Below are 55,186 nucleotides of genomic sequence, written 5' to 3'. Positions count from 1 at the left end.
GTGGGCAAGACAGGCCGATTGCACCACCATCCCCAGATCGCTCGGTTCGCACCAGTCAGGCAAGGCGCTGCGTATGGTTTCACCGACCCGCATGCCCAGGGATCGACCCACGCAACTGACTTCCAGTGAGTGGGTCAGGCGTGTGTGGATATGGTCGTTGCTGGAGACTGGATGAACCTGGGTCTTGCGCCCGAGGCGGCGAAAAGCCCCCGAGAAAATAATGCGGTCGTGGTCTTTGTGGAAAGGGCTGCGGCCAAGTTCTTCCGGGCTGTGCAGCGGCTTTCCGAGGCGTTCGCGGGTAAGCAATGTTTGCCAATCCAAGGCTGGGCTCTCCGTCAGGTGACTGATGCTCTAGCTTCGGGGTTCCCGCCTGCGCCCGCAAGTGGAACTAGAGCCCGGCGGCGTCGATGTCGATGAGCAGCAGTCGCTCGCCGTTGTCAAAAAATTGCCCGGCGGTAAGGCAGTACTGATTACTGGTGGCATCGCGGTAGGTGCTTGAGAGTGTCAGGCGCCGCTCCTCCCAGCCCTCGGCCAGCAAGTGATAAAAGTAAGGACGCCATGACCAGTTGTGACCCAGGTAGCGGTTGTCGGCCTCCCAACCGTTGTTGCGCCATTCCAGGTTGGGCGTCAACTGCGTGCCATGACGGTCGCATTGATAGAAGCGCAACAGCCAGGGAAACGCGTCCAATTGTGGCAAGGCGCTCAGCGGTGCACGGGCCTGAGCCCAGACTTGCAGAATGGCCATCAATTCGCAGAGTTGCTGGCGCATGATATTCAGGCGGCTGCGTTCCCCCAGTTTCTGTTGAACATAGCGTTGGCGCAGTTGTGCGAAATGCTCGACGAAAGCGTTGGAAGAAAAAAAGTCCTCTTGGGCCCGGGCAAACAGAAAACCCTGCACGTAACGTGAGCCGCATTCGAGGGCAAAATTCAGTTGGGCCTCGGTTTCCACGCCTTCGGCGATGATCCAGCAACCGGTTTTCTCGGCCATTTGCGCCAGAGCCTTCACCACATCACTGCTGGGGCCGCCCAATGCAGCGGCCTGGAACAGTCGCATGTCGAGCTTGAGAATGTCCGGTTGCAGGGCCAATACGCGATCGAGCTGAGAGTAGCCGGCACCGAAGTCATCAATGGCAATCCGTGCGCCGGCCTGTCGATAGCGGGCCACCACGTCGGCCAGACGCTGAATGTCTCCCCCAAGCTCGGTGATTTCGAAGACGATGCGTTGCGGGTCGACATTGTGCCTGACCAGTTGCTTGAGGCTCGGTAACGCCTGATTCGGCCGCAATCGGTTAATCCATCGGGGGGAGATGTTCAGGCTCAGAAACCAGTCCGCCGGCGCTTCATGCAGGCGGCTCAGCGCGCTGTCGCGAATCTGGCGATCAAGACGACGCAGGGCAACGGCGGGCGTTCGCGAGTCTGCGAACAGAGGGCCTACCGAGGCGAGTTGACCGTCGGGTTGTCGAAGTCGACCCAGCGCTTCCACACCCGCGATACGGCCAGTGGCGGTATCAATGAACGGCTGAAAGCAGGCGAGCGGTTGCCCGTCGATCACGAGGCCTCCTTAGTAAGGTCTTGTTTTTGGATAAATCTGCTCACCGGGTAGGCACACAGGATTGAACCTCTCGATAAAGAGGTTAATCCCGGTGGTATTGCAAGAATGCAGCCAGATGAAGACTGTTCAGTCTTTGCGCGAAGAGTTTTGCAGGACCAGCTTGATCAATGGCCCCAGCGAGGTGCCCAGGCGTACCAGTCGAGTCAGGCTGCTGACACCACCGCTCTTGGCACCTTTGCCGGTCAGAAACCCGAGCAATGTCACGGCCGCCATACCCCATAGCGGGGCATGCTTGATGCCGAAACCATCCTGCAGGTTTTGCGTCATCCCGCGTACTCGCTGCAAGGGCAGCAGCAGTTGCGCCGATTCGTGACGAATTTCCTGGCGATGCATTTCCATGCGCAGGCGAATCAGCGCCTTGCGCATTTCGGTGCGAGAGCTGTTATGGGGAAGTTCAGGCAGGCTCATGGCAGCAGGCGCTCCCGATCATTGGCCAATTCTTCCAGGGTGCCGTGGAAGGGTGATGACTCATCGAAAATGGCTGCCTTCAGGCGCATGGCACAGAAGATCGCCGCGAGCGTATAGAACACGCAGAGCCCGATGATCGCCGGCAAGCGATAAGTGTCCCAAAACAGGATCAACACCAGCGTCGACAACCCCACCAGCAACAGCAAGGCAAAGACCAGCGCCAGGCCTGCGAACAGCAGCAGGCTTACGGTGCGCGCTTTTTGTTCCTGCAACTCGATGCCGAACAGTTCGACATGGCTGTGCAGCAGTCCAAGGAAAGCGGCACCCAAGCGCCGCGATGAAGAGCTTGTGCCCGTCGCGGACGAGCCGGATTCACCGATAGACATAATTAGCGCCGGGTAGCCAGCAGGCCAATTAGGAAGCCGACGCCCGCTGCGATCCCGACCGATTGCCATGGATTGGTCTGAACATAGTCTTCGGCGGCGGTGACGGCTGCCTGGCCGCGTTCGCGCAAGGAATCTTCAGTCAGCTTCAGGGTTTCGCGGGCACGCAGCAGACTGTCGTGAATCTGGCTGCGCAACTCATCGGCCTGATCGCCAGCGAGGGTGGCGGTGTGCTCCAGCAACCGTTCGGTGTCACTGACCAGTGTCTGAAAATCGTTCATCAGGATTTCTTGAGCAGTCTTTGCTTTGATGCTGGCCATTGATGATCTCCGTAAGTGGCTTCTGAAACGTTCGAGTATGAGCCCAGTGTGAAGGTTCAGTGCAAATGAGTGGTACAACTTTTGCTATGTGATGGTGCGTTAACCCATGCCGCTGCGCTGTTGCCGGGCATGATTTCAGCAAAACCCTAACTCCAACAAACAAAACTCGCGTGAAGGTGACGACCTTGTGCGCCAAAGCGGTTCATCGCGACCAGGCGTTGATCATGGCGAGCCGCAACTTGGTGCACGGACGACTCTGCGCGAACCGCTTTGGTGCTTTTTTAGCCTTCAGGTCTGCCAACTCCATGGAAAATCTGCAAAGCGCTGTGGACAGTCTGGTCCATAGCTCCAATACGTTGTTCATCCTTATCGGCGCGGTCATGGTGCTGGCCATGCACGCCGGTTTCGCCTTTCTTGAAGTCGGCACGGTTCGTCAGAAAAACCAGGTCAATGCGTTGTCGAAGATCCTCAGCGACTTTGCCATTTCGACCCTGGCTTACTTCTTTATAGGCTATTGGATTTCCTATGGGGTCACCTTCCTGCAGCCGGCGGCGGTCATTAATGCCGATCATGGCTACGCACTGGTGAAGTTTTTCTTTCTGCTGACCTTTGCCGCCGCCATTCCCGCGATTATTTCCGGGGGCATTGCCGAGCGTGCCAGGTTCGTCCCGCAGCTGTGTGCCACGGCGCTGATCGTGGCATTCATCTATCCATTTTTCGAGGGCATGGTGTGGAATGGCAATTTCGGGTTGCAAGCCTGGTTGCTGGCGCGTTTTGACGCCAGCTTCCATGATTTCGCAGGTTCTGTAGTCGTCCATGCCATGGGCGGCTGGCTGGCGCTCGCGGCCGTGTTGTTGCTCGGGCCACGGCAAGGGCGTTATCGCGAAGGGCGGCTGGTGGCGTTTGCTCCGTCGAGTATTCCCTTTCTCGCTCTGGGTTCGTGGATTCTGATTGTCGGCTGGTTCGGCTTCAACGTCATGAGTGCCCAGACACTGCAAGGCGTCAGCGGGTTGGTGGCGGTCAATTCGTTGATGGCCATGGTCGGCGGCACGATGGCGGCGTTGATCGTCGGGCGCAATGACCCAGGGTTTTTGCACAACGGTCCATTGGCCGGGTTGGTGGCGATCTGTGCCGGTTCGGACCTGATGCACCCGGTAGGCGCGCTGCTGACGGGCATCATCGCAGGGGCGCTGTTTGTCTGGTGCTTCACCGCAGCTCAAGTCAAATGGCGTATCGATGATGTGCTGGGGGTCTGGCCTTTGCATGGATTGTGCGGTGTCTGGGGCGGGATCGCTTGTGGCATTTTTGGTCAGAGCGCGTTGGGTGGTTTGGGAGGCGTGAGCCTGGTCAGCCAATTGATCGGCACCGCTCTGGGGATCATCGTGGCGTTGGCCGGCGGATTTACGGTGTATGGCGTGATCAAGGCGCTCCATGGCCTGCGCCTTAGCCAGGAAGAGGAGTATTACGGCGCGGACTTGTCGGTGCACAAGATCGGTGCCGTAAGCCAGGACTGACTCACTGTTCTTCATCGTCGTCTGCCCCAGGATAAAAACCGTGCAGCAGGCGATAACGATCATGGCGTATCTGGTCCGCTCGTTCCTGGACCTGGTGGGCGGGCAACCCCAGCATGATCAATGCGTGGGAGGCAAGCATCAGGCTCGACTCCAGCAACTCAGGGACGACTTCATTGGCGCCGGCGGCTTTCAACTCGGTCAGCTGGCTGTCGTCCCGAGTGCGTACCAGGATCGGAATCGTCGAGTTCAATCGGCGCGCCTCCTCCAGAATTAGCAGCGCTATGTCGCTCTGGTCCACGGCGATCACCAGCAGTTTTGCGCGTGCCAGGCCTACAGCGAGCAGCAGTTCACCGCGACGTGAATCCCCGTAATGGACGCAGGTTTCATTGGTGGCGGCTTCCTGGACACGCACCGGGTCGGTGTCCAGCGCAACGTAGGGTTGCATCGCGTTGCTTAGGGCTCGGCCGATCGACTGACCGACGCGACCATAGCCGCAAATCACCACATGGTTGTGCAAGTCGGCATTGAGCGCGCTGATTTGCGCCAGTTTTGCTTCTTCGTTCGGTTTGCGATGCAGGCGTGTCGCGAGGCGGGGGGCGGCGCGCAGCAGTAATGGAGTGATCAGCATCGAGCAGAATGTCGCGGCCAGTAAAAGACCGCCGAAATCGGCAGGCATCATTTTGTTTACCTGCATTTGTGCCATCAGCGCAAAGCAGAACTCGCCGCCCTGAGCCAACGCCAGACCACTGCGCCAGGCGGTTTCGCCATCGCTGCCGCGCCATTTGACCAGCAACGCAACCACCGTGCCCTTGATCACCAGCAACCCGAGTGTCAGTCCAAGGATCGCCAGGCCGTGACTGGCAAACAACTGCAAGTCGATCAACATGCCGATACTGACGAAAAACACTCCGAGGAGAATGTCGCGGAATGGCCGGATATCGGCCTCGATCTGATGCCGATAATGGCTTTCCCCCAGCAGCATGCCAGCCAGAAATGCACCCAGGGCCGGGGAGAGACCGAGCAAGTGAGTCAGCCAGGCGGTGAGCAAAACGATGACCAGCGCCAGCAGCACGAAAAGTTCGGGAGAGCGGGCGGCGGCGACTTCATGAAACAGGCGAGGCAGCAACCAGCGGCTGGCCAGCAGCAGGCCGATAAACAGCACAATCGTCTTGCCCAGTGTCAGGGGCAAGGCCCAGTACCAGGCCTGATCGCTGTTGCCAGCGAACACCGGTACCAAGGTCAGCAATAACACCGCGACCACATCCTGGAACAGCAGCACGGCGATGGCATTCTGGCCATGGCTGCTGAAAATCTCGCCGAGGCTGCTTAACTCTTTGCTGACAATGGCTGTTGAGGACAGTGAAAGACCGGCACCCAGTAACAGGGCGGGGGTGGTCGGCATGCCAAGCGATATCAGCAAGGCGCCCAGCACCGCCCCCGTACCGAGCACTTGCAGGCTGCCCAGACCAAACACGACTCGGCGCAGCGCGATCATTTTCGACAGGGAAAACTCCAGCCCGAGGGAGAACAACAGGAACACCACGCCCAGTTCGGCAAGGTCGGGCAACTCTTCGCTTTCATTCACCCAGTTGAACGCCGTCGGCCCGATCATCAGTCCCACGCACAGATAGCCGAGCACCGGTGGCAACCGCAGGCGCTGGAACAGTGCAATTACCACCAAGGAGGAGGCGAAGATGATCAACAGGTTGGCGAACACAAAAAACTCCGGTGCTGGGTTCTGGCTATTCAAGCGTAGAAGTAAAAAAAACCAGAGCATCGCGTAAATGACATTTACCCCGACTGATATGAATCAGGGTTTTGCCGGCGTCATGGCGATTTGTGCGCCAAGGCCAGAAAATTCAATGGCTCGACGGCTTTTGGGGGCAGGCCTAGAATAGTCACTTAATTTTTTAGGGTGAGCGCTCATGCTTCCTGAATGTCAGCTGTTCGGCACGCTTGGGTGCCATCTCTGTGAAGTCGCCGAAGCCGAGCTGATGCCGTTTGTCGAACATGGTCTGCTGGTTGAACTGGTGGATATCGCTGACAACGAAAGCTGGTTTGAAGCTTACAGCTTGCGTATACCGGTGTTGCGTCGGGTCGATACCGGGGCTGAATTGGGCTGGCCATTCAGTGCCGATGAGGTGGTAGCGTTCCTGAGTTAAGTGGTTTTTACGACCTCACTGACCCGTCTGTCGAACTTTGCGATGGATCCCCTTGGCTTAATCGGTCCTCTTCGGATACTGTATGCGCATACAGCTATTCGTTTGTCTGACGGCGACTCCTGGTTTTCTGGGGGGAGAGTCGGTTCGGGGCATGAGAGGGATTTATCGTGGTCAATGTCGAGCAATTGAAAAACAGCGTGAACAAGATGTCGGTCGATGTTGTACGCGAGGCTGTCCTCGAGTTGCGTCTGGACGGCCTGGTCACGGAAGGAAAAACCCCGTTCAACAAGCTGCATTTCAATACCTGTTTCGCCGAAATCGAGGCGTTGTTCCAGCGCGCCGGTTATCACCGGCAGCTGGATGTCGTGGGTTATCAGGGGTTGTTGTATGCGCTTTATGACCCCGGTCGCTGGGAAGCGGTTGATGTGCTGCGCTGGCTCAAGGAATTCACTGAGGCGGCAGCGCGTACGCAGATACCGGCGTGAGGATTCTCTTCTAGGTGTGATTCGGCCAGTGCGGGATAATGCCGTCCTGCATTAAGGGTCAGAGCTTTCGTATGTCCACTTCATCTTTTTCTGCTGCACACCATCAGGCCAGCACGCTTTATTTGCCGCCGGGGCCGTGGCAGACCGTCCTCGATTGTTTGTGCGAACATTTCAGTGCAATCGATCGTGAACAATGGCTGGACCGAATTGCACGCGGCCGCGTGCTTGACGCGCACGGGATGCCGATCGCACTTGATCTGCGTTACAAGGAAGGCCTGCGCATTCACTATTTTCGTGAGGTCCCGGACGAAAAAGAGATTCCGGTGGTGGAGTCGATCCTGTACGCCGACGAACACCTGGTGGTGGCGGACAAACCGCATTTTCTGCCAGTGACTCCGGCTGGCGAGTATGTAGAGCAGACGTTGTTGCGACGGCTGATCCGTCGACTGGATAACCCGCATCTGGTGCCCTTGCACCGCATCGACCGGCATACCGCAGGGTTGGTGCTGTTTTCAGCGAACCCTCAGAGCCGTTCGGCTTACCAGTCGTTGTTTCCTACACGAAAAATCGAAAAACGCTACGAAGCGATCGCCCGGGCATTACCTGAGCTTTCGTTTCCACTGGTTCATAAAAGCCGGATGATCGATGGCGAGCCGTTCTTTCGCATGCAGGAAGGTCCGGGCGTCAGCAATACCGAGACGGCCGTCGAGGTCAGGGAGAGGAACGGTGAGCTCTGGCGCTATGGGCTTTATCCCGTGACCGGCAAGAAACATCAGTTGCGGGTGCACATGACCTCGCTGGGCGCCAGTATCTGCAACGATCCGTTCTATCCACAGGTGCTCAAGGATATTGAGGACGACTACGCCAATCCCTTGAAATTGCTGGCACAGGGTTTACGGTTTTTGGACCCGGTCACCGGGCTTGAGCGTGAATTCGAAAGCGCCATCACCCTGCAATGGTGATCGCAGTCCTTCAGGCACGAAAAAGCCCGCATCAAGCGGGCTTTTTCGTATCCGGTAATGCCGTAAAGATTACAACTCTTTGACGGTACGGACCTGATCCTTGTTGATGCGAGTGCGTTTGCCATCGAGTTGTTCGAACTCGTAGAAACCTGACTTCTCATCGTATTTTGGCGCGTCGACAGCCTGGATTTCGCGACCATCATTCAAGGTGATCACTGTAGGCGAAGCGCAACCGGCGAGGGTCGCGAGGCCCAAGGCGAGCATGAAAGAGGCGAGGGTCCGTTGAGTCATGAGAGTGTCTCCGAATATGAATTCTTTTGGTTACTGAGCTTGAGACGTATGCATCGTGCGCAAGTTCCTTCTTGCGTCAGTCTGACACAGTGTTGTGTGAGCTTAATAGCTCCGGTGTATTGAGGTTGGCCAGGCGAGGGTCATTTTCGGGGCATTGCAGGGCAGTAGCACCCAGGTTGCGCATGATCCGCCCCGGACTGCGTTCACCCTCATTCCACGCCTTTTCGAAATCCACCAAGAGTGCCGTCGGGATAATGCAAAGCAAGGGTTCCCAGTGCTCGCCATGCCGCAGCATCAATGGTTTATCCGGATGCTGGCGGGCGGTTTCGCGCATGTCACGGAGCAGGGCGGCATCAATGCGTGGTACGTCGCAGGGCAACACCAGTAAAAAACCATGACGAGCAGCCTTGAGGCCGGCGCGAATACCCGCCAGTGGGCCCGGGAAATCACCTTCGTCGTCATGGACCAACTGGTCGGCGTAAGGCGCGTATTTGTCCAGGTTCCTGTTACAGGAGATGATCAGGTCATCGCTTAGCTCACGGGTTTTGCGATGCAGATGCGCGATCAGCGGCTCGCCATGCCATTGCAGCAGCCCTTTGTCCTGACCACCCATGCGTTGGCCTCGTCCCCCCGCCAGGAGCAGAATGGAGCAGGGCGGAAAATCTGTATTCGGGGTCATGGCAGGTCTCCATGGGGGCGTCGAAAAAATGAGGCGCTGTGATATAACACCGGGCTGTTTATCCTACAACTGGACGAGCCTATGAAAGCCAAGGCTGATGTACCTTTCGCGCCGCTCAATATCGCGGTGTTGACGGTCAGCGATACCCGCACCCTGGAAACCGATACCTCAGGACAGGTCTTTGTCGACCGCTTGGGCGCTGCCGGTCATAACCTGGCCGCTCGGGTTCTGCTTAAAGATGACCTCTACAAAATTCGTGCACAAGTCGCCAACTGGATTGCCGACGATGTCGTGCAAGTGGTGTTGATCACCGGTGGTACCGGGTTCACCGGTCGCGACAGCACACCGGAAGCAGTGAGTTGCCTTCTGGACAAGCAGGTCGATGGTTTCGGCGAGTTGTTCCGGCAGATTTCGGTAGCAGACATCGGCACTTCGACCGTTCAATCCCGAGCCTTGGCGGGGTTGGCCAATGGCACGCTGGTCTGCTGTTTGCCAGGTTCGACGAACGCGGTGCGCACCGGCTGGGACGGCATTCTTGCCGAGCAGCTGGATTCGCGGCACCGCCCCTGCAATTTCGTGGCTCATCTGAAACAGGCGGCACCCTGTGAATCCCGCGGGTAAGCCAGGTAAAACCGGCAGCCTCATGCCCGTCGAGGTAGCGCTGGCGCATCTGCTGGAAATGGCGGAGTCGTCAAAAATACCTGAGCGTGTACGCCTGCCGTTGGCGCAGGCCGAAGGGCGCGTGTTGGCCGAAGACCTGATCTCGACGCTCGATCTGCCGCCTTGGCCAAACAGTGCCATGGACGGCTATGCCTTGCGCATCGCTGACTGGGCGGGAGAACCGCTGCCGGTCAGCCAGAAGATTTTTGCCGGTCAGGCACCTGAGCCGTTGAAGCCAGGAACCTGTGCCCGGATCTTCACCGGCGCACCGGTGCCCGCGGGGGCCGATTGCGTCGAGATGCAAGAGAATGCCGAGGTTCAGGCGGATGAGCGAGTCCGATTCATCGAGACCCTGAGTTCCGGTCAAAATATTCGGCCGCAAGGTCAGGAAACGACTGTTGGCGAGCTTGTATTGCCCGCAGGTACGCGCCTGGGTCCCATCGAGCTGGGCCTGGCGGCGTCGTTGGGACGCGCTGAGCTGGAGGTGGTGCGCAAGGTTCGGGTTGCAGTCCTGTCTACCGGGGACGAATTGGTCGAACCGGGTCAGGCGCTTGGGCCGGGACAGATTTACAACAGCAATCGCGTGCTGCTGTGCAGCTGGTTATGGCGCCTGGGTTGTGAAGTGATCGATGCCGGCATCCTTCCCGATGATTTATCGACCACCCGTGCTCGCCTGGAAGAGTTGAAGGATGTCGACCTGATCCTTTCTACCGGCGGCGTATCGGTGGGTGAGGCGGATTTCCTGGGCATTGCCTTACGCGAAGAAGGTGAATTGTCCTTGTGGAAACTTGCCATCAAACCTGGCAAACCGCTGACAGTCGGACATTTTCACGGTGTGCCGGTGATTGGCTTGCCCGGTAATCCGGCGTCGACCCTGGTCACCTTTGCCTTGTTGACCAGGCCCTATCTCTTGCGCCGTCAAGGGGTGCAAGAGGTTGAGCCGTTAAAGTTTCAGGTGCCCGCGGGATTCGACTGGCCCAAGGCTGGCAATCGCCGAGAATACCTGCGCGCACGCCTGGAAAATGGCCGGGCAATCATCTACAAGAACCAGAGCTCTGGCGTACTTCGCAGTGCCGCCTGGGCCGATGGTCTGGTCGAGGTGCTGGAAGATCGCACGCTGGTCGCCGGTGAATCTGTGAGCTTCATTGCGCTGAGCGAGTTGCTTGGCTGATCCCGGTCCCTTCGTAGTCGCGCAAGCCCGGTTGCATCTACCGGGCCTTGCGTGATGTTTGAGATCAACGTGCCAGAAGTGTCACGACCTGTTCAAAGCGGCTGTTGGCGACCCAGCCCAGCAACCCAAGGACCACGGCTGTTCCTCCCGCCGAATAGGCCAGCCGGTGTTTGATGGATTTAACGTCATTACGCACTTGGTCCATGTCTCTGCGGATGGATTTGAGGTGTGTCTCCAGTTCAATGACACGAGGTTCCATTTCAACGCCTCCAGTGGACTTTGCACTGTTCTCAGATTCAGCATGATGATTGATGCGACTTTCTGCGAGCGGTGGCACCGCACCGATCGGTAACCTGAAGTCATGGCTTTGCATGGGCTGAAACGCTCCTTGCATTGACATCACTGGAGCGGCCGATACCGCCGTCGATTGTGCTTTTCAGGGCTTTTGAAGCGGGGTTGTTCATTGCGTGCACGTCCTTGTGGGGTTGCTAATGATGATTGAGAACCACAGACACCACGGTCTACTAATCACCCTGGCTGGTCAATTGAGCCGATTCCTCACGTTTCGTAAGAAAAATCCCAGCCCTGTAGGACGCCAGCGCACTGGCGTTGAAATAATTCAATGTCTGCCGACTTTTATGGGCACCCCTGAGGTCAACATCTCTCATATGGATTTCAATCATGGGGGCGACAACAATGGGTGAGCGCAAGGCGCTGTTGATTCTGCACGGTAAGCAGGCACTCAACGAGGAGGTCCGCGCGGCCGTCGAAGGCAAGCGCAAGCAGGGCTGGGAGCTGGCCGTCCGATTGACCTGGGAAGCGGGTGACGCGCAGCGACTGGTAGGAGAAGCGCTGAGTGCAGGGTATACGCACCTGATTGCCGGCGGCGGTGATGGCACCCTGCGTGATATCGCCGAGGCCATGGCAGCGCAGTCGACCCAGGCCAGTCTGGTGCTGATGCCTCTGGGTACCGCAAACGATTTTGCTCGCGCCGCCGGCGTGCCGCTTGAGCCGGCGCCAGCCCTGGACCTGTTGGAGGCTGCGCCTCACGCCATCGATCTGGGGGAGGTTGGAGGGCAGATGTTTTTGAACATGGCCACCGGTGGATTCGGTAGTCGGGTCACGGCGAACACGTCCGAAGACTTGAAAAAGGTACTCGGCGGGGCCGCCTATCTGTTCACCGGTTTGTCGCGCTTCAGCGAGTTGCATGCCGCGTACGGTGAGTTGCAGGGCCCGGACTTTCACTGGAGTGGCGAGTTATTGGCCTTGGGCATCGGCAATGGCCGGCAAGCGGGCGGTGGCCATGTGCTGTGCCCGCACGCGCTGGCTGACGATGGTCTGCTGGATATCAGCATCTTGCCCGCGCCGCAGGAGGTGGTGAGTACGTTGAAGACGTTGCTGGCCGACGGATTCGGCATCGACAACATGTTTGTTCGAGCCCGCTTGCCATGGGTCGAGATCAAGGTTTCCGAAGGTCTGCACATTAATCTGGATGGCGAGCCCCTGGAGGGCGAAAATCTGCGCTTCAGTGCGCGGCCGGCAGCGTTGCGCGTGCATTTGCCTGAACACTCGCCACTGCTCAGTACATCGAAAAGCGGCTAGTCGTCCAGGCTGATGATTTGCTCGCGCACGGCAAACAGGACCAGGCCCGCCACGTCGTAGATCTGCAAGCGCTTCATGATCTGCGAGCGATGGGTTTCAACAGTCTTGATACTCAGGCCCAGGCCATTGGCGATTTCCCGGGTGGATTTTCCGCGGACAATCAGTCGCAGGATTTCCAGTTGCCGCGCGGTCAGGTTGTGCGAGTCCGTTGTCTGCTGCTGCTTCTGGTTGCGGATCAGTGCCTGGTTGATCACCGTGTGAGCGATGGCCGGGCTCAGATAACGTTCGTTGTTACGCAAGGCGTCCAGGGCATGTTCCAGCTCGGTCGCCGTGGTGTCCTTGAGCAAGTAGCCGTGGGCTCCGGATTCCAGCGCTTGCATGATGAGCGCAGGATCGGTGTGCATCGACAGGATCAGCACCTTGCTTTGCGGGCGCACCCGCTTGAGACGTTGCAAGGCTTCAAGGCCACCGGTCTCTCTCATGGAGATATCCAGCAGAACGATGTCGGGGGACAGCTTCTCGACCATTTCCAGTAGTTGCGAGCCGTCGTTGGCCTCGCCGATTACCGCGTAGCCAGGAATGTCCAGCACCAGAGCGCGCACGCCTGCCCTGATAAGCGAGTGGTCATCCACCAGAAGTAAGTTACAAGTCAATGCATAACCTTATTCGAACTGGCCCGTTCAAGCGCTCGGGGCGCCCAGGGAAAGAGTGCTTCGATTTGAGTGCCTTTACCCGGCTCGCTGGTCACGGCCAGGGTGCCGCCCAGTTGCTCGATCCGTTCCAGCATCCCGGCCATCCCGCGTTGTCCCTCTCTGCCGGGGTCGACTGCTGGCGCGAAACCCAGGCCGTCATCACTGATTAACAGCGTCAGGCCTTGAGGCAAACGTTGCAAGCGGACCAACAGATTTTTCGCTTCGGCGTGACGCTGAATATTAGTCACCGCTTCCTGGGTGATTCGAAAGGCGGCCACCGACATTTCCTCCGGTATTCCGGTCAGGCGCTGGTGGCATTCCAGGCTCCAGTGTATGGAGGTATTGGCCAGGGTCTTGAGCAGATGTGCCCGCAGGCTGGCTTCCAGGCCGAGACTGGTCAACTGTCTGGGGTTGAGGATGGCCGAGACATCGCGAACCTTGGCCAGGGTTTCGTCCAGAGTGTCGCAGAGCGTCGAACACTGGCCCTGCATTTCTTCCGGCATCCGGCGTTTGAGCCATTCACTTTGGAGTTTTGCAGCGGTCAGCAACTGGCCGATGTCGTCATGTAATTCGCGGCTGAGCCGGTGGCGTTCGTTTTCCTGGACTTGCAGCAGGCGGTCCGCCAGTTCTTGCGGCTCAAACTTGATCGACTTGCGTGAGAAATGTCCTTGCCCCCAGACAACCGCCAGCACCACCAGGTTGAGGACCAGCAAGCTTGCCGGCAGCGGTGCCGAAGCACTGAAAATCAGCACACTGCCAAGCGCCGAGCACAGGCATAACAAAAGCATGAGCCGTCGCGCATTTTTTGCGGAGGGTGGCCATGGCGTGAGTGATTTGAGGCTGGCGTACATAGCGGATGGAGCCAATGAATGTTCGCTGCGGGCAGATCCGCCATGGTCGCTGACGGGACTGTATTTGAAAATCTGTAGTGACTCGCTTCAAGCAATGTGCAGTCGCGCGATTTAGAAAGCTTCCAACTTGAATGGGCGCTGTTCTTGCTTCGGCGTCATCTTGCCATTAATTGACGTCAACTAATGGTCGGCATAATACCACTTAACATACCGTTGGTCGCGTTTGGTATATATGTCCATACGGTCAGGAAACAGGGCGTTTGGACGATGCTTCCACAATGGAAAAAGTTTACGGAAGGGGGGAGTTTTTATTTATATCGAACTGTCGTTGGCAGGTATGAAATATTCAATTGCGACATGAGCGTACTCAAGTTACCGAGCAGCTTCATGGCAATAAGAATAGGTAACACGGCAGGGTGTCTGACGAATTAAGCCTGGCGTTCCGAATAAGAAACGAGCGTGAACGGTTTGGAATTAACCGATGGCTGAAATGGACGGTGTCCGACCTGAAACGCAAAGGCTTCGATCAGGGAAGTCTGTTCACTGTCATCCAGGCTGAGCTGGCCGGTGGTCTGATCGATAAGTTCGAGTTGCCAGGCCATCAACGTGAAGCAGTCTTTCAAGGCATCCAGCGCCTGTTCATGCAGGTCCATGTGGTTTTGGGCGTGATTCAACAAACCATGAATATGCAGTGAAAATTCAGACACGGCTTCCAATGCGAGGGCGTCGGCCCTGCTCGCCAGTTTGAGCAGACTGCTGAGCATGCAATCGATTGCGTCTTTGTCATTGCTGATGAGTTGCAGATGGCTCAGGCACTCCTCCGACTTGGTCAGGAGCGTTTCAGCTTCGACAAGAAACTCGGGTAGCCGCTGGGCCCACTGCTTGGGTTGGTTTGGCATGCTTATCTCCACAACGTCTTGTCAAATGAGGGGATGTCGCGTGTGTCAACGCGGGCGTCCAGCGCCCTGACACTGCCATGCCGGCATGAGATCGCGCTCCGGCAAGCCTGGACGCAGGCTGGGGAACTCGAGAGGGTGGATGGCCACTTACCTGCGATCGCACACAAAAGCCTGACTCCGTTCATGCAATGAGAATGGCGTCACATTAATGGCTATTGGATATTGCGAACATCAGGTTGGGCCTGATTGTTACTAGGGGAATCCCTTACGCTTGGGAACCTAACGTGCAAACCGAGGTCGCGCCGCAGGGGAATGTAGCAGATGAAGTCACGTAGCCAGTAAAGCATGATGTTAATGTGACATCAATGTTCGTTCGTGGCATTTTGTCTTGGGGTCAAGATCCGGCGATAACAGCCGATAACTCCCTTTAGTGAATTCATCAGAACAAGCCCAGGAGTCATTGATGGCCGGCATTCTCGACACGGTAGACCAACGCACACAACTAGTGGGTGAGAATCGCCTGGAAATTCTCATGTTCCGGTTGGCCGGCCGGCAATTGTTCGCCATTAACGTCTTTAAGGTGCAGGAAGTGTTGCAACTGCCAAAACTGACGCTGATGCCGCAGCGCCATCCGTTTGTCTGTGGCGTGGTCAATCTGCGGGGCCAGACGTTGCCGGTGATCGACTTGTCCCAGGCCATCGGCATGCGTCCACTGGTGCCTAGCCCGACCAGCACGATTATCGTCACCGAATACAATCGCTCGGTACAGGCGTTCCTGGTGGGTGGCGTGGACCGCATCGTCAATATGAACTGGGAAGCGATCCTGCCACCTCCGACCAGCGCCGGCCGCCAGCATTACCTGACGGCCATCAGTAAAGTCGATGACCAGTTGGTGGAAATCATCGACGTCGAAAAAGTGCTGGCTGAAATCGTGCCGTACAACGCCAAGGTCTCCCGTGAAAAACTCGACGACCCGGTGCTGGAACGCGCCCGTGGTCGTGAAGTGCTGTTGGTGGACGACTCCAATGTGGCCCTGTCGCAATTGCGCGATACGCTGGGTCAGTTGGGCGTGAAGATGCACATCGCCAGTGACGGCTTGAAGGCGCTGAATATGCTCAAGGCATGGGCCGATACGGGCGTGTCCATGACCGACAAACTGTTGATGGTGTTCACCGATGCAGAAATGCCGGAAATGGACGGCTATCGCCTCACCACCGAAATCCGCAACGACCCGCGTCTGCGTGGCCTTTACGTTGTGTTGCACACTTCGTTGTCGGGCAGCTTCAACGACTCGATGGTGAAGAAGGTCGGCTGTGACAATTTCCTCTCCAAGTTCCAGCCGGACAAACTCGTTGACGTGGTGCGCCAGCGTCTGATGCTCGACGAAGTCCCTGCCTGATTACAGCCCGACAGGCTGGCGCTGATGCCAGCCTTTGATTCGGCGATCAAGCTCGTATAGGGTGGCGTTTTTTGTCCACCAGGGAGCTGGCCATGTTGCGTCTGAGCGCGCTTTACCGTTATCCATTGAAATCCGGCAAGGGCGAGAGCCTGCAATCGATCAGCCTCGATAAACTGGGGTTGGACGGTGATCGGCGCTGGATGCTGGTGGACGAAGCCAGCGGGCGCTTTCTGACCCAGCGTGCCGTGGCGCAGATGAGTCAGTTATCGGCGTTGTGGAACGCCGACGGCGGCTTGACCCTCAGCGCCCCAGGCCGAACATCCATCGACATCGCATTGCCTGCCAGCGACGCGGAACTGCGTGGCGTGACGATCTGGCGCGACACCTTGCGCGTGCCGGATGCCGGCGTTGAGGCGGCGGCCTGGGTCAGTGAATTCATCGGCAAACCGACGCGTCTGGTGCAAGTGCCGCTTGATCGCGCGCGAACGACCCAATCGGGTTACGGCAAGGACGATGATCAGGTCGCGTTCGCCGATGGCTTCCCGCTGTTGCTGATCGGCCAGGCGTCCCTGGAGGACTTGTCGCAAAAGGTCGGGCGCCCGCTGGAAATGCTCCGCTTTCGGCCCAACCTGGTGATCGAGGGCAGCGAGGCGTATGCCGAGGATGGCTGGAAGCGTCTGCGCATCGGCGATGTCGAGTTCCGTGTGGTCAAGTCTTGCGCGCGCTGCATTCTGACCACCATCGACCCGCAAACCGGTGAACGCAGCGAAGATCGCGAACCGCTGGCCACGTTGCAGAAATACCGTGCCGAGGCCGATGGCGCGATGTTCGGCCAGAATCTGGTCAACGACAGCAACGGCCAACTTGAAGTCGGTATGCCGGTGACGATCCTGGAATAAACCACCCTGAACAAAAATGCCCGCGTCCCAAAAGGACGCGGGCTTTTTTTTGTTGCGGTGAAACCCCGGGGTTTTAGCCGCGGTATTCGCACAGGTAAGCGGTGTCGACGGCTACTTTCAGCTGGAACTTGCTGTTGGCGGGCACGTTGAACTGGCTGCCGGCGGCGAAGGTTTCCCAATCGGTGCTGTCAGGCAGTTTGACGGTCAGGGCGCCGGTCACCACGTGCATGATTTCACGCTGGCTGGTGCCGAATTCGTATTCGCCCGGAGCCATGACGCCGATGGTCGCAGGACCTTCAGCGGTGCCAAAGGCGATCGACTTGACGGTGCCGTCGAAGTACTCGTTGACTTTAAACATGGGCGATTCCTCGAAAAGGGCTAAAAAGGGCTGGCCAGTATGCACAAGGCCTCGAACGCCGTCACCTCTCGAGGGGGAGAACCTGCGGCAACAAACGCGCTGTATTGCGCGCATCTTCCAGTGCCCGGTGCTGTTGGCCATTGAACTGCATGCCCGCCAGTTGCAATGCGGCGTTGAGTCCCAGCGGACGCTCCAGGCGTCGGGCCTTGGCAAAGCGCTGTTTGAGATTCATGTGCGGCACGCTGCCCAGAGCACTGTCCAGTTGCAGACGCTGCCACTCTTGCAGCAGTTGCTTGCGATCGTAGTCGCCCCAACTGGCCCAGCCCTCCAGAATCGACTGATGTTGCTCCAGCCATTGCTCGAACGACGGCCATACCTCGCTCAGCGTCTGCGCTGCGTCGACGTTGGCCTGAGTGATATGGGTCAGCTCCCGGCAAAACGGCGTCAGCAACGGCCGCTTCAACGGTCGAACGAAGCACTGGAAAAAATCCACTTCGCGCCCTTTACGGTCGACGAGGGTGGCACCGATTTCGATGATTTCCATTTCTGTAACAGGCCATCCACCGTCATCGGTGGTGGCTTCCAGATCGATTACCAGCCAATGAGGCATCGCAGGGTTCCTGGTATCCGCGTCCTGATAGGACTTGAGCGTAGCCAAACCCGACGGATCCGCCTAGCGGCTTATTCGACCTCCAACAAAATCTGACGATTTTTAACCTGATCGCCGACCCGGACCTGCAAGCGCTTGAGCACTCCGTCGATGCCTGACTTGAGCGGATGCTCCATTTTCATTGCTTCGAGCACCACCAGCAGCTGACCTTTGCTGACCGGGCTGCCTTCACTGACCAATACATCGACGATCGCCCCGTCCATCGGTGCCTTCAGGGTACCGCTGCTGACGCTGGCCTGAGCGCTGACCAGCGCCTGGGTCCGATTGATCAGCCGCAGGCTGCCGGGACGGGTGGACAGCCACAGTTGACCCACGTCGAGACAGTAGGCATGGCGCTGACGAATGCCATCAATGTCCAGGGTTGCCCAGCGCCCGTCGCACTGGATGACTTTCAAGTGGAGGGTTCGAGGACCGACCGTCAACCGGTAAGGTTGGTCAGGCAGAGCGTTCAGTTCCACCTGCCAGTCCTGATCTTCCACGCCGATGCGATAGTGCAGGGGCACACTGGCGTTGTTGCGCCAGCCGGCCAGCGGGGCGATGTAGGTCTGTGCCGAGGCGTGATAGAACAGCGCCGCAGCAATGGCCAGTTCTTCAGCGCCCGGAACGTGCGGATGCAGGCAAGGGTGGTCGGCGAAAAAGCTCGGGATGAACCCGGTGCTGAACTCGCCGCTGATGAACTGCGGGTGTTGCAGCAAACTGGCGAGTAAACGCTGATTGCTTTGCACCCCCAGCAACACGCTGTCCTGTACTGCCCGCAGCAACTTGCGCCGGGCCTCTTCGCGGGTAGCACCATGGGCGATGATTTTGCCGAGCATCGGGTCATAGAACGGGCTGATGGCCTGGCCTTCGATCAAGCCATGATCGATGCGCACACCGTCCTGTAATGCAAGCTCCCAGGCCTCGATCCGACCGGTTTGCGGCACAAAACCCTGCGCCGGATCTTCGGCGTACAAGCGCACTTCCATGGCATGCCCGTTGAGTGGCACCTGCTCTTGTCGCAATGGCAGAGGCAAGCCTTCGGCGACGTGCAGCTGCCAAGCCACGAGGTCCAGGCCGGTGATCAATTCGGTGACCGGATGCTCCACTTGCAGCCGGGTGTTCATCTCCAGGAAATAAAACTGCCCGCGCGCATCCAGCAGGAATTCCACGGTACCGGCGCCGACGTAATTGACTGCGCGCCCAGCCTTGAGCGCCGCGTCGCCCATGGCCTGACGCAATTCGGTGGTCATGACCGGGCAGGGCGCTTCTTCGATGACTTTCTGATGGCGCCGCTGGATCGAGCAGTCGCGCTCGCCGAGGTGGATCAAGTGGCCGTGCTGGTCGCCAAATACTTGCACTTCGACATGCCGTGGATCGATCAGCGCTTGTTCGAGAATCAGCTCGTCGCTGCCAAACCCGTGCAGGGCCTCGGAGCGCGCGGTTCGCAATTGTTCCAGCAGGTCCCCGGCGCTGTGCACCAGGCGCATGCCGCGTCCGCCACCCCCGGCGCTGGCCTTGATCATCAGCGGGTAACCGATGCGCCCGGCTTCGCGGCTCAGGGTCGCGTCGTCCTGTTCAGGGCCTTGATAGCCGTCGATGCAGGGCACGCCGGCCTCGAGCATGGCGAGCTTTGACAGGCGCTTGCTGCCCATCAGCTCAATGGCTTCGGGGCTGGGGCCGATGAAGGTGATGCCGGCGCGTTGGCAGGCGCGGGCGAATTCGGCGTTTTCGGAAAGAAAGCCATAGCCGGGGTGAATCGCGTCGGCACCGGTGCGGCGGGCGGCGTCGAGGATGGCCGGGATGTTCAGGTAGGACTGCTGCACCGGGGCCGGGCCGATGTTGACGGCCTGGTCGGCCATTTGTACGTGCAGGGCGTCAGCGTCGGCATCGCTGAAGACAGCGACGGTGCGGTAGCCCAGGGCTTGGGCCGTGCGCTGGATGCGGCAGGCGATTTCACCACGGTTGGCGATCAGGATTTTTTTGAGGGCGGGCATCTTGTCTTCTCTCAAGTTGTGCGGTGAAAGTGCTGGCTTAATCGCGTGCAAGCCCGCTCCCACAGGGGAATGCTTTTCAATGTGGGAGCAGGCTTGCCTGCGATTCTTCTAAGAAGCCCACCCCGGTTTGCGTTTTTGCACGAACGCCATCGTCCCCTCGACCCCTTCCGCGCCAGTCACCGCTTCGCTGAACCACTCAGCCGCTTCGTCCAACAACGCATCGGATGGCTGGCCGGCGCTCGCCAGCAATAGCTTTTTCGTCGTCGCATTCGCCCCCGGCGCGCAGCACAACACATGGGCGAGCACTTCATCGAGACGCTCGGCCAAGGCTTGCGCGTCATGCTCGACGAAATGCACCAGCCCCATGCGGCGCGCTTGGGTGCCATCGAAGCGCGCCGCCGTCAGCGCCAGTCGACGTGCATGGGTCAAGCCGATGCGCTGGACCACGAACGGCGCAATCTGCGCCGGCAGCAGACCCAGGCTGGTTTCCGGCAGGCCGAATTGCGCGTTGTGATCGGCCAGGGCAATGTCGCTGACGCACGCCAGGCCCAATCCACCGCCGAGCACTGCGCCTTGCAGCACGGTGATGACCACTTGCGGCGCGTGTTGCACCGCTTGCAGCAGCGCACCGAAGGCTCTGTTCAAGTCGCGATAGGCGCTTGCCCCATGAGTGCGAGCATTGGCCATGTCCTTGATGTCGCCACCGGCGCAAAAATGCCCGCCGGCACCACCGATTACCAGTGCGCGAACGGTTCGATCGTCGCGCACCGTCGCCAGCACTGCGCGCAGTTCGTCGACCATCTGCAAGCTCATGGCGTTGCGGCTGTCCGGACGATTGAGGGTGATGTGCAGCACGCCGTTGTGTGATTCCAGCAGCAAGGTCTGACAAGCAGGCAGGGCGCTCATTTCTTTTTCCCCGGCAGGATGCCCATGAGTTTGCAGATGATCCCCAGCATGATTTCGTCGGCGCCGCCGCCAATCGACACCAGCCGCACGTCACGGTAGGCGCGGGCCACCGGGTTGTCCCACATGAAGCCCATGCCGCCCCAATATTGCAGGCAGCTGTCGCTGACCTCGCGGCCCAGGCGCCCGGCCTTGAGTTTGGCCATCGACGCCAGGCGCGTGACATCCTGGCCTTTGATGTATTGCTCGGTGGCCTGGTAGACCAGTGCGCGCAAGCATTCGATTTCGGTTTGCAGTTCGGCGAGGCGGAAGTGAATGACCTGGTTATCGATCAGCGCGCTACCGAACGTCTTGCGTTCCTTGCAATACTCGATGGTGCTGTCGACGCAGTATTCCAGGCTCTTGATCATGTTCGCCGCGCCGAACAGGCGTTCTTCCTGGAACTGCAGCATCTGCATCATGAACCCCGCACCTTCGTGTCCGATGCGGTTGCGCTGCGGTACGCGCACGTTGTCGAAAAACACCTGGGCGGTTTCCGAACTGCGCATGCCGAGCTTGTCCAGGTGCGAGCTGAGGCTGATGCCCGGGGTGTTCATCGGCACCATGATCAGCGACTTGTTGACGTGCGGTTTGTCGTCCGAGGTGTTGGCCAGCAAACAGATGAAGTCGGCGCTCGGCGAGTTGGTGATCCACATTTTGCTGCCGTTGATCACGTAGTCGTCGCCGTCCTTGCGGGCGGTCGTTTTCAACCCGGCCACGTCGGAACCGGCGCCGACTTCGGAGACGCCGATGCAGCCAACCTGTTCGCCGGTAATCGCCGGGCGCAGGAACTCTTCGCGCAGTTCATCGGAGCCGAAGCGGGCGAGGGCCGGTGTGCACATGTCGGTTTGCACGCCGATGGACATCGGAATCCCGCCGCAGTGGATGGTGCCGAACTCTTCGGCCGCAACGATCGAATAGCTGTAGTCGAGGCCCATACCGCCAAACTTTTCCGGTTTGGAAATCCCCAGCAATCCGAGGTCACCGGCCTTGCGGAAGATCTCGTGAATCGGGAAGCGCCCGGCCTTTTCCCATTCCTCGACGTGCGGGTTGATCTCGTGATCGACGAACTGGCGGACGGTGCGACGCAGTGCTTCGTGTTCCTGGGTGAAGATCATTCTTATTGTTCTCCTGTGACCTGCGATCAGAATCTCGCGACGCCAAAACTGTTGGTTTGCAGCGGCCGTACGTCAGCCTCATGACAGATGTCCAGCAGATACCCGAGCAACGTGCGGGTATCTCGCGGGTCGATCAGACCGTCGTCCCACAGATTGGCGCTGGCATAAAGCGCCGTGGACTGGCTGTCGAGTTTCTGTGCGGTGACTTGCTCCAGCATGTCGAGCATTTTCGGGTCGGGTACCAGACCGTCCTTGAGCTGCTTGGCCTCGGTGACGATGCGCAGCACTTTGCCGGCCTGGGCTCCGCCCATCACCGCCGTGCGGCTGTTGGGCCAGGCGAAGATGAAGCGCGGGTCGAGACCACGGCCGCACATCGCGTAGTTGCCGGCGCCGTAGGAGCCGCCGACAACAATGGTCAGCTTGGGCACTCGGGCGTTGGCCACCGCTTGAATCATCTTCGCACCATGCTTGATCACACCTTGCTGTTCCGATTCGGTGCCGACCATGAACCCGGTGGTGTTGTGGAAAAACAGCAGCGGTGTCTGGCTCTGGTCACAGAGCTGAATGAATTGCGCCGCCTTGCTCGCCCCCTTGGGCGTGATCGGGCCGTTGTTGCCGATGAATCCGCAGGCGCGTCCCTGAATGTGCAAGTGACCGCAAACGGTCTGCTGATCGAATTCGCTCTTGAACTCGAGGAAGTTCGAAGCGTCGGCAATTCGCGCGATGATTTCGCGCACGTCATAAGGTTTTTTCGGGTCGTCGGGAATCAGCCCGAGCAGCTCGTCGATAGGGTAGAGCGGGTCTTCCCAATACCGGGCGGGCGCGGCGGGCAAGCGCGCGTTCCACGACAACAGGCTGACGATTTCGCGTACCTGGCGCACGCCATCGGCGTCGTTCTCGGCCAGGTATTCGGCAGTACCGGCGGTTTGCGCGTGCATCTCGGCGCCGCCCAGTTCTTCGTCGGTCGCGACCTCGCCGGTGGCGGCCTTGAGCAGCGGCGGGCCGGCCAGAAACAGCTTGGCTTTGCCCCGCACCACCACCACGTAATCCGAGAGGCCTGGCTGGTAAGCACCGCCCGCCGTGGCCGAGCCGTGGACCACGGTGATCTGCGGCAGGCCCATGGCTGACATCCGCGCCTGATTGGCAAAAGTGCGCGCGCCTTCAACGAAAATCTCTGCCGCGTAATTGAGGTTGGCGCCGCCGCTCTCGGCGAGGGTGATGACCGGCAGTTTGTTTTCCATGGCGATCTGTTGCAGGCGCAGGGACTTTTTCAAACCGCTGGGGGAAATGGTCCCGCCCCTGATCGCGCTGTTGTTCGCCACCACCAGCACCCGCACGCCGGACACATAACCGATGCCGGCAATCAGACCGCCACCGGCCGAGCTGCCGTCCTTGTCATCGTGCAGTTTATAGCCGGCCAGGCTCGCCAGTTCGAGGAACGGCGCGCCAGGGTCGAGCAGTAGATTGAGGCGTTCACGGGGCAGCAACTGGCCGCGCTTGTCGAACTTGTCTTTGGCTTCGGCTGCTTTGTTCAGCAGGTTTTGCTCAAGCTGTCGGACCTGCTCGATGCCGGCCAGCATCGCGGTTCGGTTGTGGGCGAACTGTTCACTGAGCGGGTCGACCTGAGACTGGATCACCGGCATGGCTTATTCCTTATCCTTGAGCACTTCGGGTAAGTACGCGCGGTGGAAACCGTTGTACGACACACTGTTGGTGGCCTTGTGAATCGGCCACGCCCGGCCGCCCAGGCTCGCCGCGCCGTCGATACGCAAGGTGCTGCCGCTGATGAACGCGGCGGCCGGGCTCAGCAGGAAAACAATCGCCGCGCTCACTTCCGATTCCGTGCCGATGCGTTTGAGCGGCACGTGTTCGCGCAGGGTCGGAATCACCGCTTTGAACGCGCCCTCGTAAGTGTCCATGCCGCTGGAAGCGATCCAGCCCGGCGCCACGGCGTTGACCCGCACCCCGGCGTAACCCCATTCGAAGGCGGCGGTCTTGGTCAGGTTGTCCATGCCCGAACGCGCCGCGCCCGAGTGGCCCATGCCGGGCATGCCGCCCCACATGTCGGCGAGCATGTTGACGATGGCGCCGCCGTGCTTGCTCATGGATTGATTGAACACTTCCCGTGCCATCAGGAAGCCGCCCACCAGGTTGGTGCGCATCACGGTTTCAAAACCCTTCTGATTGATCGAGGCCAGCGGCGAGGGGTATTGCCCGCCGGCATTGTTGACCAATCCATGAATCGGCCCGTGCTTGCGAATCAACTCGCTGACCAGGTGCGTGACCGCTTCTTCCTCGCGTATGTCGCAGATGGCCCAGTCCGCCGTGCCGCCGTCTTCGGCTATCTCGGCAGCGACGCTTTTCAACTTGTCGGCCTTGCGTCCGACCAACAACACATGCGCGCCGAGGGCCGCCAGTTCGTGGGCGGTGCAACGGCCGATGCCACTGCCGCCGCCGGTGACGATGATGGTTTGGCCGGCAAACAGATCAGCTCTGAAAATCGAATCGTAAACCATGGCGACAGTCCTCTAGTTGACCTGGTCGGCGATGCGCTGGGGCACCGGAATCTGGATCTCCAACAGCTGCTGGGCGAACGCCTTGCCTTGCGGATCGATGCGCAGGCTGGCCACGCCACCGCCGCCCAGCGCGTTCTCCAGAAGAAAATTCAAGCTGTGGGTGCCGGGCAAATACCAGCGTTCGACGCGTCCGTGAATCGGGTCGAGGACGTGGCTCATCCAGTCGACCATCACTTCAGGCGTCAGGGCTTCGGCGATCCACGGCAGATACTCGGGCTCGCGGGCCATGACGCCGATGTTGCTGTGATTGCCTTTGTCACCCGAGCGGGCCACGGCGAGTTTGATCAGCGCCACGCTGGCATCGGCGCGGCCAGTGGGTTGTGGCGGATCGAACGGCACGGGCAGGTCAGCCGGGTCGAGCACATCGACGGCAGGCAGGGCGCACGGGTGGCGTTGCCCCTTGAGATCAATCTCCAACGTGCACGCAGTTTTGTCGATGAGGAACGAGAACAGCCGGATCAGCGGATACACCGTCGGGCGGCCCCCGACAATGCCGGTCAACCCCGGCGCCATGCCCGTCGCGGCCTGGGCGATTTCCCGGGAGAACACAATCAAGGCTTGTTTGCTCGGATGGCGCACGGCGAGCTTGATCACCACTTCGCGACTGTCCTGGCGCTGGCCGTGCGGGCCGTAGGTGGCTTCGCTGCCGAGCAGCTCGATGTTCACTTCGCTGTAGGGCGCCCAGCCGCGCTGGCTGTAGATTTCCGAGGTCTTGTTGATGATCGCCTCGCTGACTCGACGGGCCTTGTCGACCGCGTCGATCCCAGCGATCAGGCAACTGGCGGTGCAACGGAACCCGTCCGGGTACGTGGCGCTGACCTTGTATTGATCGGTGGGCGCAAGGCCTTTTGCACCGTGCACCTGAACCGCGTTTATGCCTTGTTGCGCCAGTTTGACTTCAGTGAAATCGCAGACCACGTCCGGCAAAAGGTAGGCCTGCGGGTTGCCGATTTCATACAGCATCTGTTCGCCGACGGTCAGCGGCGTGACCAGTCCGCCGGAGCCTTCGGGTTTGCTGACGATAAATTGGCTGTCGGCGCTGACCTCGACGATGGGGAAACCGATGTGTTCATAATCGGGCACGTCACGCCAATCGGTAAAATTGCCGCCGGTGCATTGGGCGCCGCATTCGATGATGTGCCCGGCCAGGGCGGCTTGGGCCAGCTTGTCGTAGTCATGCCAGGACCAGCCGAATTCATGCACCAGCGCTGCGCTGACCACCGCGCTGTCGACCACGCGTCCGGTGATGACGATGTCGGCGCCCAGGCGCAGGGCTTCGACGATGCCCGGTGCGCCGAGGTAGGCGTTGGTCGAGACGCACATCGGTGGCAAGGGCGCGCCGCTGAACATCTCCTGGACGCCAAGGCTGCTCAGCTGTTTGAACTGCGGTTGCAAGTCATCGCCCAGCAGCACGGCGATTTTCAGCGCCACGCCGGCTTTGTCGCACGCCGATTGCAGGGCAGCGGCGCAGGCTTGCGGGTTGACACCGCCAGCGTTGCTGATGACACGGATCTGTTGTTCGGCGAGTTGCCCCAGCAGCGGACTGAGGACTTCGATGAAGTCGCCTGCGTAGCCTGCCTGCGGGTCTTTCATCCGTGCGCCGGCCATGATCGACATCGTTATCTCGGCTAAATAGTCGAAGACCAGATAGTCCAGACGCCCACCTTCCACCAGTTGCGCGGCGGCGGTCGAGGTGTCGCCCCAGAACGCGCTGGCGCAGCCGATGCGAATCGTTTTAGGCGCAGTCAATTCCATAACCCTCTCCGACAGAAGTGCATCGAGACTACCAAGCAAGCGCTTGGTTTGTAAACGGCTGAAATATCTTCTCCCCGAGCGCTTGCTTGGTAGCCGTTGCCAGCTTAAATTGCCCGCGCATCCCGCTGTTTTCGTGGCGAGCGGCGCATCTGATTGATCGACTGTAGGAGAGAACGGGTGGACGAGCAAAAAGCCCTGAGGGTCATGCGCGAATTGGTCGACAGCGGCCAATTGACCGACCCGGACAGCGCCCGCGGCAAACTGCTGCAAGTGGCGGCTCACCTGTTTCGCAACAAAGGTTATGAACGCACCACCGTGCGCGATCTGGCCGGCGCCGTCGGCATTCAGTCGGGCAGCATTTTTCATCACTTCAAAAGCAAGGACGAAATCCTGCGGGCGGTGATGGAAGAGACTATCCGCTACAACACCGCGTTGATGCGCGCAGCCCTGGCTGAGGCGAGCAACGTGCGCGAACGGGTGTTGGCGCTGATTCGCTGCGAATTGCAGTCGATCATGGGCGGCAGTGGCGAGGCGATGGCTGTGTTGGTGTATGAATGGCGTTCGCTCTCCGAAGAAGGGCAGGCGCAAGTGCTGGCCTTGCGTGACATCTATGAAGCGCTTTGGCTGCAGGTGCTGGGGGAAGCCAAGGACGCCGGTTTTATCCGCGGTGATGTGTTCATTACGCGTCGCTTCCTGACCGGTGCATTGTCCTGGACCACCACCTGGTTTCGTGCCGATGGCAGCATGAGCCTCGATCAATTGGCCGATGAAGCACTGATTCTTGTACTCGAAGAAAAACATTAAGTTTGTTCTGAAGCCGCAGGAAACTGGCTAAGTGGCTGAAACCGCCTAGCTTGAATGCATTGATGCGTATTTTTGGGGAGTGGGTTGTTTTGATGTCTTCGCCAATCAGGATGGCCTCGCGGCTTTTGCTGGCATCGCTTGCAGCGTTATGCGTATTGCCGTCCCAGGCTGCGCAATTGGTGCGGATCGGTGCCGCCCATTTTCCACCCTATACCGTGCGCCCTGAATCCGGTGCCGACACGGGCCTGCTCCCGCAATTGGCGGAAGCCTTGAACCGGTTGCAGAGCGACTATCAGTTCGTCCTGGTACCGACGTCCATTCCCCGGCGATTCGGTGATTTCAAGCAAGGCCGGGTCGACATGGCGATTTTCGAGAACCCCGACTGGGGCTGGAAGGATATTCCCCACACCAGTGTCGACATGGGGCTTGAAGACGCCGAAATTTTTGTCGCGCAACGTCAGCCTGATCGACAGCAAAACTATTTTGCCGATCTCACCGGCAAACGTCTGGCGCTGTTCAGCGGCTATCACTACGAGTTCGCCAACTTCAATGCCGAACCGAAATTTCTCGCGCAAAACTACAACGCCACGCTGACCTATTCCCACGACAGCAACCTGCTGATGGTGCTGCGTGGGCGGGCGGACATTGCCCTGGTGACGCGCTCCTACCTGAGCGATTACCTGCTGCGCAACGAGAAAGTCGCCGACCAGTTGCTGGTGTCCCAGCGCATCGATCAGGTGTATCACCACTACGCCATCCTCAGCCCGGCCGCCCCCATCAGTGGCGAAGCGTTCGGCAAATTGCTGAAAAGGCTGCGGGACAATGGCCAAATGCTGAAGATTTTCGATCCGTACAAGATCGCCGTGGTGCCAGTTCCAGGAAGCTGAAAACACGCCACAGGTCGCGTATTTCGCGCGTTGCTTAAATTTCCTGCCCCGCTGCCGCCATGGATCTGTGTTCGCAGGACTCGTGTGGGAGCAAGCTTGCTCGCGATGAGGGCTGCGCAAGCACCACAAGGTTGACTGCGGAACGCTGGCGGCACAGTCTTCCCGCTCCAGTTTTCATAGAGGAGACAGTCAATGCCTTTCGCCACGGTTGACGGACAAGCCCTTCATTACATCGATCAAGGCACCGGCCCGGCCGTTCTGCTGGCCGGCAGTTACCTGTGGGACCAAGCCATGTGGGCGCCGCAGATTGCTGCCTTGTCGCAACACTACCGGGTGATTGCCCTGGACCTGTGGGGCCACGGTGAGTCCGGTCCTCTTCCCGAAGGCACACAGTCATTGGATGACATCGCGCGTCAGGCCTTGGCCCTGCTCGATCATCTGCACCTGGAGCGTGTCACGCTGGTCGGCCTGTCGGTCGGTGGCATGTGGGGCGTGCGTCTGGCGCTCTCGGCGCCACAGCGAATCAACGGCCTGGTGCTGATGGACACCTATGTCGGTGTCGAACCGGAACCGACTCGCCAATACTACTTCTCGCTGTTCAAACAGATCGAAGACACCGGCGTGATTGCCCCGCAACTGCTCGATATCGTGGTGCCGATCTTCTTCCGTCCAGGGATCGATCCACAGTCGGCGCTGTATCAGGCGTTTCGCGCGAAGCTGGCGGCGCTACCGCCGCAGCGTCTGCGTGAAAGCATCGTGCCGATGGGGCGAATTACGTTTGGACGTGATGATCTGTTGCCGCGTCTGGGCAAGCTGAATGCCGAGACCACGCTGGTGATGTGCGGTGATCAGGACAAACCGCGGCCACCGAGCGAAACGCAGGAAATGGCCGAGTTGATCGGTTGCCCTTATGTGCTGGTGCCGGAGGCCGGGCATATCTCCAATCTGGAGAATCCGCAGTTTGTGACTGAGGCTTTGTTGAAGTTTCTGTCTGAAAGAAATTAGTCGAGCTTGCTGGCCCATCGCGGGCTTGCCCGCGATGGGCCAGTTAATTCACTTCGGCCCGAGAATCTTCGCCAATTTGTCCGGCGACGGTGCACCTTGCTGTTGTTGCAACTCGCCTTTGTCGTCCATATAGAAAATCGCCGGGGTGGCCTGTAGCTCCAGGTCTTCCATCAACTGCATGTTGGCCGCGAGCTTGGCCTGAATCCCTGGCGGAACATCTTTCAGGGCTTTGAGCGAACTGCCCTTGCCAGACTTTTCGTGCTCTTCCAGCGCCTTGCTCGGGTCCTTGGCGGCCAGCAGCGCGGCGGACTTGCCCGGGCTGTCTTCGCGAATGATCCCGACCATGATATGGCGCAGTTGCACCTTGCCGGCCTTGACCCACGGCCGCGCCTGTTCCCAGAACATGTTGCAGTAAGGGCAGTTCGGATCGCTGAACAGGTAGACGACACGCGGTGCATCCTTGGCGCCGTCACCGATCCAGTTGCTGGCTTCCATTTTTCCCCAGACTTCCTTGGCCATCGGCGCGTAGACCAGCTTCTGCAACGGGGCGTTGCTCAGGTCATTGCCCTCGGCGTCGTACAAACTTCCCAGTAGCACGTGTTTACCATCCGGCGTCAGGTACAGCGCCATGCCACGGTTCTGGTATTGCGCCGCGTAACCACGCAGGCCGTCGGGCGCATCGAACTGGCCGACGATCTTGGCGCCCTTGGCTTCGATTTTCTTGATCGCGTCAGGCAGTTCTTCAGCAGCCTGCACCGACGGCAAGTGCAGCAACGCGGCACCGAGGGTCAGCGTCAGCAGGTGGCGGAGGCGGGGCATGGCAGTTTCCTTGAAGGGGTGGCCGAGGCGGCAGGAAGAGGGGAGTCGAAGTTTTCCAGGGCACGGGCCAGGCTGGCCTGCGAGAGTTCGCCCAAATGGCTGCCCAGCAGTCGACCGTCCGGGCTATAGAACAGCGTCGTCGGCAGTGCCATGGAGCCCACGGCCTGGCCCAATCGACCGCTGCCATCGAACAGTACGTTGGCCAGGCTCAGGCCCTGGGTTTCGAGGAACGTGCTGACGCTTTGCATGCTTTCGGCCTGATTGACGAACAGGAAGGTCAGGTCCGGGCGTTGTTGCTGGGCGTTTTCCAGCACCGGCATTTCCCGACGGCAGGGCGGACACCAAGTGGCCCACAGGTTGATGACCAACGGGCCGCCCTTATAGTCCGCCAGTTGCACGGTTTCGCCGGCGGCATTGCGCAGGGCGATTTCCGGCAGGCGGGTGCCTTGTTCGTAAATGCTCAGGGAGAACGTTGCCAGCAGCCAGAACGCCAGGCCGCTGGCCACGCCAAAGCCCAGCGGACGGCGCAAGCCCGGGCGTCGCCAGCCGCGATACAACGCGGTGAGCAACAGCACCAAGACCCCGGGCCAGGCGAGGAAACCACCGTCACGCAGGTCAATGATCTGCCACGGGTCGTTGCGATATTGCGCCCAATAGGCGACCACGAAACAGATCCTGGCTGCCAGCAGGCCGAGTAAAAACAGGCTGAACAGTGCCGACTCCGGATTCTCGCCGCCGCGCTTGGCCACTCGCCAGCCGACAAAGGTCGCCAGTGCCAGCGCACTGATCAGCAGCAAATGGTTAAGCGCGATGGCAAAAGTGCCGAGGGTAAAAGTCAGCATTAACGAGCATCTCGGGTGGTGGTCCAGCGTTGCAGGAATGTGTCGGCATCCACCTCACCGGTGATGCGCTGGCTGCGGCGCTCTTCACCGTTTGCGCCGATCCACACGAAACTCGGTGGCCCCGGCACTTTATAACGGCCGAGCAGTTCGCGGCTGGCGGCATTGTCGGCCGTCACGTCCAGCCGTAGCAAGCGCACGTCACTCAAGGCTTGCATCACGTTGGCCTTGGCGAAGACCGTTTTTTCCATGACCTTGCACGACACGCACCAGTCAGCGTAGTAGTCCAGCAGCACCCATTGGCCCTGGGCCTTGGCGGCATCCAGTTCCTGTTGCAGTACTTGTGGGCTGTTGATCGTGGTGAACGCCTCGTGGCCACTTGGGCGGGTGGTGTTGCCGGAAGCTGCGGCGCTGTAGATCTGCAACGGTTTGAGCAGATCAGCGCTGCCGCCGGCGGCGCCGATCAGCAGCAGGCTACCCCAGATCCCGAGCAGCAGTGAGCTGGCGCCAAACAAATGGGCAATGCGGCCAAACCCCTGCGACTGTTTCCAGGCACTGAACGCGGCGATCAGCATCAACGCACCGCACAGGCCGATCCACAACGACTCATCCAGCACCGGACGCAACATCAGCAACGCTGTTGCCAGGAACAGGAAGCCGAACACGCCCTTGAGCAGGTTCATCCAGGCGCCGGGTTTGGGCAGGAAGCGATTGCCCACTGTCACCAGCAACAGCAGCGGCACACCGATGCCGATGCCCATGGCAAACAGAATCAGCCCGCCATGCAACGCGTTGCCGCTTTGCGCGATATAGAGCAGGGCACCGGCCAATGGCGCGGTCATGCACGGGCCAACCAGCAAACCGGACAGGGCCCCCAGCACGCCAGCGCCGACCAGGCTGCCCCCACGCTGATTACGCGAGACGTTTTCCAGTCGATCGCGCACGGCCACCGGCAGTTGCAACTCGAAGAAGCCGAACATCGGCAATGCCAACAGCACAAACACTGCCGCGAAGCTGCCCAACAGCCAAGGGTTCTGCAATAACGCCTGAAGGTTTGCACCGAGCATCGCGGCCAGCACGCCCATCGCGGCATACACCAGCGCCATGCTGACGACGTAACTGCCCGCCAGGGCAAACCCGCGTTTGGGCGCGGCACCACTGCCGACGATCAAACCGGCCAGGATCGGCAGCATCGGCAACGAGCAAGGGGTAAACGCCAGCAGCAGGCCCAAGCCAAAGAACACCAGTAAGCTCCAGCCCAGTGCCCGCTGTTGCAGGTCACTGGCCAGGGCTTGATCCGGCGCCTGGCTTAAGGTCGCCGTGGCAGCGCTGCCGCCCAAATCCACGACTTGGGTTTGCGGCGGATAACACAAGCCCGCGTCGGCACACCCCTGGAAGCCTACTTTGACCTGACCGGTGACTCCCGCTGGAATCTTCAGTTCAAGGCCCTGGCGATAAACCTGTTGCTCACCAAAGAACTCGTCACTGTGGGATTCGCCTTCGGGTAATACAGGATGTTGCTCCGGGGCCAATCCCTCGAATTTCAGACGTTTCTGATACAGGTAATAACCGTCGGTGATTTGCCAATAGAGCTGTGTTTCGCCCGATTCAAGGCGTTCGGACGTGAAGATGAAAGCTTTGCCAACGGGAAGAAAGTCGGGTTTGGTTTCAAATGGATTGTTGCCAGTCTGTGCCTGAGCGAGGCTGGCAAACAATCCAAAAACAAACAGGAAAAAAACACGCATCGGCAACGCCTTGGAATTTACAGGTGCCGATTACGATGAGGGGCATCGATTAACCGGGTGTTAACGCAAGGCGTCAGCGTGTGTCTTGCTATTTCAAACGTGCTCCGCGGTTCAGCTTGTGTAGTTAGCGAGCATCGTTATAGGTCAGTCGGTATTCGGACAGGGCACCATGAGTGCGCTTCCAATCCTGTGCGAAGGTCACGGCTGACTCGATTTGTGCCGCGGTCATGTCGTCACCGATTTGCGCAAGATTACTGATCGCGGTATCGAGTTGGGAAAAGTCACGAGTACTGTCAATCACTAGCCATATCAACCCATAACCTTTCACAAGGTCTCGGTCATATCCATATTCATTGGCGTCTTCCTCGTCTGTGTAGTCAAAGGAGAGCGCGTACCCATAATCGAGTAACGCGTTGACGTCGCTGATGTGCACCCTTTTTTCCAGCCATTGGCGCTTTGCGGCTTTGTCGTTGCTGCCTGGCCTGCGATTGCTGTACCAGAGCATGGCTTTCGGAAAACCGGCATCGGCAGCTTTTTTAAGCAGATCATTAACCGCCGCATAACGAACGACGCCGTCTGGAATAAGGGTTGTATCCTTGTCATACCGTAGCGCCAGGATGTATTGCCCTTCTTGAAAATTCGCCTCGGCGGATTTTTTCAACCAGTCAATATCCTGGGTCAGTTCATACATCTGAAGCATTGCTTCGCCACTGCCTCCATCGGCTGCTGCCTGAGCCAGCGTTTTGGCTTTCTTCACAGAGGCCTCGTCTGCCAGCCGCATCAAGGCGTAAACATGATCCTGGGCGGCGGCGAGCCGGTACCATTTTTTTGCTTCTTCGGTCACGGTTTTGTCCTGTCGCCTGAACACTTCGCCCAAGGCAAACTGCGCCGTAGCATCACCGGCACAGGCCGGAACCTTCAAATAAGCTTCCGCGTGTGTGAACTCGCCCAGGTTGTACAGTTCCATTCCTCTTTTTTTTGCAATTTCTTGCTGCTCTTGCACGGATTTGATTAATAAAGTCAGGTTTTCGAGAAAACCGAACAGCATCGTCAGTGCATCTGGATGGGTATACATCGTTGATTCCTGTGTTCATGGAGGGTTGAGGTGCCACCCGACACAGGCTATTGAGTGAAGAGAAGTGAAGTGCGGTACATAGTTACCGCATGCCATGAAGTGACGACTTGCCGGGACAGCCATCGTTGACCGCGACATAATCCCGGGTTAATCGGTAGCCGTTTTAATCAACGCATTTGCACAGGTAGAACCATGCACGTACTGGTTTGCGAAGACGATGAGCTAATCGCCAGCGGCATTGTCGCAGGGCTCACCGCCCAGGGTCTGACCGTGGAGCATGTCGCCACGGCCTCCGCTGCCAGGGCCATGCTCAAGGTCGCCGAGTTCGACGTGATGGTGCTCGACCTTGGCTTGCCTGATGAAGACGGCCTGAAGTTGTTGCAGCAGTTGCGACAGCATGGCCTGGAAATTCCGGTGCTGATTCTCACTGCGCGAGACTCGGTGACGGACCGTGTCGACGGTTTGCAGGCGGGCGCCGACGATTACCTGCTCAAGCCATTCGACTTGCGCGAACTGGCAGCGCGCCTGCACACGCTGTTGCGGCGAGTGGCGGGACGCAGCGTCAACCTGATCGAACACGGCCGCCTGACCTATGACCCGAGCAGCCGCGAAACCATGCTGGGCGGTCAGCCGGTAGACCTTTCGCGTCGCGAGCAGTCGCTGTTGCAGGCCTTGCTGCACAACCGCGGCCGGGTGCTGTCCACCGAACAACTAAAGGACAGCGTCTACGGTTTCAATGACGAGCTGGAAAGCAACGCCCTCAACGTGCATATCCATCACCTGCGGCGCAAACTCGGCAATGGCATTGTCGAGACAGTGCGCGGCCTGGGCTATCGCCTGGGGCCGGCCGATGGCGGAGAAGAGTCGAAGTGATGAGTCTGCGTTTGCGCCTGAGCCTGACGCTCGGCGCCGCCTTTGCGTTGATCTGGGCCCTGGCGGCGGCCTGGATGCTCAGCGACTTGCGCAATCAGATGATGTTTTCCCTCGACCAGCGGCTGGTGGCGTCGGCGCGTATGGTCGCCGGCCTGATGGAGCAATTGCCGCCGCTACCGACCAAGGGCGAGGGGACGCATTTCAGCGCCGAACAATTGAACATCCCCGGCGGCATGGCCTGTCAGGTCAGTTCCTTGCGTGGCGAAATCCTCGCCCGCAGTCACAGCGAGCCGCAACAAACGCTGGAAGCCGAGAAACTGGGCTTCCACGATCAGATGATCGATGGCGCGCCATGGCGCAGTTTCACCCTGTCGCGCGGTGATCTGCGCATCACCACCGCCGACCGGCAGATCGAGCGTGAAGCCCTGAACATGTCGATCCTGCTGGCCGCGTCGGTGCCGGTGGGCGTCGCATTGCTCGGCTGCCTGTGCCTGCTCTGGCTCGGCATCGGCCAAGGGCTGGCGCCACTCAACCGGATGCGTGATGCGTTGATGCGGCGCAGCGCCGACTCCCTTGAACCGTTGCAAATCCAGCCGCTGCCCAGTGAGCTGCAACCGCTGCTGGACACCCAGAATCAGCTGTTCCAGCGCATCGGCAAGACCATCGAACGCGAGCGACGCCTGACGGGCGACGCGGCGCATGAATTGCGCAGCCCGCTGACCGCAATCAAGACTCACCTGCAGGTGGCACGCATGACCGACGGCGCCGCGCGGGATCAGTCTCTGGCCCGGGCCGAAGAGGGCGCCGATCGAATGCACCGCACTCTGGAACAATTGTTGTTGCTGGCGCGTGTCGAAGGCAGTCTGTCGTTCGATGACGGTGTGCAGTGCAGCGCCGAGCAAGTGGCGAAACTGGCGATTCAGGATGCGGCCAGCGGCGATCGTCAGCGGATCAAGTTCCAGGCGCCGGCGAAGTTCTCCGCTGCATCGGTGCAGATGCCGGCCGTGTTGTCGATTGCGGCGTTACGCAACCTGCTGGACAACGCCCTGCGCCATACCCCGGGTGATGGCCCGGTGGAGCTGACCCTGGAAACCACCGGCAATCGGGCACGCTTTCTGGTCCGCGATCACGGCCCGGGCATTGCCGAAGACGACTTGCAACATCTGACTCAACGCTTCTGGCGCAACGGCCAGAGCACCGGCTGCGGCCTGGGGCTGGCAATCGTCCAGGCGATCGTCCAGCGCTGTGGCTGCACGTTGCACTTCGACAGCCGTCCGGATGGGTTGCGCGTTGAGCTGACCATGCCGTTGCAACCGCTCTAACCAACACCCCAATCCCCTGTGGGAGCGAGCTTGCTCGCGATAGCGGCGGCACATCCAACTTGATGTGACTGATATACCGCCATCGCGAGCAAGCTCGCTCCCACAGGGGGGGGGTGTTGCACATCAAAAGTAACGTCTCTCCATTAGTCGCGGGGCTCGAACGGCGCTATCGTCCCCGGCAGCTTTTTCTCAATGGATTGAGGTACAGCGCCATGGATGCACCCCTGCATATTTGTCAGGCAACCCCCGCCGACGCCGGCATTATCAGCCGGATCGTCGAGCGTTCCATTCGCGTCGGCTGCGCGCTCGACCACCGCAACGATCCGCGAACCGTGGCCGCCTGGACCCACAACAAAACCACCGAACACATACAGCCCTGGCTGACCGATCAACGGTTTTACCTGAACATCGCGCTGTTGCAGGACAAACCGGTGGGTGTCGCGATGGCGGCGATCAACGGCAAGGTTGCGTTCTGCTACGTGCAGCCTGAATGGTTTCGTCGCGGTGCCGGAGAGGCGCTGGTGCACGACCTCGAAGGCTGGTTGATCGAGCGGGGCGAACGCCAGGCCCGACTCAACAGCACCCGCACCAGCGAGGCCTTTTACCGCCATCTGGGATACCGGCCCTGCGCCGACACCTTCGCCGTGGCAGGCCTCCATGCCATCCCCATGCACAAGACTTTGGTGCCCCGATTAGATACCCAACCCCAAAACATTCTTAAGTGAACGGCATTACCTGTGGGAGCGGGCTTGCCCGCGATAGCGCCTTATCATTCGACATCGACGCTGGCTGACCCACCGCAATCGCGGGCAAGCCCGCTCCCACAGGGGGTATCGATTCACTTCAGAATGCGCAGTTGCGCCGATCCAACACGAAACATGGTTCACGGCATCACTGTCCGGCCATTGATGGGCCGGACCGACTCCCTAAGATGGAGCGCAGGCGCCTGAACCCCGCGAGCCTGAGCGAGCCTCTCCATGACTTCAGCAAGAACCCTTTACGACAAACACATCGATTCCCACACGGTGTGTCGCCTCGATGACCAGGGCCACGTCCTGTTGTATATCGATCGCCAGGTCATCAACGAATACACCAGCCCCCAGGCGTTCAGCGGGCTGCGCGAGGCCGGACGCGGGGTCTGGCGTGCCGGCACCGCGTTGGCGGTGGTCGATCACGTCAACCCCACCACACCGCTGCGCATTGCCGCCATGCCCGACCCCGGTGGTGCGAGGCAGGTGTCGTACCTGGCGGAGAACTGCCGGGATTTCGGCATCGAATTGATCGACATCCTCAACAAACGCCAAGGCATCGAACACGTCATTGCGCCTGAGCAGGGTTTCATTCTGCCGGGCATGGTGATCGCTGCCGGCGACAGCCACACCACCACGTATGGCGCTCTCGGTGCGTTCGGTTTCGGCATTGGCACCTCCGAGATCGAGCACCTGCTGGCGTCCCAGACCCTGGTCTACAAACGCCTGAAAAGCATGCGCGTGACGGTGGACGGCGAGCTGGCGCCGGGGTTGACCTCCAAGGATGTGATCATGGCGCTGATCGGCCAGATCGGCGCATCCGGGGCCACCGGCTACGCCATCGAGTTTTGCGGCACGACCATCAATGCCTTGAGCGTCGAAGCGCGCATGACCATTTGCAACATGGCGGTGGAGGCCGGGGCCCGAGGTGCCTTCATGGCGCCGGACGAAAAAGTCTTCGCCTACCTCAAGGACAAACCCCGCGCTCCTAAAGGTGAATTGTGGGAGCGCGCCGTCGAGAAATGGCGGGACTTGCACAGCGACCCGGATGCGCAGTTCGACCGCGAAGTGACAGTGGACGCCAGCGCCCTCGAACCGATGGTCACCTGGGGCACCAGCCCGGATCAGGCCTCGCCCATCGGCGCCCGCGTGCCTGATCCGCAAGACGTCAGCGACCTGATCTTGCGCCAGGACATGCGCCGCGCCCTGAAATATATGGGGCTGGAGGCCGGCATGCCGCTCAGCGACATCGTCATCAGCCATGCCTTCATCGGCTCCTGCACCAATGCGCGCATCGAAGACCTGCGCGATGCCGCCAGCGTGGTTCGCGGCAAACACGTCGCCGAACATGTACGGGCGATGATCGTGCCCGGCTCCACCGAAGTGCGCGATCAGGCCGAAACCGAAGGGCTGGCGGCGATCTTTATCGAGGCCGGTTTCGAATGGCGCCAGTCCGGTTGCTCGATGTGCCTGGCGATGAACGACGACGTGCTTGCCCCCGGCGACCGCTGCGCCTCCAGCACCAACCGCAATTTCGAAGGCCGTCAGGGCGCTGGCGCCCGCACGCACTTGATGAGCCCGGCCATGGTTGCCGCCGCCGCCATCACCGGTCGCTTGACCGACATCCGTCACTTTGGAGCCCGCGCATGAGCCTGCAACCGTTCACTCAAGTCACCGGCAAGGCAGCTCCGATGCTCGCGGCCAATATCGACACCGACGTGATCATGCCCAAGCAGTTTCTCAAGGGCATCGACCGCGCCGGGCTGGATCGGGGGTTGTTTTTTGACCTGCGGTTTTTGCCGGACGGTTCGTCCAATCCTGAGTTCGTGTTGAATAAGCCCGCTTGGCAGGGCGCGAGTTTCATGGTGGTCGGGCCGAATTTCGGCTGCGGGTCGAGCCGCGAGCATGCGGTCTGGGGCTTGAAACAGATGGGGATTCGGGCGCTGATCGGCAGCAGCTTTGCCGGGATTTTCTATGACAACTGCCAGCGTAACGGGGTGTTGTTGATTACCCTGGAAGAAGCAGTGTTACAGCAGCTCGGGCAAGTGGTCAGTGAGCCGGACAGTGCGCTGATCAATGTCGATCTGGACGCTCAGGAGATTCGCCTTCATGCGGGGCAGATCATCCCGTTTGAAATCGACATTTTGCGCAAAACCGCGTTACTCCTCGGCCTCGACGCCATCGGCACCACCTTGCAGCGTAGCGAGCAAATCAAAGCCTTCGAGCGTAATCACCTGGCGGCCAACCCCTGGCTAAGCTGAACCACAAATCCAAATGTGGGAGCACTACACCGACAACCCCTTGAAGTGCTCCTGCAAAAATTCCACACACGCGCGCAACTTCCCGGAATACGCCAGCCGCGTCGGGTACACCGCCCAGACGTTGGCGCTCTGGGTGTATTCAGGCAGTACCTGGACCAGCCGCCCTTGTTCCAGCAACGGTTTCACATCCCACAATGAGCGCAGCAACACGCCGCGCCCATCCAATGCCCACTGCAAGACAATCTCCCCATTATTGGACGACAGCGGCCCGCTGACCCGCACGCTGTCCTGAACCCCGTCGCGTTCCAGGTTCCAGATGCCGAACGCGTTGTCACGCTCCTTGATCACCAGGCAATGCTGCTGTTCCAGATCCGCCAGCGTCTGCGGCGTACCGTGGCGTTCCAGGTAAGCGGGGGCGGCGCACAACACCCGCCGGTTGCTCACCAGCCGTCGGCCGATGTGCTGGCCGGGAATGTCGTCGCCGACACGGATCTCCAGATCAAAGCCTTCGTTGACGATGTCCACCACTCGATCGAACAGGTCCAGGCGAATCTCCAGTTCCGGATAACGCTCGGCCAGCAACGAGAGAGCCGGCGCCACATGGTTACGGCCGAAACCGAAAGTGCTGCATAAATGCAGACGCCCGCGAGGACTGTCGTGGGCGTCGGAAAGTTCGTCGTGCAGTTGCTGGAAGTCATCGAGAATGCGCAGCGCCCAACGCTGAACCCGCTCACCGTCCTCGGTCAGTGCGATGCGCCGGCTGGTGCGATGCAGCAGGCGCGTGCCGAGGGTGGTTTCGAGAATCTGGATGCGCTTGCTGACGTAGGCGGGCGACAGGCCCAGTTCATCGGCAGCGGCGGCGAAACCGCTTTTGCGGATGACAGTGAGTAAAACGCGCAAGTCTTCGGGTAGGGGCACGGTGTCTTTCTTGAGGGTCATGACAGAACGAGCACTGGCGGCATGAGCCGCCAGCATAGCATCGCGGGAGAGGTTGCTATTCAGCGCAAAGCTTGGCTGCGGCCCGGGCATGACGCCCGCGCTTGAGGGCAATCGGCGCCATTTTGCTGCGGTCCAGTTCACCTTCCCACGCCGCCACCACCAACGCTGCCACCGCGTTGCCGATGATATTGGTCAGGGATCGGCATTCAGCCATGAACCGGTCCACGCCGAGGATCAAGACCATCGCCGCCACTGGCACCGTTGGTACCACCGCCAGGCTCGCCGCCAACGCCACGAACCCCGCGCCAACCACCGCGCCCGCGCCTTTGGAGGTGAGCATCGCCACCGCCAGCAAGGTCAATTGCTGCTCCAGCGTCAGGTCGATATTGGTGGCCTGGGCCAGAAACAGCACCGCCAGGGTCATATAGATATTCGTACCGTCGAGGTTGAACGTGTAGCCGGTCGGCACCACGATACCGACCACGCCCTTCGACGCGCCGAGGCTTTCGAGTTTCTGGATCAACTGCGGCAGCGCCGATTCCGAAGAGCTGGTGCCGAGCACGATCAACAACTCAGCCTTGATGTACGCCAGCAATTTAAAAATGCTGAACCCGGCATAGCGGGCGATGCTGCCCAGCACACAGGCGACGAAGATAAACGCGGTCAGGTAGAACGTGCCGATCAGTTTCAGCAGCGGCAACAATGAGCCGAGGCCGTACTTGCCGATGGTGAAGGCAATCGCGCCGAATGCACCGATCGGCGCCACGCGACTGATGATGCCGACGATGCGGAAAAACACTTCGCTGGCCTGGTTGATGATGCCGACCAAGGGCCGACCCTTTTCGCCGACCATCACCAGCGCAATGCCGAACAGCACCGAAACGAACAGCACTGGCAAGATTTCACCCTGGGAGAACGCCTCGAAAAACGTCGTCGGAATCACGTGCAACAGAAACCCGGTCACGCCTTCGCCGTGTTGCGCCTGGCCGACGATCCCGCGCAGGCCAGTGACGGCCCGCGGTGGGCGTGGACTCAGATCAGTGCGTCGCGGCTATCAGCGCAGGAAGCCGAGGACTTCGGCGAGCAGCAGTTCGGGGGCTTCTTCGGCGATGTAATGGCCGGCGGGCAGGGCTTTGCCGCGCACGTCGGTGGCGACGAGTTGCCATTCCTTCAGCGGCTCGAAACAACGTCCGACGGTGCCTTCGGCGCCCCACAGAATCAGCAATGGCAGGTGCAGGGACTGGCCGGCGGCGATGCTGGCGCGGTCATGGTCCAGATCGATGCTGGCGCTGGCGCGATAATCCTCGCAGATCCCGCGCGCGGTGCCCGGCAGTTTCAGGCAGCGCAGGTATTCGGCGAAGGCTTCAGGCGTGAACGGCTTGAGCCCGGCGCTGCGGCTTCCCATGACGCTGCGCAAGTAGGCTTCAGGATCAGCTTCGATCAGGGTTTCCGGCAGCGGCGCCGGGCGGATCAGGAAGAACCAGTGCCAATAGGCGCGGGCAAAGGCTTCGTTGGTTTGCTCATACATCGACAAGGTCGGAGCGATATCCAGCAGCACCATGCGTTGCACGTTATCGGGATGATCCAGCGCCAGCCGATGGGCAACCCGGGCACCACGGTCGTGGGCCAGCACCGAGAACTGGTCGAAGCCCAGGGACTGCATCAACTCGACGCCGTCCTTGGCCATTTCGCGTTTGCAATAGTGTGTGTGGTGATCGTCGGCTGGCGGTTTAGCGCTGTCGCCGTAACCGCGCAGGTCGGCGGCAACCACAGTGAAATGCTCGACCAGTTGCTCGGCAATTTTGTGCCAGATGACATGGGTTTGCGGGTGACCGTGCAGCAACAGCAAACCCGGCCCGGTGCCGCCGATGCGGTAGGTGATGTCAACGCCGTTGACGTGGCGCTGGTCTTTCAGGAATCCGGCGAACATGGGGAATGACTCCTTGTTGTAGTTGCCTGCATCCTGGAAGTGTTGCCCGGTCAGGGCAAGGCGCAAAGCGTGTAGGGCTTGTTCATGAAGTGTGTTTCGGTGGCGTTGCTGATGGCCTCATCGCGGGCAAGCCCGCTCCCACAATGATTTGTGTACGCCTGCCCATGTGGGAGCGGGCTTGCCCGCGATGAGGCCTGATCAGGCAGCGGAAATCTCAGCCCTGCTTGAACATCTCTTTGGCCCGCTGCTCAATCTGCGCCTGGGTCAAATCCTCCTTGCGCGTGGCCAGAAACCACAGATGCCCATAGGGATCTTTCAAGGTCCCCGAGCGATCGCCATAAAACTGATCCTTGACCTCGGACACCACCGTGCCACCGGCCGCAATCGCCTGTTTATAGGACTTGTCCACGTCGTTCACATACAGATGCAGCCCCACGGACGGCGACTTGTCCGGGTTGCTCAACGGCCCCTGATCGCACGGCGTGCCGAGCATGATCGGACAATCGCCAATCCTCAGCTCGGCATGCCCGATGCCGCCATCCGGCATGGTCAGGCGCATGACTTCGGTCGCACCAAAGGCCTTCTTGTAGAACTCGATGGCTTCGGCCGCTTTCTGAATGCCCAGGTAAGGCGTGATGCTGTGATAGCCCTCTGGAATGGGTTTTACGCTCATGACGGTTCTCCCTTGTTGTTGTGAATTGAAGGTGTTCCTTCGCCGATTTCCGGTCGGATAACTATAGGTCAGCCCTTTTTGCGTCACCGAGTGCCCGACGAGCAGCACCACTGTCCGGCCATCAACAGCGCAGCAGCAAATTGCTCGGCTTTATCCATTTTTAATCGACGAAACCCCCGAAAACGCGGGGTGAACGGGTCGGCACAGAAGCTGCAATGTTCTTTCGAAAGCATCAATGACCCGGGCTTGCAGAAGCTGGCCAAGGCATTGAATTCGGATGAGGTTCGGCAGTTCATGTTGACTCGCTACAAGGGGCAGATTGCACCGGGGGTTCTAAGTCTTTATTGACCGGTCGGGCCCTTTCGCGGGCAAGCCCGCTCCCACACTGGATCTGTGGCGTTCACAAATCCCCTGTGGGAGTGAGCTTGCTCGCGAAGGGCTCAACTCGGTTTCGGATCAACTTTCGATTCCAACAGCTACGCCCCCGGCCTCCAGTACCTCACCCCAATTGCAGCCAGTGAGCTAAATCGACAACTGCATCAAGCGTTCACCCTGCACGTTTTCCGTAGGCCTGCGCTTGTTCACCGCCAGCTCGCCGATCTTGATCAGGCGCGTGCGCGTGACGTTGCGGCTCAAGCCGAGCAGGGCGGCGGTGTGCACCTGGTTGTAATGGCTGAAGCGATAGGCAGCCCGCAACAAGGCGTCTTCGACTTTCTCGTGCAGCGCACCAGCCTGTTGCTCGAAGAGCTTTTGAAAGGCCCGGTCGAGCAAGGCTTCCGGTGAGTCGTCGACGTTGGTGTGGTAATCGTCCTGACGCTCGATACGCATGTTCGACAGGCGCAGGTCATCGCGTTCGATCACGCCGTTGCGGCAGATCAGCAGGGTGTGATGAATGACGTTTTCCAGTTCGCGGATATTGCCTGGCCAACTGTAGCTGCGCAGCTTCAGCTCGGCTTCTTTGCTGATGGTCACGGTGCCGTAGCCGAGGCGCTGACTGTAGGCTTCGACGAAATGTCGGGTCAGCGGCAGGATGTCGCCGGGGCGGTCGCGCAGTGGGCTCAGCTCCAGGCTGACGACGTCGAGGCGGTAGTACAGGTCCTCGCGAAAATGCCCGGCGTTGATGGCTTTTTCCAGCTGCACGTTGGTCGCCGCCAGCACCCGTACGTCGATGGGGATGCTCTTGCGCGAACCCAGGCGCACCACTTCGCGCTCCTGCAACACCCGCAGCAATTTGACCTGGATCGCCATCGGCAGATCGCCGATTTCGTCGAGGAACAAAGTGCCGCCGTCGGCCTCTTCGAACCAGCCGGCTTTGGCGCTCAGCGCGCCGGTGAACGCACCTTTCTCATGGCCGAACAGCTCAGCTTCCACCAGGGATTCAGAGAACGCACCGCAGTTCACTGCTACAAACGGTCGGTTGCGGCGGGCGCTGAGGTTGTGGATATGCCGCGCCACCAACTCCTTGCCGGTGCCGGTTTCGCCGATAATCAGCACGCTGGCTTCACTCGGCGCGACTTGTTGAATGTGCGCGAGCAAGGCCTGGGATTTTGGGTCTTCGAACACCTGTGCGGTAGCGCGGATCGAAGTGGCCAGAGCGGGCGAGGGGGGTAGGGTCAGAAGTTGCATTGGGCAGGCTCCAGCAATGGAAGGCTATGAATAAAAAGTCGGGATCGGCAGGGACTGGTTCAGCGCCCAGTCGCCTAGTTCATGGAGTTTGTAATCCACCGGATCGTGCAGGGTTTGCGTGCGCAGGTTGCGCCAGTGACGGTCCAGTCGCAGGGAAGCGTGAGTCGAGCGCGCGCCAGTGACTTCGAACAACCGGCTACAGATGTCCAGGCCGTTGCGCGTTGCCGCGACCTTGGCGGTGGCGATGGCGGTGGCCAAATGTCCGCGCTCTTCGGCGCTCAGGTTCGTGCCTCTTGCCCACGCCTTGTCGAGCAATTCGGCAGCGCGTTCGACCAGCAAGCGAACGCCTTCGAGGGCGACCCAGAACTCACCGTAGTGACCGAGGACATAAGGATCCTGACGCACATCCTGTGCACTGGATTTGTGCCACGCACGGGTTTCGGTCAGGGTGTATTGCCGCGCTTCTTCGAAGGCGCCTTCGGCGATGCCGAGGAACATATGGGTGAACGTCAGTTGGGCAATCAATGGCCGCAGGCAGGCAAACGGTGTACTCAGGGGGCCGGGGTCGAGCAGTAATTCCGATTCCTCGACCCGCACCCGTTCGAACGTCGCGCTGCCGCTGTCGGTCTGGCGCTGGCCCATGTTGTTCCAATCGTTGTGCAAGGTAATGCCGCTACGACCGCTGGGAATCGCGGCGATCAACAGCTTGCCGCCGGCGTTTTCATCCACCGCCGAGGCGATCAGCATTTCTGAATCGCTGGCGCCGGAGCAGAAACTTTTCTTGCCGGAAAACTCACGCCAGCCGCCGAGGTTTTTCACCACGGTGCGGGTGTCCAGCGGGTTGAGGGCGTTGCCCCAGAACCAGTTTTTGCGCGCCGTCTGCTCGAACCAGGGTTGCCACTGTTCGGGCTTGGCGAACAGGCGCACGGTGGCGAGCATCAAGTGATGAAAACCAAAGACATGGGCAATCGAGCTGTCGACCTTGGCGAACTCGCGCACGATGCTCAGGGTGTCACTCCAGCTGGCGCCTAGTCCGCCGTACTGGGTCGGAATACTTAACGCGAGCAGACCGCTGTGGCGCAGCGCGTCACGCTCGGCCTTGGGCGTGCCGCCACGCTCGTCGCGCTCGACAGCGGTCAGGGCAAATCCGGCGGCCAGGTGGCGGGCGGTCTGCAAGGGGGATAACAGGGCGCTATGCGGCTTGGCAGTCACGCGGGATTCCTCATAAAAGTCGACACAGATCCCGTTCTGATCGTTCCCACGCTCTGCGTGGGAATGCCTCTAGGGACGCTCCGCGTCCAGTGACGCGGAGCGTCACGGGCTGCATTCCCACGCGGAGCGTGGGAACGATCACGATCAGCAGGAAAGGTTTTCAGGCCGTGGCTTTGGTGGGCAGTACGTCATTGGCGATCATTTCGCCAAACGGCCCGGTGAGGTTGGTGACGCCACGCCCTGCCAGGCTCGCGTACGGCTCAGGCAGCAGCGGGAACACCAGCTCGGCAAAGCGATACGCCTCTTCGAGGTGCGGGTAACCGGAGAAGATAAAACTCTCGATGCCCAAGTCCGCGTATTCCTTGATCCGTGCCGCCACTTGCTGCGGATCGCCCACCAGCGCAGTCCCGGCACCGCCACGCACCAGGCCGACACCGGCCCACAGGTTGGGCGCGATTTCCAGGTTGTCACGACGCCCGTCATGCAGCGCTGCCATGCGTCGCTGGCCTTCGGAGTCGAAACGCGAAAAGGACTTCTGCGCGGCGGCGATGGTCTCGTCGCTGATGTGCTCGATCAGTTTGTCGGCGGCTTTCCAGGCATCCTCGGCCGTCTCGCGAACGATCACGTGCAAGCGAATGCCGAATTTCACCGTGCGGCCGTTTCGGGCAGCCCGTTCACGCACATCAGCGATTTTTTCCGCCACGGCGGCCGGCGGCTCACCCCAGGTCAGGTAGACATCGACCTGCTCGGCGGCGAGTTCATGGGCCGCTTCGGAAGAGCCGCCGAAATACAGCGGTGGATACGGTTTTTGCACCGGCGGATACAACGCCTTGGCGTTCTGCACTTGCAGGTGTTTGCCTTCGAAATCGACTGATTCGCCTTGCAGCACGCGGCGCCAGATCTGCAGGAACTCGTCGGTCACTTCATAGCGCTCGCTGTGATCGAGGAAGATCCCGTCACCGCGGTTTTCATCGGGATCGCCGCCGGTCACGACGTTGATCAGCAAGCGGCCATTGGACAATCGATCCAGCGTGGCGGCCATGCGCGCCGAAACCGTTGGCGAAATGATCCCCGGACGGATCGCCACCAGATAACGCAGGCGTTCAGTCAGCGGCACCAACGCCGAGGCAATCACCCACGAATCTTCGCAGGAACGCCCGGTCGGAATCAGTACGCCGTGGTAACCGAGGCTGTCAGCGGCCTGTGCCACTTGTTTGAGGTAGTTGAGAGTGACCGGGCGGGCGCCCTGGGTCGTGCCCAGGTAATGACCGTCGCCGTGGGTCGGCAAAAACCAGAAAACATCCATGAAGAAATCCTTAAGCGATTTTCAGCAGATTTTTAGGGTGCACGCCAAACAACGGCGCGGCGCGTTCTGCAGCAAGGCGAATGCGGGCCTTCAAGGGCTCACTGGTTATTTGGTAATTGGAGAAGTCGGCTTCGGTGGCGTAGACGCCAATCGGCAAGGTCAAGGCCTGGAAGAAGCTGAACAGTGGCCGCAATTGATGATCGAGCATCAGCGCATGACGCTCGCTGCCACCGGTGGCGGCCAGCAGCACGGGAGTGTCGATCAGCGCATTGAGATCGATCAGGTCGAAGAGGTGCTTGAGCAGGCCAGGGTAGGAGCCGCGATACACCGGCGCGGCGACGATCAGCAGGTCGGCGCTCTCGATGGCTTGCAGCTCGGCTTCGATCTCGGCGCTCAGTTCCTGACGCGACAGGGCGGCACCCAGTGGTCGGGCGATGTCGCCCAGTTCGATGAGCTTGCTCTCGATCGGCAAATGCTCGGCCAACTCCGCCAACAGGGCGTGAGTCAGCACCAGGGTGCGGGACGGACGCCAGGTTCCGCCGGAGAGGGCAACGACTTTCAATGGGCGCGACATGATCAGTTCCTTTTTAAACAGTTGCTCAGCGAGCAGTGAGTAGTCACAGGGCTTGAGCAAGAGCTGTACCAATCCTTCAAAGCCCCGTTTTCCGCGGCTTGCAGCGTGTTGAGCCACAGGCACTGTTCAATTGGCGAGGCTGTTTGTTGAAACGCTGTTGCCTGACAAACAGTTGCGTGGACAACAGTTGTGTTGGCACTGAGGTTGTTTATAAAGGTTGATCGTTATTCCTCAAAAGACCTTAAATTAATATTTATAGATCCTTTGGGTATATTAATTGCTTGAGTTGACTGACATTAGTCAAAGTCGATAGCCACTATCGAGAGCGTTGATTTCTGCCCTTCGAGGGCGGCGGGTAGCCTGTGTTCATTGCCCCGAACCCAGATGCCAGGACGCCAAACATGAAACCTCTGATCGCCACTTTCTTGATGCTCGCAGTCTCAGTTCTCGCCGGATGTGCCAGCCATGTTTCACCAGAATTGCGTCCGTACACCGCGGAAGAAACCAAAGAATTGGCATTGGAAGACCTGAACCGTCGAGGTCTGTCCTTTGAGGAATACCACGCGAAAAAAGCTCAATTGCTCGGCCAGCCACAAAAGTCGTTCAGTTTCGACAAACAAGGCGAAATGAACGCCGGGCGTGTTGTACAGCTTCACGGTCGCCCAAGCTGATCGAAAACTGTACCGCTCGAAGTTTTACCTAACTGTCCGTGGGTTTCCCTCGGGGCGTGCGATAGGGTCAACCTCTGACTGACCCTGACGGACTGCCGCTCATGACCCTCTCATTCGATCTGCTACTGGGTTTCGCCCTGTTTGCACTTGTCACCTCGATTACGCCTGGCCCCAACAACACCATGTTGCTGGCATCCGGTGTGAACTTCGGCTTTAACCGCACCATTCCGCACATGCTGGGCATTACCTGCGGTTTCTTTGTGCTCGTCGTGGCGGTCGGCTTTGGCCTGGGTGCAGTCTTTCAAACCTATCCGTTGCTCTATACGATTTTGCGTTACGTCGGTGCCGCGTATTTGCTGTACCTGGCATGGAAGATCGCCCATTCCGGGCCGGTCTCGGAGAGTGAAAAGGGCGAGAGCAAGCCGATCAGCTATCTTGGCGCAGCGGCATTCCAATGGGTCAACCCCAAGGCCTGGATCATGGCCATCGGTGCCATCAGCACCTACACGCCGATGCAGGGTTATTTCACCAACGTGATCGTGATTGCGGCGGTGTTCGCCTTGATCAACTTGCCGAGTGTCAGTGTCTGGGCCGGGTGTGGCACGTTGTTGCGCAACGTGTTGAAGGATCGCCGCTGGTTGCGGCTGTTCAACTGGGGCATGGCCTTGCTGTTGGTGGCTTCGCTGTATCCTTTGTTGATTGAAGGCTTTAGCTGACGCATTGCTTCAACCGGTTGCCCGATGCCTGTTAAGCTCAACTTCAGGAGCGTTCCTACGCACTTTTAAATGAAGTTGTTCTTCTTTAACGGCCTCCGATCAGGTATTTCTAAAGCCCTGAAATATCAGCGCAGCTCACAAGGCTGCGCTTTGGCGTTTCAGTGACGAGCTTCCTGATCCCGGAACACGCTCTGCGAGTCTTATATGAATAAACGTCCTCTGTATTTCGACTACGCCGCCACCACGCCGGTGGATGAGCGGGTCATCAAGGTCATGGTCGATTGCCTGGGTTTCAACGGCAATTTCGGCAACCCGGCGTCCAGCTCCCATGCATTCGGCCAACAGGCCCGGCAAACGGTCGAGCACGCGCGTCACCAGGTCGCCGAATTGGTGGGTGCCCAGGCCGAGCAGATCGTCTGGACTTCCGGTGCGACCGAATCCAACAACCTTGCACTCAAGGGCGTGGCCCAGGCGCGCGGCGTGTCCGGCGGCCACATCATCACCAGCCAGATTGAACACAAGGCGATTCTCGACACGGCGAAACAGCTGCAAGACGCTGGCGTCGCCGTGACCTATCTGGTGCCGGACGCCGAAGGGCTGATTACCCCGCTAGCGGTCAGCGAAGCGATGCGCGAAGACACCTTTCTGGTGTCGCTGATGCTGGTCAACAACGAGTTGGGCACGGTCAACGACATCGCCGCCATCGGCCAGGTGGTGCGTGATCGCGATGCGTTGTTTCATGTCGATGCAGCTCAGGGCGCGGGTAAAGTGGCGATCGATCTGGCTCGGTTGCCGGTGGACCTGATGTCGTTTTCGGCGCACAAGCTCTATGGCCCCAAAGGCATCGGCGCGCTGTATGTCGGCCCTCGCGCGCAGCAGCGCTTGCAGGCGCAGATTCACGGCGGCGGTCACGAGGGCGGTTTGCGCTCCGGCACCTTGGCGACTCACCAGATCGCAGCCATGGGCGTTGCATTCGCGTTGGCGGGCGCCTCGTTCGAAGATGAGCAGGCCAAGATCGTGCGGCTGCGCGAGCGCCTGCTTGATCAGCTGCTGAGCATTCCCGGCGTTCGTCTGAATGGCAGCCCGACCCAGCGCATTCCCCATACCCTGAGCCTGACCTTCAACGAAGGCGAGTTCAATTCCGCGGCGTTGAGCCAATCGATCGCGTTTTCCGCGACCTCGGCCTGCAACTCGGCCAGCAATGCTCCGTCCCATGTGCTGTTGGCGCTGGGACATGATGCCCGCGCGGCCGGCCGCACCATTCGCCTGAGTCTCGGCCGGTTCACTTCCGACCAGGACGTCGACCTGGCGGCACAACTGATTAAAGCGGCCTGCGCCAGTGCTCCGGCATTTTGGCAGTAGGGCCTGAAAGTGCCGGCGTTTGATCGGCACTCAACAATAATGATGCAGTGATGAGCAGGAGACATGATGAGTACGCAGCCTTCGATCAATGGATCGGTGCCCGAACGCCTGGCGCAAACCCGTGAACTGATGAGCCGGGAGGGCATTCATGCTCTGCTGGTGCCGTCGGCCGATCCGCACTTGTCGGAATACCTGCCGGGCTATTGGCAAGGGCGGCAGTGGTTGTCGGGCTTTCATGGCTCGGTCGGCACGCTGATCGTGACACCGGACTTTGCCGGCGTGTGGGCCGACAGCCGTTACTGGGAGCAAGCGACCAAGGAACTCAAGGGCAGCGGCATCGAGCTGGTCAAGCTGCAGCCGGGTCAACCCAGCCCGCTGGACTGGCTGGCCGAACAAACCCCTGAAGGTGGCGTGGTCGCGGTGGACGGTGCGGTGATGGCCGTGGCTTCGGCGCGTACGCTGGGTGGCAAGCTCGAAGAACGCGGCGCTCGCCTGCGCACCGACATCGACCTGTTGAACGAAGTCTGGCGCGACCGTCCAACACTGCCGAACGAGCCGATTTATCAACACTTGCCACCTCAGGCGACTGTCAGCCGTGGTGAAAAACTCGCGAAATTGCGTGAGGTCCTGAAAGATCGCGGCGCTGATTGGCACTTCATCGCTACCCTCGACGACATCGCCTGGTTGTTCAACCTGCGCGGCGGCGACGTGTCGTTCAACCCGGTGTTCGTTTCCTTTGCCTTGATCAGCCAGGAGCAGGCCACCCTGTTTGTGGCCCTGAGCAAGGTTGATGCCGAACTGCGCGCGGTCCTTGAGCAGGACGGCGTGACCCTGCGCGACTACAGCGAAGTGGCGGCTGCCTTGAGCGCCGTGCCGAGCGGCGCGAGCCTGCAAGTCGATCCGGCGCGGGTGACTACCGGTTTGCTGGATAACCTGAACAGTGGCGTGAAACTGGTCGAAGGCCTGAACCCGACCACCCTGGCCAAGTCGCAGAAAAGCCTGGCCGATGCCGAGCACATTCGCCAGGCCATGGAACAGGACGGTGCAGCGCTGTGCGAATTCTTCGCCTGGCTGGACACGGCCTTGGGGCGTGAGCGCATCACCGAGTTGACCATCGATGAACACCTGACGGCTGCGCGTACTCGCCGTCCGGGCTATGTGTCACTGAGTTTCAACACCATTGCTGCGTTCAACGCCAACGGTGCGATGCCGCACTACCACGCCACCGAAGAAGAACATGCGGTGATCGAGGGTGACGGCTTGTTGCTGATCGACTCCGGCGGTCAATACCTGGGTGGCACCACGGATATCACGCGGATGGTGCCGGTCGGTACGCCGACCGCCGAACAGAAACGCGACTGCACTCGGGTACTCAAAGGCGTGATTGCGCTATCCCGTGCGCAATTCCCGCGTGGCATTCTCTCGCCGTTGCTCGATTCGATTGCCCGTGCGCCGATCTGGGCTGAAAGCGTTGATTACGGTCACGGCACCGGTCATGGCGTCGGCTATTTCCTTAACGTGCACGAAGGTCCACAGGTCATCGCCTATCAGGCCGCTGCAGCGCCGCAAACCGCTATGCAGCCGGGCATGATCACCTCCATCGAGCCAGGCACTTACCGTCCGGGTCGTTGGGGGGTGCGGATCGAGAACCTGGTGTTGAATCGCGAAGCCGGCAAAAGCGAATTCGGCGAGTTTCTGAAATTCGAAACCCTGACCCTGTGCCCGATCGACACTCGCTGCCTGGAACCTTCGCTGCTGACGCCAGACGAAAAGCAGTGGTTCAACGCCTACCATGCCGAAGTGCGCGAGCGCTTGAGTCCGTTGCTTGAAGGCGCGGCCCTTGAGTGGTTGAACACGCGTACCGCCGCTATTTGACCGGTGCAGGTCAGGCGCTGTTTCTAGCGCCTGACTCATTAGGGTTGCATTCTCTCGTGTGCACCTGGCTATCGAGAGTTAACTCAGGGCTTCAAGGATGAAGTCCAGCCGATCCTGACCGAAGAACATCTGGTCACCGACAAACATGCTCGGTGCGCCAAACACGCCTCGCTGGACCGCTTTCTCGGTATTGTCCTTTAGAGCGGCTTTGACTTCCTCATCGGTGGTGAGCGCCAACACCTGGTTTGGGTCGAAGCCGTTTTGCGTTAGCACTGCCGCGACAGTCGTCGGATCATTGAGATTGCGTCCCTCAACCCACAGCGCGTAGAACAGGCAATCGATAAACGCTGCAAAGCGCTCGGGATGGCGCAACTGCATGCCCATGACGGCGCGCATGAGCATCAGGGTATTGATGGGGAATTCAGCGGTGAACTTCAAAGGTACGCCGTAGCGTTTGGCGTAACGGTCCAGGTCCTCAAACATGTAGCGACCCTTGGCCGCAATGGTTGCCGGTGAGGCGTTGCCGGTGGCTTTGAACACACCACCCAGCAGCATCGGCTTGTAGATCAGCTGACTGTTGGTCTGCTCGCAGATTTTCGGCAGTTGGGTGTATGCCAGGTAGGTGGCGGGGCTACCCAGATCGAAAAAGAACTCCACGGTTTTGCTCATGGTCGGTGCGCTCTGCTTATTGTTGTAGGGGAGGGCTTACCAGCGTTCATTCCAGGGGCGCAGATCCAGCTCGAACGTCCAGGCGTCCCGAGGCTGGCTGTGCAGATACCAATAATTTTCGGCGATGTGCTCGGGATTGAGGATGCCATCCTCGTCCTTGGTCGCGTACTTCTCTGGAAAACTTTCGCGAATGAAGTCCGTATCGATGGCGCCGTCGACCACGACATGAGCAACATGGATGTTCATCGGTCCCAGTTCACGGGCCATGCTTTGGGCCAGTGCGCGAATGCCATGCTTGGCGCCGGCAAAAGCAGCGAAGCCGGCGGCGCCACGCATACCGGCGGTGGCACCGGTGAACAGGATCGTACCTCGTTGCCGTTTGGCCATCCGCTTGGCGACTTCACGTGCATTGAGGAAACCTGAGAAGCAGGCCATTTCCCAGATCTTGAAATACTTGCGAGCGGTTTCTTCGAGGATGCTGCACGGCACGTTGGCGCCGATATTGAAAACGAACGCTTCAATGGGGCCAATGCGGGTTTCGATCTCCTCGACCAGTGCAATCACATCCTCTTCCTTGCGTGCATCGCAGGCGAACCCGTGCGCATCGCCGCCATTAGCCTTGATCGCATCGACCAACGGCTGGAGTTTGTCTGCGCTGCGGCGCGTGACGCAGGCAATGTAGCCTTCCTGCGCAAAACGCTTGGCAATGGGGCCGCCGGTAGCGTCACCCGCGCCGACAACCAGTACGACCTTCTTGTTATTCATGGGTTGATCCCTTTGATGAACGATCGTTAACTGAACGAACGTTATGCTACGATTTGGTAGGCGTCAAGGCGATCAAACCTGAGGGCAAGGCAATGCGTTACTCGGCCAATCACAAGCTGGAAACTAAAGAAAAGCTATTGCAGAGCAGCGCGGTGTCGGCGAAGAAGGCCGGATTTTCGACCGTGGGCGTGGATGGCTTGATGAAGGCGATCGGCTTGAGTGGGGCGGCTTTCTATAGCCACTTTACGTCCAAGGACCAGTTGTTCGCGTCTATCGTCGAGCGCGAGTTGAGTCAGAGTCTGGAGCGATTAGGTGCTGACCAGGACTGCGACAAGCTTGAGCGTTGCTTGAAGCAATACCTGAGCATGGCCCATGTCGAACATCCTGAGTCTGGTTGCGCGTTACCAACATTGGGGGCCGAGATCGCCCGATCGGATGTTCTTGTGCGCGAGGAGGCACAGGTATGGATTTGTCGGTTGCAGGAGAGTTGGGCGAAAATCCTGCAAAGCGACAGTCTTGCGTGGGCCATTCTGTCGCAATGCGTCGGTGCGCTGGTCGTGGCGCGAATGCTGGCCTCGACGGATATTCAACGTACCGTGCTGCAGTCCAGTCACGATGAGATTGGCCGCCAGATTGCCGGGCGGCATCAACCTATTTGCAAATGACGATCATGCTACGGCTGGTATAACCGGCAGGGTTGAGGCCGAATGGATAATCGCCAGGCTCTTCCACGGCGTCCCCGGACTTGGCAATGACCTTGTAGCCCTTGGGCGCACACGAGTTGGCGGCGCTGGTGTAACACTTGTCCCAGGACGAGGATAGCCCGGAACAGTTGATATGAAGCCCTTTCTTGCCATGCTTGACTTGGGTTTTCGACGTCGCCGCACAGCCCGCCACTGCGAGTACGGCGATCAGTAACAAAATTCGTTTCATTGCTGTCCTTATAGCGTTCCCGGATCTTGTGTCCGAGTCTGGCTGCATTCGCTTTCACTTTAAGCGTTCTGATATCCCTATCCTGAAAAATCCATGCCTGGCACTGGGTTGCGGGCCTAAACATGGCCTAATTGAGCGGTAAATACCAGACCTGCGTCAAAACCTGCATCAATCTGCGGCGACCGCAGGCTTGGCAGCGCTGCCCATGGTCATGGTCGCACCGACAGACGCCAGAATGATGCACATGATGGCCATCCACTGTGACAGTGACAGGTATTCATGGAGGAACAGCAGACCTGACAGGGCGCCGAATGCAGGTTCAATGCTCATCAGTGTGCCAAAAGTCCGGGCTGGCATTCGGGTCAGCGCGACCATCTCCAGTGTATAGGGCAGGGCGGTCGACAGAATGGCGACGCCGATGGCCACGGGGATCAGTGATGGCGTCAACAGGGCAGCCCCGGCATGGACGATACCGATAGGGGCGACGAACAATGCGGCGATCATCACGCCCAACGCAGCGGTCTGCACGCCGTTGTCAGCACCGGCTTTCTGGCCGAACAGGATGTAAAGCGCCCAGCAGGCGCCTGCGCCCAAGGCATAGGCGGCGCCCATGAGATCAATTCCCGCGGCCGTTGCACCTGTTGGTATCAATAGCAGCAAGCCGACGGCTGCCAGGGCTATCCATAAGAAGTCGATCGCACGGCGTGAGGCATAGATTGCCACCGCCAGCGGCCCGGTGAATTCCAGTGCGACCGCAATACCAAGGGGGACGGTGCGTAAGGACATATAGAAGAGGAAGTTCATGCCGCCCAATGCCATGCCGTAGACGACGACAGTGCGCAGGGATTTTGCGGTGAGCTTTGCCCGCCACGGGCGCAGCAAAATAATCATGATCAGGCTGGCGAAGATCAGCCGAAGGGTCGTAGTCCCTTGAGCGCCGATGATAGGGAACATGCTCTTGGCCAGGGAGGCTCCGGACTGGATAGATGCCATGGCTATTAATAGCAGCCCGACCGAGAACAGGGTCGAAGCAAAGCTGCGAGGCTGGTCATTCATTGCGTGGCATCGTCCGAAGGAGTGAGGGGGAGTAACGTGGGTTGGGCAATATACTGCGCATTCGCGAGGGGCGCGTCTATATATAAGCAATGATTTCGACGATCCTGATAGAAAAGCAT

Annotated in this window: 57 protein-coding genes and 1 pseudogene (1 of these 58 cut by a window edge); 22 read left to right on the top strand and 36 right to left on the bottom strand. The window is 59.6% G+C overall.

The features are described from left to right. The 5 genes from ACM6I0_RS24695 to ACM6I0_RS24675 all read right to left on the bottom strand — a co-directional run. Positions 1-321, bottom strand: partial view of a deoxyguanosinetriphosphate triphosphohydrolase gene (locus ACM6I0_RS24695; protein WP_285430592.1) — the start only. Its footprint begins 1,011 nt before the window's first position; 321 of the gene's 1,332 nt are visible here — the first part of the coding sequence; its start codon is at positions 319-321; its stop codon lies off the left edge, out of view. A gap of 67 nt (positions 322-388) precedes the next feature. Further along, the gene (locus ACM6I0_RS24690; protein WP_414923515.1) at positions 389-1,552 is read right to left on the bottom strand and encodes an EAL domain-containing protein; all 1,164 of its coding nucleotides are present in this window, start codon (positions 1,550-1,552) and stop codon (positions 389-391) included. A 126-nt stretch (positions 1,553-1,678) separates the two neighbouring features. Then, on the bottom strand, positions 1,679-2,020 hold the full coding sequence (locus ACM6I0_RS24685; RefSeq protein ID WP_285430596.1) for a hypothetical protein: 342 nt from the start codon (positions 2,018-2,020) through the stop codon (positions 1,679-1,681). Further along, positions 2,017-2,406, bottom strand: a complete 390-nt coding sequence (locus ACM6I0_RS24680; protein ID WP_208669295.1) for a phage holin family protein — start codon at positions 2,404-2,406, stop codon at positions 2,017-2,019. The genes ACM6I0_RS24685 and ACM6I0_RS24680 overlap by 4 nt, the downstream gene beginning before the upstream one ends. Positions 2,407-2,408: 2 nt before the next feature. Then, on the bottom strand, positions 2,409-2,723 hold the full coding sequence (locus tag ACM6I0_RS24675; protein ID WP_109633587.1) for a DUF883 family protein: 315 nt from the start codon (positions 2,721-2,723) through the stop codon (positions 2,409-2,411). Positions 2,724-3,028: 305 nt separating this feature from the next. On the opposite strand from ACM6I0_RS24675, the gene ACM6I0_RS24670 reads away from it, so the two are divergent. Further along, the gene (locus tag ACM6I0_RS24670) at positions 3,029-4,237 is read left to right on the top strand and encodes an ammonium transporter (protein WP_414923514.1); all 1,209 of its coding nucleotides are present in this window, start codon (positions 3,029-3,031) and stop codon (positions 4,235-4,237) included. A gap of 1 nt (position 4,238) precedes the next feature. Here ACM6I0_RS24670 and ACM6I0_RS24665 read toward each other — a convergent pair whose 3' ends face one another. Next, positions 4,239-5,954: a cation:proton antiporter gene (locus ACM6I0_RS24665; protein WP_285430602.1), complete on the bottom strand. Its 1,716-nt coding sequence runs from the start codon at positions 5,952-5,954 to the stop codon at positions 4,239-4,241. 208 nt (positions 5,955-6,162) lie between these two features. Here ACM6I0_RS24665 and ACM6I0_RS24660 point away from each other — a divergent pair, with 208 nt between their 5' ends. The 3 genes from ACM6I0_RS24660 to ACM6I0_RS24650 all read left to right on the top strand — a co-directional run bounded on the left by ACM6I0_RS24660 (position 6,163) and on the right by ACM6I0_RS24650 (position 7,846). After that, positions 6,163-6,399 carry a glutaredoxin family protein gene (locus tag ACM6I0_RS24660; protein ID WP_414923513.1) on the top strand — a complete coding sequence of 79 codons (237 nt, stop codon included), beginning with the start codon at positions 6,163-6,165 and terminating at the stop codon, positions 6,397-6,399. Positions 6,400-6,566: 167 nt separating this feature from the next. Continuing rightward, a complete protein-coding gene (locus tag ACM6I0_RS24655) occupies positions 6,567-6,884 on the top strand; it encodes a transcriptional regulator (RefSeq protein ID WP_208669291.1) in 318 nt (105 codons plus the stop codon). Positions 6,885-6,955: 71 nt separating this feature from the next. Beyond that, positions 6,956-7,846 carry a pseudouridine synthase gene (locus tag ACM6I0_RS24650; protein WP_414923512.1) on the top strand — a complete coding sequence of 297 codons (891 nt, stop codon included), beginning with the start codon at positions 6,956-6,958 and terminating at the stop codon, positions 7,844-7,846. A gap of 69 nt (positions 7,847-7,915) precedes the next feature. On the opposite strand, the gene ACM6I0_RS24645 is transcribed toward ACM6I0_RS24650, so the two are convergent. After that, entirely contained in the window at positions 7,916-8,137 is a 222-nt protein-coding gene (locus ACM6I0_RS24645) for a YgdI/YgdR family lipoprotein (RefSeq protein WP_222587844.1), read from the bottom strand. Positions 8,138-8,213: 76 nt separating this feature from the next. After that, positions 8,214-8,816 (bottom strand): molybdenum cofactor guanylyltransferase MobA, encoded by a 603-nt coding sequence (mobA, locus tag ACM6I0_RS24640; protein WP_414923511.1) that lies wholly within the window; start codon positions 8,814-8,816, stop codon positions 8,214-8,216. An 81-nt stretch (positions 8,817-8,897) separates the two neighbouring features. On the opposite strand from mobA, the gene moaB reads away from it, so the two are divergent. Then, on the top strand, positions 8,898-9,437 hold the full coding sequence (gene moaB, locus ACM6I0_RS24635; protein ID WP_414923510.1) for a molybdenum cofactor biosynthesis protein B: 540 nt from the start codon (positions 8,898-8,900) through the stop codon (positions 9,435-9,437). A gap of 22 nt (positions 9,438-9,459) precedes the next feature. Further along, the gene (gene glp, locus ACM6I0_RS24630) at positions 9,460-10,647 is read left to right on the top strand and encodes a gephyrin-like molybdotransferase Glp (protein WP_414923509.1); all 1,188 of its coding nucleotides are present in this window, start codon (positions 9,460-9,462) and stop codon (positions 10,645-10,647) included. Positions 10,648-10,711: 64 nt separating this feature from the next. On the opposite strand, the gene ACM6I0_RS24625 is transcribed toward glp, so the two are convergent. Further along, a complete protein-coding gene (locus ACM6I0_RS24625; protein ID WP_285430616.1) occupies positions 10,712-11,020 on the bottom strand; it encodes a hypothetical protein in 309 nt (102 codons plus the stop codon). A 323-nt stretch (positions 11,021-11,343) separates the two neighbouring features. Between ACM6I0_RS24625 and yegS the strand changes: the two genes are divergently transcribed. Beyond that, positions 11,344-12,249, top strand: a complete 906-nt coding sequence (gene yegS / locus ACM6I0_RS24620; RefSeq protein WP_285430666.1) for a lipid kinase YegS — start codon at positions 11,344-11,346, stop codon at positions 12,247-12,249. Here yegS and ACM6I0_RS24615 read toward each other — a convergent pair. The 3 genes from ACM6I0_RS24615 to ACM6I0_RS24605 all read right to left on the bottom strand — a co-directional run bounded on the left by ACM6I0_RS24615 (position 12,246) and on the right by ACM6I0_RS24605 (position 14,691). Further along, positions 12,246-12,902 (bottom strand): response regulator transcription factor, encoded by a 657-nt coding sequence (locus ACM6I0_RS24615; RefSeq protein ID WP_285430618.1) that lies wholly within the window; start codon positions 12,900-12,902, stop codon positions 12,246-12,248. The two genes, yegS and ACM6I0_RS24615, sit on opposite strands and share 4 nt — an antisense overlap. Continuing rightward, positions 12,899-13,792, bottom strand: a complete 894-nt coding sequence (locus tag ACM6I0_RS24610) for a sensor histidine kinase (protein ID WP_285430667.1) — start codon at positions 13,790-13,792, stop codon at positions 12,899-12,901. Before ACM6I0_RS24610 ends, ACM6I0_RS24615 begins: the two co-directional genes overlap by 4 nt. Before the next feature lie 428 nt (positions 13,793-14,220). Further along, positions 14,221-14,691, bottom strand: coding sequence for a hypothetical protein (locus ACM6I0_RS24605; protein WP_285430619.1), 471 nt, complete (start codon positions 14,689-14,691; stop codon positions 14,221-14,223). Positions 14,692-15,154: 463 nt separating this feature from the next. On the opposite strand from ACM6I0_RS24605, the gene ACM6I0_RS24600 reads away from it, so the two are divergent. Both ACM6I0_RS24600 and ACM6I0_RS24595 read left to right on the top strand, forming a co-directional pair. Beyond that, on the top strand, positions 15,155-16,090 hold the full coding sequence (locus tag ACM6I0_RS24600) for a chemotaxis protein CheV (protein WP_131060074.1): 936 nt from the start codon (positions 15,155-15,157) through the stop codon (positions 16,088-16,090). A gap of 92 nt (positions 16,091-16,182) precedes the next feature. Then, entirely contained in the window at positions 16,183-16,989 is an 807-nt protein-coding gene (locus tag ACM6I0_RS24595; protein ID WP_414923508.1) for an MOSC domain-containing protein, read from the top strand. A gap of 73 nt (positions 16,990-17,062) precedes the next feature. On the opposite strand, the gene ACM6I0_RS24590 is transcribed toward ACM6I0_RS24595, so the two are convergent. The 8 genes from ACM6I0_RS24590 to ACM6I0_RS24555 all read right to left on the bottom strand — a co-directional run bounded on the left by ACM6I0_RS24590 (position 17,063) and on the right by ACM6I0_RS24555 (position 26,381). After that, positions 17,063-17,347 carry a pyrimidine/purine nucleoside phosphorylase gene (locus ACM6I0_RS24590; RefSeq protein WP_010461229.1) on the bottom strand — a complete coding sequence of 95 codons (285 nt, stop codon included), beginning with the start codon at positions 17,345-17,347 and terminating at the stop codon, positions 17,063-17,065. 61 nt (positions 17,348-17,408) lie between these two features. Continuing rightward, positions 17,409-17,957: an exonuclease domain-containing protein gene (locus tag ACM6I0_RS24585; protein ID WP_285430624.1), complete on the bottom strand. Its 549-nt coding sequence runs from the start codon at positions 17,955-17,957 to the stop codon at positions 17,409-17,411. A 71-nt stretch (positions 17,958-18,028) separates the two neighbouring features. Further along, positions 18,029-19,990 (bottom strand): acetyl/propionyl/methylcrotonyl-CoA carboxylase subunit alpha, encoded by a 1,962-nt coding sequence (locus tag ACM6I0_RS24580; protein ID WP_414923507.1) that lies wholly within the window; start codon positions 19,988-19,990, stop codon positions 18,029-18,031. A gap of 108 nt (positions 19,991-20,098) precedes the next feature. Next, positions 20,099-20,896, bottom strand: a complete 798-nt coding sequence (locus ACM6I0_RS24575) for an enoyl-CoA hydratase/isomerase family protein (RefSeq protein ID WP_414923506.1) — start codon at positions 20,894-20,896, stop codon at positions 20,099-20,101. Further along, positions 20,893-22,050 carry a citronellyl-CoA dehydrogenase gene (gene atuD / locus ACM6I0_RS24570; RefSeq protein ID WP_414923505.1) on the bottom strand — a complete coding sequence of 386 codons (1,158 nt, stop codon included), beginning with the start codon at positions 22,048-22,050 and terminating at the stop codon, positions 20,893-20,895. The genes ACM6I0_RS24575 and atuD overlap by 4 nt, the downstream gene beginning before the upstream one ends. Before the next feature lie 26 nt (positions 22,051-22,076). Next, positions 22,077-23,693 carry a geranyl-CoA carboxylase subunit beta gene (gene atuC / locus ACM6I0_RS24565; protein WP_414923504.1) on the bottom strand — a complete coding sequence of 539 codons (1,617 nt, stop codon included), beginning with the start codon at positions 23,691-23,693 and terminating at the stop codon, positions 22,077-22,079. A 3-nt stretch (positions 23,694-23,696) separates the two neighbouring features. Next, positions 23,697-24,566 carry an SDR family oxidoreductase gene (locus ACM6I0_RS24560; RefSeq protein ID WP_414923503.1) on the bottom strand — a complete coding sequence of 290 codons (870 nt, stop codon included), beginning with the start codon at positions 24,564-24,566 and terminating at the stop codon, positions 23,697-23,699. Between the two features lie 12 nt (positions 24,567-24,578). Beyond that, entirely contained in the window at positions 24,579-26,381 is a 1,803-nt protein-coding gene (locus ACM6I0_RS24555; RefSeq protein WP_414923502.1) for an acyclic terpene utilization AtuA family protein, read from the bottom strand. A 177-nt stretch (positions 26,382-26,558) separates the two neighbouring features. On the opposite strand from ACM6I0_RS24555, the gene ACM6I0_RS24550 reads away from it, so the two are divergent. The 3 genes from ACM6I0_RS24550 (at position 26,559) to ACM6I0_RS24540 (ending at position 29,077) form a co-directional block, all read left to right on the top strand. Continuing rightward, positions 26,559-27,185 carry a TetR/AcrR family transcriptional regulator gene (locus ACM6I0_RS24550; protein WP_414923501.1) on the top strand — a complete coding sequence of 209 codons (627 nt, stop codon included), beginning with the start codon at positions 26,559-26,561 and terminating at the stop codon, positions 27,183-27,185. A gap of 92 nt (positions 27,186-27,277) precedes the next feature. Next, positions 27,278-28,072: a substrate-binding periplasmic protein gene (locus ACM6I0_RS24545; RefSeq protein ID WP_285430638.1), complete on the top strand. Its 795-nt coding sequence runs from the start codon at positions 27,278-27,280 to the stop codon at positions 28,070-28,072. A gap of 192 nt (positions 28,073-28,264) precedes the next feature. Next, entirely contained in the window at positions 28,265-29,077 is an 813-nt protein-coding gene (locus tag ACM6I0_RS24540) for an alpha/beta fold hydrolase (RefSeq protein WP_414923500.1), read from the top strand. A gap of 48 nt (positions 29,078-29,125) precedes the next feature. Here the strand turns inward: ACM6I0_RS24540 and dsbG are convergent, their stop codons facing one another. The 4 genes from dsbG to ACM6I0_RS24520 form a co-directional block, all read right to left on the bottom strand. Then, positions 29,126-29,896, bottom strand: coding sequence for a thiol:disulfide interchange protein DsbG (gene dsbG / locus ACM6I0_RS24535; RefSeq protein ID WP_285430641.1), 771 nt, complete (start codon positions 29,894-29,896; stop codon positions 29,126-29,128). Further along, a complete protein-coding gene (locus ACM6I0_RS24530; protein ID WP_285430642.1) occupies positions 29,872-30,738 on the bottom strand; it encodes a TlpA disulfide reductase family protein in 867 nt (288 codons plus the stop codon). Before ACM6I0_RS24530 ends, dsbG begins: the two co-directional genes overlap by 25 nt. Further along, a complete protein-coding gene (gene dsbD / locus ACM6I0_RS24525) occupies positions 30,738-32,480 on the bottom strand; it encodes a protein-disulfide reductase DsbD (RefSeq protein ID WP_414923499.1) in 1,743 nt (580 codons plus the stop codon). Before dsbD ends, ACM6I0_RS24530 begins: the two co-directional genes overlap by 1 nt. Positions 32,481-32,604: 124 nt before the next feature. Continuing rightward, positions 32,605-33,555 carry a tetratricopeptide repeat protein gene (locus ACM6I0_RS24520; RefSeq protein WP_414923498.1) on the bottom strand — a complete coding sequence of 317 codons (951 nt, stop codon included), beginning with the start codon at positions 33,553-33,555 and terminating at the stop codon, positions 32,605-32,607. A 192-nt stretch (positions 33,556-33,747) separates the two neighbouring features. Between ACM6I0_RS24520 and ACM6I0_RS24515 the strand changes: the two genes are divergently transcribed. From ACM6I0_RS24515 to leuD, 5 genes are all read left to right on the top strand, one after another. Next, complete coding sequence (locus ACM6I0_RS24515) at positions 33,748-34,428, top strand: response regulator (protein ID WP_285430645.1); 681 nt, start codon at positions 33,748-33,750, stop codon at positions 34,426-34,428. Continuing rightward, on the top strand, positions 34,425-35,750 hold the full coding sequence (locus ACM6I0_RS24510) for an ATP-binding protein (protein WP_414923497.1): 1,326 nt from the start codon (positions 34,425-34,427) through the stop codon (positions 35,748-35,750). The genes ACM6I0_RS24515 and ACM6I0_RS24510 overlap by 4 nt, the downstream gene beginning before the upstream one ends. Positions 35,751-35,962: 212 nt before the next feature. Beyond that, positions 35,963-36,475 (top strand): GNAT family N-acetyltransferase, encoded by a 513-nt coding sequence (locus tag ACM6I0_RS24505; protein ID WP_414923496.1) that lies wholly within the window; start codon positions 35,963-35,965, stop codon positions 36,473-36,475. A gap of 252 nt (positions 36,476-36,727) precedes the next feature. Beyond that, the gene (leuC, locus tag ACM6I0_RS24500; RefSeq protein WP_414923495.1) at positions 36,728-38,149 is read left to right on the top strand and encodes a 3-isopropylmalate dehydratase large subunit; all 1,422 of its coding nucleotides are present in this window, start codon (positions 36,728-36,730) and stop codon (positions 38,147-38,149) included. After that, positions 38,146-38,760 carry a 3-isopropylmalate dehydratase small subunit gene (gene leuD, locus ACM6I0_RS24495; protein WP_414923494.1) on the top strand — a complete coding sequence of 205 codons (615 nt, stop codon included), beginning with the start codon at positions 38,146-38,148 and terminating at the stop codon, positions 38,758-38,760. The genes leuC and leuD overlap by 4 nt, the downstream gene beginning before the upstream one ends. Positions 38,761-38,784: 24 nt before the next feature. On the opposite strand, the gene ACM6I0_RS24490 is transcribed toward leuD, so the two are convergent. From ACM6I0_RS24490 to msuE, 8 genes and pseudogenes are all read right to left on the bottom strand, one after another. Further along, positions 38,785-39,735 carry a LysR substrate-binding domain-containing protein gene (locus ACM6I0_RS24490; protein ID WP_414923618.1) on the bottom strand — a complete coding sequence of 317 codons (951 nt, stop codon included), beginning with the start codon at positions 39,733-39,735 and terminating at the stop codon, positions 38,785-38,787. Between the two features lie 19 nt (positions 39,736-39,754). After that, positions 39,755-40,696 (bottom strand): annotated as a pseudogene (locus tag ACM6I0_RS24485) (cation:dicarboxylate symporter family transporter); the annotation flags it as partial. Positions 40,697-40,753: 57 nt separating this feature from the next. Next, positions 40,754-41,629 carry an alpha/beta fold hydrolase gene (locus tag ACM6I0_RS24480; RefSeq protein ID WP_414923493.1) on the bottom strand — a complete coding sequence of 292 codons (876 nt, stop codon included), beginning with the start codon at positions 41,627-41,629 and terminating at the stop codon, positions 40,754-40,756. Positions 41,630-41,843: 214 nt separating this feature from the next. After that, complete coding sequence (locus ACM6I0_RS24475; RefSeq protein WP_285430652.1) at positions 41,844-42,302, bottom strand: VOC family protein; 459 nt, start codon at positions 42,300-42,302, stop codon at positions 41,844-41,846. 522 nt (positions 42,303-42,824) lie between these two features. Next, positions 42,825-43,928, bottom strand: a complete 1,104-nt coding sequence (locus ACM6I0_RS24470) for a sigma-54 interaction domain-containing protein (RefSeq protein WP_222587813.1) — start codon at positions 43,926-43,928, stop codon at positions 42,825-42,827. Between the two features lie 24 nt (positions 43,929-43,952). Beyond that, entirely contained in the window at positions 43,953-45,140 is a 1,188-nt protein-coding gene (locus ACM6I0_RS24465; RefSeq protein ID WP_285430653.1) for an acyl-CoA dehydrogenase family protein, read from the bottom strand. 160 nt (positions 45,141-45,300) lie between these two features. Further along, entirely contained in the window at positions 45,301-46,446 is a 1,146-nt protein-coding gene (ssuD, locus tag ACM6I0_RS24460) for an FMNH2-dependent alkanesulfonate monooxygenase (protein WP_285430655.1), read from the bottom strand. 10 nt (positions 46,447-46,456) lie between these two features. Next, positions 46,457-47,020: an FMN reductase gene (gene msuE / locus ACM6I0_RS24455; RefSeq protein WP_285430656.1), complete on the bottom strand. Its 564-nt coding sequence runs from the start codon at positions 47,018-47,020 to the stop codon at positions 46,457-46,459. Positions 47,021-47,421: 401 nt separating this feature from the next. Here msuE and ACM6I0_RS24450 point away from each other — a divergent pair, with 401 nt between their 5' ends. The 4 genes from ACM6I0_RS24450 to ACM6I0_RS24435 all read left to right on the top strand — a co-directional run bounded on the left by ACM6I0_RS24450 (position 47,422) and on the right by ACM6I0_RS24435 (position 51,644). Continuing rightward, the gene (locus ACM6I0_RS24450) at positions 47,422-47,691 is read left to right on the top strand and encodes a hypothetical protein (RefSeq protein WP_285430657.1); all 270 of its coding nucleotides are present in this window, start codon (positions 47,422-47,424) and stop codon (positions 47,689-47,691) included. Between the two features lie 101 nt (positions 47,692-47,792). After that, a complete protein-coding gene (locus tag ACM6I0_RS24445; RefSeq protein WP_285430658.1) occupies positions 47,793-48,407 on the top strand; it encodes a LysE family translocator in 615 nt (204 codons plus the stop codon). A gap of 204 nt (positions 48,408-48,611) precedes the next feature. After that, positions 48,612-49,769, top strand: coding sequence for a cysteine desulfurase family protein (locus ACM6I0_RS24440; protein ID WP_285430659.1), 1,158 nt, complete (start codon positions 48,612-48,614; stop codon positions 49,767-49,769). A gap of 66 nt (positions 49,770-49,835) precedes the next feature. Beyond that, positions 49,836-51,644 (top strand): aminopeptidase P family protein, encoded by a 1,809-nt coding sequence (locus ACM6I0_RS24435; RefSeq protein ID WP_285430660.1) that lies wholly within the window; start codon positions 49,836-49,838, stop codon positions 51,642-51,644. A gap of 78 nt (positions 51,645-51,722) precedes the next feature. Here the strand turns inward: ACM6I0_RS24435 and ACM6I0_RS24430 are convergent, their stop codons facing one another. Continuing rightward, a complete protein-coding gene (locus ACM6I0_RS24430) occupies positions 51,723-52,313 on the bottom strand; it encodes a 2-hydroxychromene-2-carboxylate isomerase (protein WP_414923492.1) in 591 nt (196 codons plus the stop codon). A 36-nt stretch (positions 52,314-52,349) separates the two neighbouring features. Next, positions 52,350-53,078 carry an SDR family oxidoreductase gene (locus tag ACM6I0_RS24425; protein WP_414923491.1) on the bottom strand — a complete coding sequence of 243 codons (729 nt, stop codon included), beginning with the start codon at positions 53,076-53,078 and terminating at the stop codon, positions 52,350-52,352. Between the two features lie 92 nt (positions 53,079-53,170). Here ACM6I0_RS24425 and ACM6I0_RS24420 point away from each other — a divergent pair, with 92 nt between their 5' ends. After that, positions 53,171-53,743, top strand: a complete 573-nt coding sequence (locus ACM6I0_RS24420) for a TetR/AcrR family transcriptional regulator (protein WP_259152103.1) — start codon at positions 53,171-53,173, stop codon at positions 53,741-53,743. Here the strand turns inward: ACM6I0_RS24420 and ACM6I0_RS24415 are convergent. Continuing rightward, entirely contained in the window at positions 53,730-54,011 is a 282-nt protein-coding gene (locus ACM6I0_RS24415) for a hypothetical protein (RefSeq protein WP_222587803.1), read from the bottom strand. The genes ACM6I0_RS24420 and ACM6I0_RS24415 overlap by 14 nt on opposite strands. Before the next feature lie 168 nt (positions 54,012-54,179). Further along, the gene (gene rhtA, locus ACM6I0_RS24410; protein WP_285430662.1) at positions 54,180-55,067 is read right to left on the bottom strand and encodes a threonine/homoserine exporter RhtA; all 888 of its coding nucleotides are present in this window, start codon (positions 55,065-55,067) and stop codon (positions 54,180-54,182) included. Positions 55,068-55,186 lie beyond the last annotated feature (119 nt).

The organism is Pseudomonas sp. IT-P294 (genome assembly GCF_949767865.1).
Classification (GTDB): domain Bacteria; phylum Pseudomonadota; class Gammaproteobacteria; order Pseudomonadales; family Pseudomonadaceae; genus Aquipseudomonas.
Note: the sequence above shows the minus strand (reverse complement) of the source record. Positions and strands in the feature narration are given on the sequence as shown.

Coding starts and splice junctions, on each gene's coding strand:
- ACM6I0_RS24685 (WP_285430596.1), bottom strand. CDS start 2,020: ATGAGCCTGCCTGAACTTCCCCATAACAGCTCTCGCACCGAAATGCGC.
- ACM6I0_RS24680 (WP_208669295.1), bottom strand. CDS start 2,406: ATGTCTATCGGTGAATCCGGCTCGTCCGCGACGGGCACAAGCTCTTCA.
- ACM6I0_RS24675 (WP_109633587.1), bottom strand. CDS start 2,723: ATGGCCAGCATCAAAGCAAAGACTGCTCAAGAAATCCTGATGAACGAT.
- ACM6I0_RS24670 (WP_414923514.1), top strand. CDS start 3,029: ATGGAAAATCTGCAAAGCGCTGTGGACAGTCTGGTCCATAGCTCCAAT.
- ACM6I0_RS24660 (WP_414923513.1), top strand. CDS start 6,163: ATGCTTCCTGAATGTCAGCTGTTCGGCACGCTTGGGTGCCATCTCTGT.
- ACM6I0_RS24650 (WP_414923512.1), top strand. CDS start 6,956: ATGTCCACTTCATCTTTTTCTGCTGCACACCATCAGGCCAGCACGCTT.
- ACM6I0_RS24645 (WP_222587844.1), bottom strand. CDS start 8,137: ATGACTCAACGGACCCTCGCCTCTTTCATGCTCGCCTTGGGCCTCGCG.
- mobA (WP_414923511.1), bottom strand. CDS start 8,816: ATGACCCCGAATACAGATTTTCCGCCCTGCTCCATTCTGCTCCTGGCG.
- moaB (WP_414923510.1), top strand. CDS start 8,898: ATGAAAGCCAAGGCTGATGTACCTTTCGCGCCGCTCAATATCGCGGTG.
- glp (WP_414923509.1), top strand. CDS start 9,460: ATGCCCGTCGAGGTAGCGCTGGCGCATCTGCTGGAAATGGCGGAGTCG.
- ACM6I0_RS24625 (WP_285430616.1), bottom strand. CDS start 11,020: ATGCAAAGCCATGACTTCAGGTTACCGATCGGTGCGGTGCCACCGCTC.
- yegS (WP_285430666.1), top strand. CDS start 11,344: ATGGGTGAGCGCAAGGCGCTGTTGATTCTGCACGGTAAGCAGGCACTC.
- ACM6I0_RS24610 (WP_285430667.1), bottom strand. CDS start 13,792: ATGTACGCCAGCCTCAAATCACTCACGCCATGGCCACCCTCCGCAAAA.
- ACM6I0_RS24605 (WP_285430619.1), bottom strand. CDS start 14,691: ATGCCAAACCAACCCAAGCAGTGGGCCCAGCGGCTACCCGAGTTTCTT.
- ACM6I0_RS24600 (WP_131060074.1), top strand. CDS start 15,155: ATGGCCGGCATTCTCGACACGGTAGACCAACGCACACAACTAGTGGGT.
- ACM6I0_RS24595 (WP_414923508.1), top strand. CDS start 16,183: ATGTTGCGTCTGAGCGCGCTTTACCGTTATCCATTGAAATCCGGCAAG.
- ACM6I0_RS24590 (WP_010461229.1), bottom strand. CDS start 17,347: ATGTTTAAAGTCAACGAGTACTTCGACGGCACCGTCAAGTCGATCGCC.
- ACM6I0_RS24585 (WP_285430624.1), bottom strand. CDS start 17,957: ATGCCTCATTGGCTGGTAATCGATCTGGAAGCCACCACCGATGACGGT.
- ACM6I0_RS24580 (WP_414923507.1), bottom strand. CDS start 19,990: ATGCCCGCCCTCAAAAAAATCCTGATCGCCAACCGTGGTGAAATCGCC.
- ACM6I0_RS24575 (WP_414923506.1), bottom strand. CDS start 20,896: ATGAGCGCCCTGCCTGCTTGTCAGACCTTGCTGCTGGAATCACACAAC.
- atuD (WP_414923505.1), bottom strand. CDS start 22,050: ATGATCTTCACCCAGGAACACGAAGCACTGCGTCGCACCGTCCGCCAG.
- atuC (WP_414923504.1), bottom strand. CDS start 23,693: ATGCCGGTGATCCAGTCTCAGGTCGACCCGCTCAGTGAACAGTTCGCC.
- ACM6I0_RS24560 (WP_414923503.1), bottom strand. CDS start 24,566: ATGGTTTACGATTCGATTTTCAGAGCTGATCTGTTTGCCGGCCAAACC.
- ACM6I0_RS24555 (WP_414923502.1), bottom strand. CDS start 26,381: ATGGAATTGACTGCGCCTAAAACGATTCGCATCGGCTGCGCCAGCGCG.
- ACM6I0_RS24545 (WP_285430638.1), top strand. CDS start 27,278: ATGTCTTCGCCAATCAGGATGGCCTCGCGGCTTTTGCTGGCATCGCTT.
- ACM6I0_RS24540 (WP_414923500.1), top strand. CDS start 28,265: ATGCCTTTCGCCACGGTTGACGGACAAGCCCTTCATTACATCGATCAA.
- dsbG (WP_285430641.1), bottom strand. CDS start 29,896: ATGCCCCGCCTCCGCCACCTGCTGACGCTGACCCTCGGTGCCGCGTTG.
- ACM6I0_RS24530 (WP_285430642.1), bottom strand. CDS start 30,738: ATGCTGACTTTTACCCTCGGCACTTTTGCCATCGCGCTTAACCATTTG.
- dsbD (WP_414923499.1), bottom strand. CDS start 32,480: ATGCGTGTTTTTTTCCTGTTTGTTTTTGGATTGTTTGCCAGCCTCGCT.
- ACM6I0_RS24520 (WP_414923498.1), bottom strand. CDS start 33,555: ATGTATACCCATCCAGATGCACTGACGATGCTGTTCGGTTTTCTCGAA.
- ACM6I0_RS24515 (WP_285430645.1), top strand. CDS start 33,748: ATGCACGTACTGGTTTGCGAAGACGATGAGCTAATCGCCAGCGGCATT.
- ACM6I0_RS24505 (WP_414923496.1), top strand. CDS start 35,963: ATGGATGCACCCCTGCATATTTGTCAGGCAACCCCCGCCGACGCCGGC.
- leuC (WP_414923495.1), top strand. CDS start 36,728: ATGACTTCAGCAAGAACCCTTTACGACAAACACATCGATTCCCACACG.
- leuD (WP_414923494.1), top strand. CDS start 38,146: ATGAGCCTGCAACCGTTCACTCAAGTCACCGGCAAGGCAGCTCCGATG.
- ACM6I0_RS24490 (WP_414923618.1), bottom strand. CDS start 39,735: ATGCTGGCGGCTCATGCCGCCAGTGCTCGTTCTGTCATGACCCTCAAG.
- ACM6I0_RS24480 (WP_414923493.1), bottom strand. CDS start 41,629: ATGTTCGCCGGATTCCTGAAAGACCAGCGCCACGTCAACGGCGTTGAC.
- ACM6I0_RS24475 (WP_285430652.1), bottom strand. CDS start 42,302: ATGAGCGTAAAACCCATTCCAGAGGGCTATCACAGCATCACGCCTTAC.
- ACM6I0_RS24470 (WP_222587813.1), bottom strand. CDS start 43,928: ATGCAACTTCTGACCCTACCCCCCTCGCCCGCTCTGGCCACTTCGATC.
- ssuD (WP_285430655.1), bottom strand. CDS start 46,446: ATGGATGTTTTCTGGTTTTTGCCGACCCACGGCGACGGTCATTACCTG.
- msuE (WP_285430656.1), bottom strand. CDS start 47,020: ATGTCGCGCCCATTGAAAGTCGTTGCCCTCTCCGGCGGAACCTGGCGT.
- ACM6I0_RS24450 (WP_285430657.1), top strand. CDS start 47,422: ATGAAACCTCTGATCGCCACTTTCTTGATGCTCGCAGTCTCAGTTCTC.
- ACM6I0_RS24445 (WP_285430658.1), top strand. CDS start 47,793: ATGACCCTCTCATTCGATCTGCTACTGGGTTTCGCCCTGTTTGCACTT.
- ACM6I0_RS24440 (WP_285430659.1), top strand. CDS start 48,612: ATGAATAAACGTCCTCTGTATTTCGACTACGCCGCCACCACGCCGGTG.
- ACM6I0_RS24435 (WP_285430660.1), top strand. CDS start 49,836: ATGAGTACGCAGCCTTCGATCAATGGATCGGTGCCCGAACGCCTGGCG.
- ACM6I0_RS24430 (WP_414923492.1), bottom strand. CDS start 52,313: ATGAGCAAAACCGTGGAGTTCTTTTTCGATCTGGGTAGCCCCGCCACC.
- ACM6I0_RS24425 (WP_414923491.1), bottom strand. CDS start 53,078: ATGAATAACAAGAAGGTCGTACTGGTTGTCGGCGCGGGTGACGCTACC.
- ACM6I0_RS24420 (WP_259152103.1), top strand. CDS start 53,171: ATGCGTTACTCGGCCAATCACAAGCTGGAAACTAAAGAAAAGCTATTG.
- ACM6I0_RS24415 (WP_222587803.1), bottom strand. CDS start 54,011: ATGAAACGAATTTTGTTACTGATCGCCGTACTCGCAGTGGCGGGCTGT.
- rhtA (WP_285430662.1), bottom strand. CDS start 55,067: ATGAATGACCAGCCTCGCAGCTTTGCTTCGACCCTGTTCTCGGTCGGG.